Raw genomic sequence first — 57,671 nt, 5'->3', positions numbered from 1 at the left:
AAGATTTAACCGATAGCCTCTGATTTCCTTGATGTATTTTTTGCCATTAAATTTTAATGAATATATCACCGTTGTTGTAGTGTAGAGCAGGGGAGTCCTTAATCAAAAGGCCAAGTTCTGTATTAAACTTAGCCTTTAGATTAAATAGATTCTATTTGGGAGAATGAATTATTATTCTGCTATCGGGATAATTTTTGTAGCGTGGGAACCTTTGTCGCCGTGAATGACTTCAAATTGTACTTTTTGACCTGCTTTTAGAGAGCGGTAGCCTTCCATTTCAATAACAGAATAGTGTGCAAAAATATCGGTATCACTGCCTTCTGCAGAAATAAAGCCAAATCCTTTTGCATTATTAAACCATTTAACAACACCAACTTCCATAATTTACACCTCTTATGGTTTTAGTTCTTCTCGAACCACATTTACTTCAATAAGACACACAGCCCTATCACCTTAATTTGCTGGTGATCATCTTTAAATAAATTTACTGTGTATGCAATAAGAAAAGTTTCAAAATCAAACAGAGATCACAAAAATTCATAAAAATAATGTGCAAAAACCTTCAGTTTTTCTTCTTTGGCGGCGAATTATTTGTGATTTTGTGTATTTTTATTCTGTTCCCGTAATTGTTTTGCCACTAAGGCAATAGCTTCTCCGCTGCCAATGCCTTGCGCCATGAGTTCTTGAATTTTTTCAACGGCACGTTGTTGCTGTTCATGAGTGAGATTTAGCAAATCGTTGTCTAGCATTTTTGTCTTTCCTTTCATTTAAAAGTGCGGTGATTTTTCGCAATGTTTTTACCACTGAAAAGTCTGCATGAGATTTTGCCATTGCGCATCCAGTCCAGCTTGAATTGTCATCGGACGTTGAGTCAATGGATGAACAAAGGTTAATTTTTCTGCGTGTAACAGTAAACGGGCGCAGCCGGTGTGTTCCATTAATGCACGATTTTGATGCAAATCGCCATATTGTGTATCCCCTAAAATGGGGTGAAAAATATGTTTCATGTGACGACGCAACTGATGCTTACGTCCGGTTTGCGGAATTAAACGCACAAGAGAATAACGGGAAGTGGCATAACGCCCTACACCGTAAGGCATTTCCACGGTCTGCAATCCTTCGTAAAAAGTGATCGCACTTTGTGGTGCTTTATCCGGTTGGGAGAATTTATTGGCAATTTTATCTAACTGAACCTTGAGCGGATAATCAATTTCGCCATGCCCTGTCACATATCCTCTCACTACCGCGAGATACTGCTTTTCTATTTGTTTTTGCTCAAACTGTTGGCATAACATATGCGCTATTTCACTGTTTAAGGAAAACAGCAGAACGCCGGATGTTGGACGATCTAAGCGATGAATCGGATAAACGCGCTGCCCGATTTGATCGCGCAAAGTTTGCATCACAAATTGGGTCTCATGGCGATCAAGCCAGCTGCGATGTACCAGCATGCCTGCCGGTTTATTGACGGCGACCAATACATCATCTTGATATAAAATCTCTAACATGGTTGTTGCAGCAGCTTTTCAATTTCTATGATCGGGATTAATAATTCCGCCAAATAATCTTCTTCTTTCAATGCCTCTTCTAAATAAGGGCTAATCGCAATTTGGCTTGGCAAGGGCGCCTGACTTTCCAATAGGGCGTACATACGTGGAATAAAAATCCATTGCAGCCATTCTGTTGGCTGCATTGTATCCAGTGCAAAAGGTTGTTCGCTTAAAAAAGCCTCTGCGTTTGGCGGCATACTTTGCCATAATGCCAAACGTGTCATCGTATGCTGTAAATGTTGTAAATGTAATCGAGTTTGTTGATGCATAAAACACCTCATAAAATAAGCGCGTCATTGTAGAAGATTTCATGCTTTTGCGCCAGTTACACAAATTTCGTGTAGAATTTCACTTTTTATATTAACGTGATCCATTATGTATTTAATTGAAGCCTTCTTTTCTCTCCAGCCGAGTGATTTTTCATTGGAAAAACAAGCCCATTGCGTTAATCAAGTAATTGAACAATGGCGTTATAACGGACAGATTATTGGACGTGAAATTCCACAATTTCTTGCCGAGCAGGAAAATCAACAAGGCTTGGCAGTGCGTGTGGCTTGTCCTGAGCAAACTTCATTATTAGTGGAATTTAACAATCAGCCGGTCACACAAGCCCTTGTAGAAGCAGAAAAGTGCGGTGTATTTTTCGAGAGTTTTCAAATCGTTGCGGAAGATCTTAATTCCGACATGACCGCAACAGAAACGCCTTCTTGGCAATTACTCTATACGACCTATTTGCAGTCTTGTTCCCCTTTACATAGCGGTGATACGTTGCAACCGATTCCGTTATATAAACAGCTAAAAAACATACCGCACTTGGCAATGGATATGATCAAGTGGCAAGAAAATTGGCAGGCGTGTGATCAGTTGCAAATGAATGGTTCGGTGTTAGAACAAGAGGCCTTGGCGCAAATTAGCAATACGCAAACTCCATTGTTCAAACATGGCTATTACCTCGCTCAAGAAATTACTCGCCAAAGTGGCATTCCTACATACTATTATTTGTATCGAATCGGCGGAGAAAGCCGAGAAGCTGAGTTAGACTCCCATTGCCCCTTATGCAAACGGCCGTGGACGCTGGAGCAACCACTGTTTGACTTCTTATATTTTAAATGCGATTACTGCCGTCTTGTTTCCAATCTTTCATGGCACTGGCAATAACTCTCATCGTAACAGGAGGCTGAAATCATGGCTGAGCATGCAATGAAAGATGAGAAAAAGTAGCCTTGGGAGTATCGATAAAGTTAAAATTTAAGCAATTAAATACATTAAGGAATTTTTTGCTTGCAACAACGAGATAAATCCTTATAATCGGCATCCGTTCTCAACAAGAAAATTTATCAGTGTTGCCTGGGTGGCGAAATTGGTAGACGCAGCGGATTCAAAATCCGCCGTTGAATAAACGTGTCGGTTCGAGTCCGACCCTAGGCACCAATGATAAGTTTCTGAAGAATTACAAGCCGCTTTTCAAAGCGGCTTTTTTGTTATTTAAATAATGAAAAATCAATAACTTACAATCCTATTAAAATTCTCCCCTTTTAAAGATATTGTATATATTTACATTTATTTGTTGTCAATTTATGATTTGTTTAGATCATAAATGAAGTGAATTTGCACCATAAATTGCCTATTTATTTTAATAAATCTTTTAATCCAGCTTTCATGGCGGACATTTGGCTTTCGTATAATGCTTTTTTCTCACGCTCATCAATCATATACATGATGGTTTCCGAGAGTGTCATTTTCATTTTTCGAGAATATTTGGATAAACGTAGCCAAACGGCATATTCCAAATCAATGGATTTTTTCTTGGTAGATTGTTTTTCAGCATTAAAAAAACGCTTTCTTCTGGCGCGGATGGCTTGATCGAGTTTTGTCATCAATTCTGGCGCTAAATGGGTTTTTATCCATTCTTCAATTTTTTGCGGATAGTTTTGGCAGCCGATGAGTTGTTTTACGATGTCTTCTTGTAAACTTTTTTCCGTGTAACGGGTGATATTTTCCCCTTCACGAGCCTTTTTGGTTAAATAGACCCATTTCCAATGCGCTTCTTGATTTTCTAACTTTTGATATTTCATTTTTCTACATGATTTTAGTGACGTGGTAACTGCGTAACTATACGCTTTTTGTGACGGATTTTCCAGCAAATTTTCCTCGATACGCATAAATATGCGATAATGTTTGCCAAACAACCTTTAACTTAGAGAGTCGTCGTGTCTTCATCTTATAATACTTTACCTTGGCAGGGACTTCGTCCGACATTGAGCGTGACGGAAATCCCTTCACATTCTCAAGATTTTTTCGCATTACAACCCCGCGCAGAAAAAGCGATTCGTTATTTCATTAAAAATTCCCACCGCACTTTATTGGTGCTTAAAGCGGATGATCAGGCAGAATATGCGCCGTTATTGGAACAATTGATTCAATCAGAAAAGCCCGAGCCGGAGTTATATGGCGTGCAATATGTGATTGAACAAGGGGATTCTTTTTCTTTTCCTCGTATTTCAGCTGAACCGGTGCAGTCTTATAACGACAATTTTGCTGCGCAAAAAAGTGTTGCAACGGCTTTGTATTTCGATCAGTTTCAGTTATTTGGCTCCGTGAAAATTCACGCGACCTCGCATGATATTCAGCTGAATCCAGGTTTGGTTCATCAGGTGAATGGCGGTGTTTTAATTGTCACTGCCAGCGCATTATTGGCGCAATTTGATTTATGGCAACGGCTCAAACATATTCTCACCACCGGCGTATTTAACTGGTATTCCGCGCATCCATTTAAAACCTTGCCTTGCGATATTCCGAGTTATCCGTTGAAGTTAAAAGTCATTGTCTTAGGCAATCGTACAGAATTGGCGACATTGGAAGAGTTGGAAGAAGAGCTTTATCACTTGGCGGATTATGCGGAAATCGAGAGTTATTGCCGTGTTGCCAATGCGGAACAACAGCAACAATGGATGGGTTATGTTCAAGCTGTTGCGCAACAACATCAATTACCCATGTTGGATTTGAGCGGCTTTAATAAACTGTATCAATTATTGGTACGTGATAGTGAAAACCGCGACTTGATTAATATCTCGCCGTTGATGTTAAAAAATATCTTGACGGAGACGGCACTTTTAACCAAGTCCACCTCCTTAAGTGCGGTGGATTTTGAGCGTTATTTTTTACATAAAACCGAGCAATTTGGCTTTTTGCGTGAACAAACTTACGATAGCATTTTGCAGGAACAAATTTATGTGGCGACTGAAGGCGAAATGGTGGGGCAGATTAATGGTTTGTCCGTCATTGAATATCCGGGGACGCCATTAGTTTTTGGCGAACCTTCCCGTATTAGTTGTATTGTGCAATATGGTGATGGTGAAGTCGTAGACGTGGAGCGCAAAACCGAATTGGCGGGGAATATTCACAGCAAAGGCATTTTAATTGCAGAAGCCTGTTTGGCGAATATTTTAGAATTGCCTTCTCAGTTGCCGTTTTCTGCTTCCTTGGTTTTTGAACAATCTTACGGCGAAATTGATGGTGATAGCGCTTCTTTAGCCGGCTTTTGTGTGTTGGTCAGTGCCTTGTCCGATTTGCCGTTACCACAATCTATTGCTATCACGGGAGCGATCGATCAGTTTGGCTTGGTGCATTCTGTTGGGGGCGTAAATGAAAAAATTGAAGGCTTTTTTACCATTTGTCAGCGTCGTGGACTGACCGGTAAACAGGGTGTGATTATTCCGAGTGCCGTAGTGAATCAACTGAGTTTATCTGAAGCCGTGATTAGTGCGGTGAAAAATCAGGCATTTTTTATTTATCCTGTAGACGCCGTGGATCAGGCCTGTGAAATTTTGTTACAACGTGACTTAGTCGAGCAGGAGGATAAAAACTATACGGCAGAGACGTTACCATTAGCACGCTTAATTAACCAACGCATTAATCAATATGCCGATCGGCAGTCACATCGAGAGGGTTTTTGGGATTTGTTGTTTTCCCGCAAAAGCCATTAATTCAAAATTGCCATTAAAAATTAACTGATCGGACAAGTTAGGCGTACAAGTGTTAGCTATTCTAAATGCAGTGAGGCTTTGTTAGAATCCGTGCAACGTTTGTATTTTAACAACACATTGACTTTTTATAGGATTTTAATAATGAACACTTGTACACCAAACATTAAAGACAGTTATTCTTACGAAGATTTATTAGCCTCCGGACGTGGAGAACTGTTTGGTAAAGAAGGGCCGCAACTTCCTGCGCCAACCATGCTAATGATGGATCGTATTGTGAAAATGACAGAAGATGGTGGTACATTTGGTAAAGGTTACATCGAAGCTGAACTCGATATTCACCCTGATTTGCCATTTTTTGCTTGCCATTTTATTGGCGATCCGGTCATGCCAGGCTGCTTGGGCTTAGATGCCATGTGGCAATTAGTCGGCTTCTTCCTTGGCTGGGTTGGTGGCAAAGGCAAAGGTCGTGCGTTAGGTGTCGGCGAAGTGAAATTCACCGGTCAGATTCTGCCAACCGCCAAAAAAGTGGTTTATCGCATTAATATGAAACGTGTCATCAACCGCAAATTAGTGATGGGCATGGCAGACGGCGAAGTAGAGGTGGACGGTCGTGTTATCTACACCGCAACAGATTTGAAAGTCGGTTTATTCCAAGATACTTCCAGTTTTTAACAGCGAAACGATATAAAATGAGAAAGCGAGAGCGAAGGATCTCGCTTTTGTTTTAACGGTTTTGTTTTAATAAGATGTCATTGATGTCACGTGATTTTTTGACGGAGATCACTAATTTCAATTAAAAGCGTTGTAATTCTTTCTGCCTCTTCTAGAATACTCATAAAGCGTTAGTTTTAGGCTGTATTTTAGTTGTAGGTGCGTATGCAAGTTTTCAATTCTCCAGCACAAATTGCCGAAGCAATCGGTGTTTCTTCTTCTCATTTAGCGCATTTACTGATAGACGCGCGTTTGATTTATGCCCCTCCGGAAACACGGCATGATTTCACCGCACTTTTGCAACCGCCACATCATCGGATAAACGCAGTATTTTATGAGGCTTTCACGCGTCTCTCTCTTGTTTTATTCATATTATCATTCGTTCATCATCGCTTAAACCTTTCAGCTTCTCGTCAAAGAGAAACCTTTCCGATTCACCAACACGCGCTTTTACCATCCAAGTTGCCCTGTTTATTGGCGTTGAGCGATATGCAAATCGCGTTCCTTTTCTCTTCATTTATTAAGCCCGCAGAGCTTAGCGAGGATTTATTATGACTCAACTAGTAGCGCAATCCGTGATTAATCAATTCTTTGATGGAACACATTCTGATCCTTTTTCCGTATTGGGTATGCACGAAACCGATAACGGCATTGAAATTCGTGCTTTATTGCCGGATGCTTGCCGTGTTAGCGTCATTGATAAAGAAAATCAAGACACCGTCTGTGAATTGGATTGTTTAGATGATCGAGGTTTTTTTGCCGGTGTTGTGCCGAAAACCCGTGATTTCTTTGCCTATCAATTACAAGTGTATTGGGGCAAGGAATCGCAAATCCTTGAAGACCCCTACCGTTATCATTTGATGATGAATGATTTGGATGAATGGCTTTTGGCTGAAGGCTCATTCTTGCGTCCGTATGAAGTGTTAGGTGCGCATTTTATCGAATGTGATGGCGTTTCCGGCGTGAACTTCCGTTTGTGGGCACCGAATGCGAAACGGGTTTCTGTGGTGGGGGATTTCAACTATTGGGACGGTCGCCGCCATCCGATGCGCTTACATCCGGCAAGCGGTGTATGGGAATTATTCCTACCGAAAGTCACATTAGGGCAGTTGTATAAATTCGAATTAATTGATTGCCACGGCAATTTACGCTTAAAAGCCGACCCTTACGCATTCAGTTCACAGTTACGTCCTGATACAGCGTCACAAATTAGTGCGTTACCGGACATCGCACCAATGACAGAAGCCCGCCGCAAAGCCAACCAATGGGATCAACCAATTTCCATTTATGAAGTGCATTTGGGTTCTTGGCGCCGCAATTTAGAAAATAATTTTTGGTTGGATTACGACCAAATCGGTGACGAGTTAATTCCGTATGTAAAAGAAATGGGCTTTACGCACATTGAGTTTTTACCGCTTTCCGAATTCCCATTTGATGGGTCTTGGGGCTATCAACCGCTAGGTCTGTATTCTCCAACCAGCCGTTTTGGTACACCGGAAGGGTTTAAACGTTTAGTTAAACGCGCCCATGAAGCCGGCATCAACGTGATTTTGGACTGGGTACCGGGTCATTTCCCAAGCGATACCCATGGTTTAGTGGCTTTTGACGGCACGGCATTATATGAACACGCCGATCCGCGCGAAGGATTCCATCAAGACTGGAACACGCTCATTTACAACTATGGTCGCAACGAAGTGAAAAACTTCTTATCCAGTAACGCCTTGTATTGGATTGAACGCTTCGGAATTGACGGTATTCGTGTTGATGCGGTGGCCTCCATGATTTATCGTGATTACAGCCGTGCCGAAGGAGAATGGATTCCAAACCAATACGGCGGACGGGAAAATTTAGAAGCCATTGAATTCTTAAAACACACCAACTGGAAAATTCATAGTGAAATGCAAGGGGCGGTGTCCATTGCAGAAGAATCAACCTCTTTTGCCGGAGTAACACACCCGACAGAAAACGGTGGTTTAGGCTTTAATTTCAAATGGAATATGGGCTGGATGAATGACACCCTTTCTTACATGGAAAAAGATCCGGTCTATCGACAGTATCACCACAACCAAATGACTTTCGGCATGGTGTATCAATACAGCGAAAACTTTGTATTACCACTTTCTCATGACGAAGTGGTGCATGGCAAATGTTCCTTAATCGGTAAAATGCCGGGCGATGCGTGGCAAAAATTCGCGAACTTACGTGCTTATTACGGTTATATGTGGGGCTATCCGGGTAAAAAATTATTGTTCATGGGAAATGAATTTGCCCAAGGCCGTGAATGGAATTACCGCGAAAGTCTCGATTGGTTCTTATTGGATGAATCCATCGGCGGAAGATGGCACATCGGTATGCAACAGTTGGTGAAAGACCTCAATAAAATTTATCGCGAAAATGCACCGCTCTTTGAACTGGATTCGGATCCGCAAGGCTTCGATTGGTTGGTTGTGGATGATGCGCAAAACTCCGTATTTGCCTTTGAACGACGTAGCAGCAAAGGCGAGCGTATCATTGTGATCAGTAACTTTACGCCGGTGCCACGTCATGATTATCGCATTGGCGTGAATGTTGCCGGTCAATATCACGAAATTTTAAATACGGATTCATCCTTTTACGAAGGTTCAAATCTTGGCAACTGCGGTGCAGTGGAAAGTGAGGCAATCTCAAGCCATGGACGAGATCAGTCTATTTCTGTTTCTATTCCGCCATTGGCAACCCTCTATTTGAAATATCAAGGATAAGGCATGATTGCAGTAAAAAATCAGGGCAAGGCTTATCCGTTCGGTTATAGCCAATATGAGGAAAACGGCGAGCAAATCACTCACTTTACGCTGTATTCTTCTGTGGCGGATGCCGTGGAGTTGTGTCTGTTCGAGAACGGCAAAAAAGAACAGCGTTTTGCCATGAATTGTAGCGAAAATATTTGGCATATTGCGCTTAGTGGCGTAGCTCAGGGGACGCAGTACGGTTTTAGAATCACCGCTGAAAATGACCGCACTTTAGCCAATCCAAACAAGCTCATGCTTGATCCTTATGCGAAAGCCGTGGTGGGTAAACCGGATTTAAGTTCGGCAGAAGTGCGGTCGATTTTTCAGTTAAATGATCCACGAGATAACGCTGAATTTGCGCCGAAAGGTCAAATCATTGAGACGGCATTTGACTGGCAACACGATAAAGCCCCGAAAACGCCTTGGGCTGAGACGATAATTTATGAACTCAGCGTAAAAGGCTTTAGCCAATTACGTGCAGATCTACCTGAAAAGTTACGCGGAACTTATGCCGGTTTGGCGCAACCGCAAAGTGTGGCGTATTTAAAAGAATTAGGTGTTACGGCAGTGGAGTTGTTGCCGATTAATTACCACGTAAACGAACCGCACTTACAAGAAAAAGGATTACAAAATTATTGGGGCTATAACCCGTTGGCCATGTTTGCCGTAGAGCCAAAGTATTGCTCCGAAGAAAATCGTGAAAACCCGTTATATGAATTCAAAAGCATGGTGAAAGCATTACATGAAGCGGGGATTGAAGTAATTCTAGATGTGGTGTTTAACCACACCGCAGAATCAGAAAAACCGTTCCCAACCTTTAGCCTACGTGGCATTGATGATCGGACGTATTATTGGCAAAACGAACAAGGCGAATATATTAACTGGACAGGCTGCGGCAATATGCTGAATTTATCCAATGACATCACCCGAAAATGGGTAGTGGATTGCCTTCGTTATTGGGTGGAAGAATGCCATGTAGATGGATTCCGTTTTGATTTAGGCACGGTATTAGGACGTGAATCGCCAGATTTCAACCCGCACGCCAAACTGTTTGACGATATCGCGCAAACACCGAGTTTACAGCAAGTGAAATTCATCAGCGAACCTTGGGATATTGGCCATTACGGTTATCAATTAGGGCGTTTCCCCCATTATTTTGCCGAATGGAACGATCGTTTCCGTGATGATATGTGTCGTTTTTGGTTATGGAAAAGTGGGGAAGTGGGCGCATTTGCCGAACGTTTTGCCGGCTCAAGTGATCTGTTCAAGCGAGAAACTCGCTTGCCACACACCACCCTGAATTTTATTACCGCTCACGATGGTTTTACGTTGCGCGATTTGGTCAGTTATAACCATAAGCATAACGAGGCGAACGGCGAAGATAATCGCGATGGTCGCAATGAAAATTACAGTTACAACCACGGCATTGAGGGAAGTCAATTAGATCTAAATGACGAGCACCAAAGTGCGGTAAAAAATCAGCGCGTTTTAGCGCAAAGCGGATTATTGGCAAGTTTGCTGCTGGGCAATGGTACCCCGATGTTGCTTGCCGGTGACGAATTCGGCAACACGCAATTCGGTAACAATAACGCTTATTGTCAGGATAATGAAATCACGTGGCTAAAATGGCAGGATTTCAATCAAGAATTATTTGACTTGACCAAACAACTGATTGCAACACGAAAACAAATTCAAAGTTTGCAACGGGATGTTTGGTGGTCAGATGAAAATGTCACTTGGCTCAACATTGAAGGGAAATCAATGCAAGTCGAAGATTGGCATCATCGGGAAAGCAAGGCGCTGCAAGTGGTATTAGATCAGCGATGGCTTTTCTTAATCAATGCGAAAGCAGAACCGCAGTCTTTTACATTGCCAAACGAGATAAATGGTCAATGGAAAGCTAAGGCAGGAACAACAAACTTAACGATTCAACAACAGCAAGTTGAAGTGGGTGGTATGGCGTTTTGTGTGTTGGAAAATATGGATAATTAAAAAAATAACGGAGTTTATTATGAAAAACGGTCTTTCCCAACTTCCTAACAAATATGATTTAGTCAAAAATACGCTTGTGCTGATTTTAGCCGGTGGTCGTGGCTCACGCCTGCACGAATTAACGGATAAACGTGCAAAACCGGCACTGTATTTTGGGGGAAATCGCCGAATCATCGATTTCGCGTTGTCCAACTGTATTAACTCCGGTTTAAACCGCATTGGGGTTGTCACGCAGTATGCTGCACACTCTTTATTACGCCATTTACAAAAAGGATGGTCTTTCTTGCCACAAGAACGGGGTGAATTCATCGATATGCTCCCAGCGCGCCAACAAATTGATGATTCCACATGGTATCGTGGCACAGCCGATGCGGTATATCAAAACATGGCGATTATTCGAGATCACTACAAACCGAAATATATTCTCATTCTTGCCGGCGACCACATTTATAAACAAGACTACAGCCAAATGTTGTTAGACCACGTGACCAGTGGTGCAAAATGTACCGTGGGTTGTATCGAAGTGCCACGCTCCGAGGCGCATGAATTTGGCGTGATGGCGGTCAACGAAAATCTGAAAGTGAAAGCGTTCGTAGAAAAACCAAAAGATCCGCCTGCCATGGTGGGCAAACCGGAAACTTCATTGGCTTCCATGGGGATTTATGTGTTTAATGCGGATTATCTCTATGAAATGCTAAATAAAGAAGTGAACACGCCTTGCACCTCTCATGACTTTGGTAAAGACGTATTGCCGAAATGTTTGGAAGAAGGCACCTTATACGCCCATCCGTTTAGTCGTTCTTGCATGGGTCGCAATACCGAAGGTGATATTTATTGGCGCGATGTGGGCACCTTGGACAGCTTCTGGCAATCGAATATCGACTTGGTGTCTGAACATCCGCAATTAGATATTTATGACCAAACTTGGCCGATTCGTGGTAACCCGGTGCAAGCCTATCCGTCTAAATTCTTTTATAAAAATGCCAATGTTAAGCCGGTGGATAACTCTCTTATTGGCGGCGGTTGTGTCATTACTGATGCATCAATCAGCTATTCTGTGTTATTTGATCGGATTAAAATTAACGAAGGTTCTGTGATTGATCATTCTGTGATCTTGCCTGAAGTGACAATTGGCAAAAATTGCATATTGAAACATTGTATTGTGGATCGTCATTGTGTCATTCCGGACGGTATGCAAATTGGTGTGGACCGTGAATTAGATAGTAAACGTTTCCGTATCAGTTCAACCGGCAAAGTGATTTTAGTCACACCGTCTATGTTGAAAAAATTAGAAGGACAAGATGTGTTCTCGGAAGAACATTTAGACTAACGTGAAAGTGCGGTCTGTTTTCAACACGTTTTGATTTTTACTCGCTCCTTCGGAGCCGTTGGCAAAGCCAACGTTCAAAATCCTTTGGATTTTGTGACCGCACTTTAAGAAGGCAAATGCAGGCGCAAGCGTCTTCGCTTGTGCCTGTAACAGAATTGTTTATAACGGCACGCGTTAGAAAACGCGCGTCATCTTCGGTGCCATTTTGGTGCCATATTAGGTAAATAAAATGAAAGTATTGCACGTTTGCTCGGAGTTATATCCCTTACTGAAAACCGGCGGATTAGCCGATGTGATGGGGGCATTGCCCTTTGCTCAAAAAGAAATCGGCATTGATGCGCGTATTTTGTTGCCGGCGTATCCGGCGATTGCGGCGGGCATTCCAAATACGTCAGTTGTTGCGGAATGGGATAATTTTGCCGGCCACATTGTTTTGCGTTACGGTGAATATCATGGCGTTGGCGTTTATCTTATTGACGCACCGCACTTGTATGGACGGGAAGGCAATCCGTATCATGATGGCTATTACAATGATTATGGCGATAACTATAAACGTTTTGCATTATTAGGCTGGGTGGGGGCGGAGTTGTCCACCGGATTAGATTACTGGTGGCGCGCTGACGTGGTTCATGCCCATGACTGGCATGCCGGTTTAACCGCAGCCTATTTATTTAATAAAGGTCGTCCGGCTAAATCGGTTTTCACCATTCATAATTTGGCGTATCAAGGGCAATTTGATTATCGTCATTTAGTTGAAATCGGATTGCCACACAGCATGTTCCATGTGAATGGCTTGGAATTGTTTGGTCAAATTTCCTATTTAAAAGCCGGGCTTTATTATTCCGATGTAGTGACTGCCGTAAGCCCGACTTATGCAAAAGAAATTACCACACCGGAATTTGCGTATGGCTTACAAGGATTGCTTTCTACTTTGGATCATGAAGGGCGTTTGGTGGGCATACTAAATGGGGTGGACGAAAAAATTTGGCATCCGATGAACGATCAGTATATTCAACATCATTACAAGTTGAAGTACATGGGCGGTAAGGCAAAAAATAAAGCGGATTTACAGGCTTATTTTCACCTTCCTGCGCAATCTGAGGCATTATTGTTTGTCATGGTGACCCGTTTAACAGAACAAAAAGGCGTGGATTTATTGCTAGAAAGCGCAGATGAAATTGTTAAACAGGGCGGACAGTTGGCGATTCTTGGTTCAGGCGCACCGCACTTAGAAGCCGGGATTCGTCAATTAGCGGAAACCTATCCGCAAAATATTGCCGTTAAAATTGGCTACGATGAAGCGTTGTCACATCTCATGGTTGCCGGTGGCGATGTCATTTTAGTCCCAAGCCGTTTTGAACCTTGCGGTTTAACCCAGCTTTACGGTTTAAAATACGGTACGTTACCTCTTGTTCGCGCCACCGGTGGTTTAGCGGATACCGTCGTCAATAGTACCGCAGAACATATTCAAGCTCGAACAGCAACCGGTTTTGTTTTCTCTCACGCAACGGCCGAGGAACTCCGTAATGCCTTGCAGGCAGCGTTTGCGTTATGGAAAAAACAACGTTTATGGACAACGGTTCGTGTAACTGCAATGGAACAAGATTTCAGTTGGCAAATCTCTGCAACCCACTACCAACATTTATATCAACGAATTTTATCTCACTCATGAAACACCTATTTTCTGCGTAAAGAAAAATGATCTTTGCGCAGAAGAGTGTTGTTTTTTTATCTTGAATGATTAAAATTCATCCGCTTTTCATTTACTGAGGATGTTTTCTTATGATAATGGATAATTTTGATTCTCCATTCCTGTACAATCGACCTGAAGTCAATGTTGATTCATTGAAAAAAACGATTGTTTATAAACTGATTTTTTTAATTGGTCGCTCTCCTAAAGAGGCGAGCCAACGAGATTGGCTCAATGCCACGTTATACGCGGTGCGGGATTTCGTCACTGAAGGTTGGATCACTACCGCGCGTGAAGCCAGAGCTGAAGACGCACGCCGTGTGTATTATTTATCAATGGAATTTCTGATTGGTCGTACGTTATCCAATGCCATGATTGCAGAAGGATTGTATGACATCGCCAAAGAAGCCCTTTCCGAATTAAACGTTGATTTAGAAGAGATTATTGAAAAAGAAGTGGATCCGGGCTTAGGTAACGGTGGGTTAGGTCGTTTAGCCGCCTGTTTTATGGATTCTATTGCCACCTTAGGCTTACCGGGCATGGGCTACGGTATTCGTTATGAATACGGAATGTTCCGTCAAAAAATTGAAGATGGCCAACAAGTTGAACGCCCGGATGCCTGGTTAGAAAAAGGTGCGCCTTGGGAATTTATTCGTCCGTCTAAACGTTTTACCGTTTCTTTCGGCGGTAATATTCATTTTGAAGGCAAAAAATGTATCTGGAATAAAGGCGAAGAAGTGACCGCACTTGCTTATGACCAAGTGATTCCGGGCTATCAAAATGACTCTGCCGCCACATTACGTTTGTGGGCTGCTCATGCTGGCGAACTGTTTAACTTAGAAGATTTTAACCGCGGTCAACACATTGCGGCGGTGGAAAGCCGCGCCTCTATTAAAAATCTTTCTCGTGTGCTTTATCCGGATGATTCCACTTGGAACGGTCGTGAATTACGTTTGCGTCAAGAATATTTCTTGGTTTCTGCGTCATTGCAAGACATTATCCGCCGTCATAAACGCACACATAGCAGCTTGGAAAATTTAGCAGATAAAGTGGCAATTCATTTAAATGATACCCATCCGGCATTAGCGATTCCGGAATTGATGCGCATTTTAATTGATGAAGAAGGCTTTTCATGGCAGAAAGCCTGGGATATGACCCGTCGTATTTTCTCTTATACATGTCACACCTTGATGTCTGAAGCCTTGGAAACATGGCCGGTGGAAATGATGGCAAAAATCTTACCGCGTCATTTACAGATGATTTTTGAAATTAACGATCATTTCTTGGAATACGTTAAAACCTATATTACCACTGACCTGGATTTCATTCGCCGCGTTTCTTTAATCGAAGAAGGGTATCAGCGCAAAGTGCGCATGGGGTGGTTATCCGTGGTGGGATCACATAAAGTCAATGGCGTGGCGGCAATTCATTCTGATTTAATGGTGACATCGACTTTTGCGGATTTCGCACGTATTTATCCGGAACGTTTCACCAACGTTACAAATGGGATCACCCCACGTCGTTGGCTTGCCGTGGCGAACCCACAATTAGCGTCGTTGTTTGATAAATATATCGGTTCTGATTGGCGTTGTGATTTAAGCCAAATCGAAAAATTAAAACAATACGCCCATGAAGCGGATTTCAAACACGCCATTGCCGATATTAAATTTGCCAATAAAGTGAAATTGGCAAATTACGTGAAGAAAACCTTAGACATTGATCTTGATCCACATGCGTTATTTGACGTTCAAGTAAAACGTATTCACGAATATAAACGTCAAATTCTGAACGTGTTGCACATTATTGCTCGTTACAACGCCATGTTAGAGCATCCGGAAAAAGATTGGCAACCTCGCGTGTTTATTTTAGCCGGTAAAGCCGCTTCGGCGTATTACGCAGCGAAACAAACCATCCATTTAATTAATGATGTGGCGAATATTATTAATCACGATACCCGTTTGGGTGGTCGCTTAAAAGTGGTCTTCATCCCGAACTACAGCGTCAGTTTAGCTCAATTGATCATTCCGGCTGCAGATATTTCTGAACAAATTTCTTTAGCCGGTACAGAAGCCTCCGGTACCAGTAACATGAAATTTGCGTTAAATGGGGCTTTAACCTTGGGGACATTGGATGGGGCGAATGTCGAGATTTTGGAAAATGTCGGCAAAGACCACATCTTTATTTTCGGCAATACCGTTGAGCAAGTTGAGAAGTTACGTCGCGATGGTTACCATCCATTTGATTTTTACCAAAATGATGGGGAACTGAGAAACGTTGTGGATCAAATCATTAATGGGCACTTTTCACCGAATGATCCCAATCGTTATCAACAACTGTTACAGGGCTTACAATATCACGATTTCTACCAAGCCTTTGCTGATTTCCGCAGCTATGTGGATGCACAAAAATTGGTGGATGAAAAATATAAAAACCGTGATGCCTGGATTGACAGCACGATTCAAAATATCGTCAACATGGGTTATTTCTCTTCTGACCGTACCATTAAGGAATACGCGGAAAACATTTGGCACATTGAGCCATTAAATCTCGAGAAATAATTTCCTGATAAAAAGAAACCCCATTCGAATTTGAATGGGGTTTTGTTTTACATTGTTAAAATACGTCAAAAACGCACCGCACTTATTTGGCTGCAAGTGGCTGATGTGCTGTAAATCTTGCTTTTTGGGGCATGCGTTCTTGAATCCTTTGACGATTTATTTCAAGTGCTGCATCGGTCGGCTGATAATCAAGCCAAAGTTCAGGTGATGAGGGCAATGTTTCAGGCCAAATATATTGAACGTTAAAACCACGCGCTTTACATTCCTTATGTAATTCATCATATCGCCTTTTTAAAAACGCCATTTTATTAAAGAAAAATCTCACATGACCTTCACCTAATTTATATTCCTCCGGTTGTCCTTTTAAGTGAAATTTCCCTTTGGCGACAGCATTCGGAATGCGTGTCAGTTCGCGGTGTTCCGCCAGTAAATGCTGATCGCATAGCTCTGTAGGTGGAATCAGATTAATTCGAGTCATAATGATCGTTCCAAGTATAAAAGTTAAAAATCATTGTATTAAGACGATAAATTCTCAATCGACGTGCCTTTCAGCAATTTACGCATCCAACTACGATTTGTGGATAGGTGGTGAATTAAGTCTTCGCTGAGCGGAAGTGGTTCGTTGTAGATTAACGAAGCCAAAGTTTCGCCCAATATCGGAGCGGAGGTTAAACCGCGTGAGCCGAGGGCGCCGATGAGATATAAATTTGGAAATACGGCAGCCGGTGGAATGGGTTGTTTGCGACGGCGTAAGTTAAACAGATTTTTATAATCCATGCATTGCTGTTCAAAATTCGGCACATTGCCGAGCATTGGAATACGATCCCGCACGGCGCAACGTACGCCGATTCGCGCTAAATTGGCAGAGGTGTCCACCGCTTTTACCCAAGGCATACCGTCTAGGTTCTTTTGGATTTTTTCCTGATTTTCCCGCTGTTCCTGTTCACTAAAGGTGCGGTCTGCACAGTCCCGTACATGGCTGGCACCAATGCAATGGCTGGTTTTCGCCTGATCAGCCGGGGTGAGATAGCCGTCATAACAGAGCACGGATTTCAGTTTTAGCAGATGTTCTGACGTGGGAATTTGGCTGACTTGCCCACGCACGGCATAAAGTGGTAGCGACTGCGTTTGTGGAAATTCATGCAGTTGATGCCCGTTGGCGAGGACGACGATTTGATGATGGAACGCATCATTTTCAGCATTTTTTACCAGCCAGCCATTTTCTTGTGCGGAAAGTGCGGTCACTTTTTGCGATGTTTTTATGATGAGCCCGCGCAGCTGTAAATAAGCAAACAGATTCTGCACAAATTGTTGTGGCGCAAGCCATCCACCCTGTGGAATAAATCCGCCACCACAAGGCAACGGGAGACCGACTTTCTCGATTAGTTCTGCTTGGCTTAGGCGTTGATAAAGGCTTTTCGGCAGATGAAGTTGCGAAACTTTCTGTAATTTGACCGCACTTTTTTCGTTATATCCGCACAGTGCCACACCACAAAATTCATGTTCAAATTCAATAAAGTTTTCGGCGTTGCGTAATTGCTGTAAGCCGTAAGCAAACGCGTGTATGTAAAAGCGAATGTTGCGTTCGTCATCATCGCTCAGTTGCGGATAAAATGCCCCTTGCTTATTGCCGGAGGCGTTCATCGCCGGCTGTGGATCTTCGCAATAAAGGGTGACGTTCGCGCCACGTTGCATTAAGGTGAATGCGGTAAATAAGGAGGCTATGCCGCCACCCACAATGGCAACATCCGCCACGCCTTCAAACTGAGCGGGTTGTGGCAAATACCATGGGGTGAAAAGTGCGGTGGGTTTTTCAAGTGTTTTTTCGCCTGCCAAACACTCCCGTTTTTTGCCGTAACCTTTGCGCTTTTGCACGCTGAAACCGGCATTTTCCAAGCCTTTGCGAACGGCACTAGCGGCAGTGAAAGTGGCGAATGTGCCTTGCGGTTTGGTGTAACGGTACATTTGCGTATAAAGCGCGTCATTCCACATATCAGGATTTTTATTCGGGGCAAATCCATCTAAAAACCAAGCATCGATTTTGTCACGCATATAGTCGCCGAGCTGTGGCAAATTGTCGTGAATATCACCAAACCACAGATCAAGGGTGGTTTCCTCAAAATGAAAACGATAGCAACCTTCAATCGGGTCTAGCCAATGCGCCTGTAATTGTGCCGTGAGGGCGCTAAATTGCGGGTAATGTTGATGGGCAAGCGTTAATGCTTCCCGTGTTAATGGATACTTTTCGAAGGAAATAAAAAACAGGCGTTGTAATGTTGCTTGTGGAAATTGTTGGCGGAACTCACGAAACAGCGTGGTGATCGCTAAAAAATTGAGCCCCGTACCGAAGCCGGTTTCAGCAATAATAAAATACGAGTGTTCATGTTTTAGCCAACGTTGCCACAGTTGATTGCCTTGTTGGAAAACATAGCGACTTTCTTCTAAGCCGTCTTGATTAGAGAAATAAACATCGTCAAATTGGTCGGAAATGGGCGTATTTTCTTGATTAAAATGAATCTCGGCATGAGTCACTAAGCGCATTGGGCGTGATTTCCTTTCGTTGCTTTTGAGGTGTCTAATATAATACGCTTAATTGCCCTAACTGGTCGAACGTTATAATTAATGCTTGCAATATTTTGATTTCATAGTAAATTGCGTTCAGCTAACAAATGTAAGTCGAAAATCAATTTCCCAACTCATAAGGAATAACGAATGAAAAGAGCAGTAATCACCGGATTTGGTATTATCTCCAGTATTGGTAACAACAAAGAAGAAGTCTTGGCTTCATTAAAAGCCGGCAAATCCGGTATTGAAATCGTCCCTGAATTTATTGACATGAAAATGCGCAGCCATGTTGCCGGAACGATTAAATTAAATCCGAGCGAGTTAATCGATCGTAAAGTGTATCGTTTCATGGGTGATGCGGCAGCCTATGCTTACCTTTCCATGAAAGAGGCTATTGAAGATGCAGGGTTAACTGAAGAGCAAGTGTCTAACGAACGTACCGGTTTGGTCATCGGCGCGGGCACAGGCTCTGCCCATAACCAGTTAGTGGCTTGTGATGCTGTGCGTGGTCCGCGCGGTGTGAAAGCCATCGGTCCTTATGCCGTAACCAAAACCATGGCGTCCAGCGTATCTGCGTGTTTGGCAACACCGTACAAAATTAAAGGCGTAAGCTACAGTATCAGTTCTGCTTGTGCCACTTCAGCACACTGTATTGGTAACGCATTAGAATTAATCCAATTAGGCAAACAAGACATCGTTTTCGCTGGTGGCGCAGAAGAGTTGTCTTGGGAATGTGCGACCGAATTTGATGCGATGGGCGCCGTGTCCACCAAGTACAATGAAACCCCAACCAAAGCCTCCCGTGCGTATGATGCAAACCGTGATGGTTTCGTGATTGCCGGTGGCGGCGCAGTGGTTGTCGTAGAGGAATTAGAGCACGCATTGGCGCGCGGCGCGAAAATTTATGCAGAAATCGTGGGTTATGGCGCAACCTCTGACGGTTATGACATGGTGGCGCCAAGCGGTGAAGGTGCAGAACGTTGCATGAAACAAGCCATGGCAAACATTGACACACCAATCGACTACATCAACGTGCACGGTACATCGACTCCGGTAGGTGATGTGAAAGAATTGGGTGCGATTAAAAACGTATTCGGCGATAAAATCCCGGCGATTTCTTCCACCAAATCTATGACAGGTCACTCTTTAGGGGCTGCCGGTGCGCACGAAGCGATTTATACCTTGTTAATGTTAGATAACGATTTCATCGCACCAAGCATTAACATTGAAACCTTGGATGAACAAGCCGTGGGTTGCAACATTGTGACTGAAACAAAAGAAAATGCCGGTTTACAAACCGTGATGTCTAACAGTTTTGGTTTTGGTGGCACGAATGCCACACTCGTGTTTAAACGTTATAACGGTTAAATTTGACTGAGAATAACTCCCCTGAATGTAAAATTTAGGGGAGTCTGTTTTTATGGCATCATCGTTCATAGCGAACGCCTAGTAATTTTTCTTCAATGTGTTGTGGTCGTATTGCGTTATTTGGAGGCAATGATGTCCTTATTTTCAAAATTCAAAAGTGCGGTGAATCAATTTCATCGAAAATCCATCAATCTCCAACTAAGAAAACGTTTGCAAAATCACGGAATGTCCGTGTTATCCAGTAACTGCGTGGGCGCATTTATTTTGCATGATTTAAATGAGCCTTTTCATTCGCCGTTTGTGAATTTATTTATGAAACCCTGTGATTTCATACGATATTTACAAAATATGTCGTATTACCATCAACAAACGTTAGAATTTAAACCGACAGATAAAGCCTATCCGGTGGGATGGTTGGGGGATATTCCCATTCATTTTATGCATTACCGCAATGCACAAGAGGCAAAAGCGAAATGGGAAACGCGTTTAAAACGCCTTAATCTGGATAATCTTTTCATTATCATGACCGATAAGGATAGCCCTCAAGGCGTGAGCTATGAAGAGCTTGAAGCCTTTGATCGGTTGCCATTTAAAAACAAAGTGGTATTTACACATAAACCTTATCCGCAGTTGGCATCTGCCGTGTATATTCCGGGTTTTGAGCAAGAGGATCAGGTCGGGGATTTATTCGCGTTTTCGGGTTGGAACGGTGAAAAATACTACGATCACTTTGACTATGTCGCATGGTTTAACCAAGGTTAATTCCATTAAAAAATCTGCGCCTTAATCCATCACATAAGACGCAGATTTTTCATCTTCCGCAGTATAACGTGCGATTATTTTCTTTTCTCAATTGGCAAATTATTTCTTTCTTGCCAACATGGTCACAAATTTCATTTTATAGCGATTGCCGTTTTCATCGGTTTTATGCAGTTCGCCCATGTTTTCGTTGTATTCCAAGAATTCCCAATCTTTGTAGTATTCTTTCAATTCATTTTCACCAAAAGTAAATGAGAATGGCAGTGGGCAAGGCACTTTCGGCGTGGACATGCCAGCCACGATTAAATTGTAACCACCCGGATTGGTGTGGTTTTGCATGTTTTCAAGAATTGCCGGTACGCGAGCACGATCGAGGAACATAAAGACCACCGTCGACACAATAAAATCATAGTTTTCTTGAATATTTGCTTCGTTGATATTGTAAAGTGCGGTCTGAATTTTTAGATTTTCTTTCTCTTTGACTTCGTTTAGAAATTGGAGACTGTTTTCATTGTGATCCCAAGCGGTGACATCATAGCCGAGTAAACTCAAATAGAGAGAGTTACGGCCTTGTCCACAACCTAAATCCAACACTTTACAAGGTTTGATGATTTTAGCGGCATCGACCACATCACCGTGGGTGGCTGTCATATTGTATTTCTTGCTGAAGTAGTCTTCCTTGGTGCAATAAAATTCAAGGAAACATTCCAAATCATCGGAAAGGGCTTCAACACGGTGCCATTGTTGCGGTTCAACAAAAGGAGTTTCATCTTGTGGCGTGAAAATGTGTTCTCTCACAATATCGCCATTTTCTGTGAGGACATAAAATTTAAGTTTGCCTTTTAATACGGTGAGTTTTCCCCAAGTGCCGACTTTGGTGTTGTGTTTTTCTTGAAACATTTTTGGCAAGCTGTCTTTAGTCCAAACCGGCATTTTTTTATAGCAAATAAGTTCGTTTTGCATTTTTTTCTCCAAATTTTAGGGTGTTAATAGTTGAGTTTAATGGTAGGTTAATTAGGCGAAATACGCAATATTTAATTCTTTTTCAAATGAAGAGATGATAAAAATCAAGCATTTTAGAAAGTGCGGTTGTTTTTTAAGGATTTTATGGGACATTACAATTTTTGATATATTGATTTATATAATGTTAGTTTGAAACTATGCAAATATGGGGTATTTTCAAGTGAAGAGAGAAAAATTACTATCATTTTTTCAAAAAATCTAATAACATTTACATTATTTGTTAAAAATTTGTAATGTCAGTTTTTGGCAAATTAGGCTTTTTTTAGTGATCAATTTCGTTGTTTAATTTCTATTAAAAATTAGGGTTAAACGTACTTCTAACTTAACAAAATAAGGAAAAAACTATGTCAGAATTGTTAAAAAATGACGTAGATCCGATCGAAACTAACGATTGGTTGGCATCAATTGATTCGTTAATTCGTGAGGAAGGCATTGAGCGCGCTCAGTTCATTATCGATCAAGTTATGCAACAAGCTCGCGCCGGTGGCGTTTCTTTACCAAGCGGGATTACAACCGATTATGTGAATACCATTCCTGTGTCAGAACAACCGGCTTATCCGGGCAATTTAGAGATTGAACGTCGCATTCGTTCTTATGTTCGTTGGAATGCGGTGATGATGGTGTTACGTGGTCAGAAAAAAGATCTGGATTTAGGCGGTCACTTATCGACTTATCAATCTGCTGCGACGATGTATGAAGTTGGTTTTAACCATTTCTTCAAAGCCGCAACAGAGAAAAATGGCGGTGACTTAGTCTTCTTCCAAGGCCACGCAGCACCGGGGATGTATGCTCGTGCTTTCTTAGAAGGACGTTTAACGGAAGAACAATTAGACAACTTCCGTCAAGAAGTACATGGCAAAGGCTTGTCTTCTTACCCTCATCCGAAATTAATGCCTGATTTCTGGCAATTCTCAACCGTTTCTATGGGTTTAGGTCCGGTGAATGCTATTTATCAAGCCCGTTTCTTAAAATATTTACAAAATCGTGGTTTGAAAGACACTGCTGATCAAAAAGTATATGCCTTCTTAGGCGATGGTGAGATGGATGAAATTGAATCTAAAGGTGCATTAACTTTCGCCGCGCGCGAACATTTAGATAACTTAATTTTCGTCATTTCCTGTAACTTACAACGCTTAGACGGCCCGGTAAACGGTAACGGTAAAATCGTTCAAGAATTAGAAGGTTTATTCGTGGGCGCCGGTTGGGAAGTAATCAAAGTCATGTGGGGTAGCCGTTGGGATAAATTATTTGCCAAAGACACCACAGGTAAACTCACCCAATTAATGATGGAAGTGGTTGATGGTGACTACTTAACTTTCAAATCTAAAGACGGTGCTTACGTACGTGAACACTTCTTCGGTCGTTACCCAGAAACCGCAGCATTAGTTGCGGACATGACTGATGATGAAATTTGGGCGTTACAACGTGGCGGTCACGATCCACTTAAAGTCTTTGCAGCATTCAAGAAAGCACAAAATGCCGGTAAACCGGTCGTGATTTTAGTTCACTCTGTCAAAGGCTATAAAATTGCTGAAGCAGAAAGTAAAAATACCGCACACCAATCCAAAAAAATGTCTGCTGAGAGTATCAAAGCTTATCGCGACTACTTCCACATTCCAGTGAAAGATGAAGATTTGGAAAAACTGCCATATGTGACTTTCCCTGAAGGTTCTGAAGAATATAAATACTTGCACGAACGTCGCAAAGCTTTACAAGGTTATTTGCCGGCACGTCACCCGAAATTTACTGTGGACTTCAAAGCACCTGAGCTTTCTGAATTCTCTGCGTTGTTAGAAGCGCAACCACGTCCGATTTCAACCACAATGGCATTTGTTCGTTTCTTAAATACGTTGTTAAAAGACAAAGAAGTGGGCAAACATATCGTTCCAATCGTAGCAGATGAAGCGCGTACGTTCGGTATGGAAGGATTATTCCGTCAAATCGGTATTTACAACCCGCATGGTCAAAATTATGTCCCATCCGACCGTGATTTAGTGGCTTACTATCGCGAAGCGAAAGACGGTCAAGTCTTACAAGAAGGGATCAATGAATTAGGGGCAACCTCTTCTTGGTTAGCGGCAGCAACGTCTTATTCTGTGAGCAATATGCCGATGATCCCATTCTTCATTTACTACTCTATGTTCGGTTTCCAACGTGTGGGTGACTTGATGTGGGCAGCCGGTGACCAATTGGCTCGTGGTTTCATGATCGGGGGTACGTCAGGCCGTACAACATTGAATGGTGAAGGTTTACAACACGAAGATGGTCACAGCCACATTCAATCTTTAACGATTCCTAACTGTGTCTCTTATGACCCGGCATTTGCTTATGAAGTGGCGGTTATCATGCAAGACGGTATCAACCGTATGTATGGTGAAAAACAAGAAGATGTGTTCTATTACATCACCACGTTAAACGAAATTTACGATCAACCGGCGATGCCAAAAGGTGCGGAAGAAGGTATTCGTAAAGGTCTTTATAAATTTGAACGCGTACAAGGAAAAGGTAAAGGCGAAGTGCAATTACTTGGTTCCGGTGCGATCTTGCGTCATGTACGTGAAGCAGCTCAAATTTTGGCTAACGACTACGGCATTAGCTCTGATGTTTATAGTGCGCCATCCTTCACTGAAGCGGCTCGCGAAGGGGCTGATGCGGTTCGTTGGAATATGTTACATCCAACTGAAACACCACGCGTACCATACGTTGCTCAAGTGATGAACGACAAGCCTGCTGTTGCAGCAACCGACTACATGAAGCTTTTTGCTGAACAGATTCGCGCTTATGTACCGGCTAAACATTATCATGTGTTGGGTACGGATGGTTTCGGTCGTTCCGATAGCCGTGCGAATTTGCGTGACCACTTTGAGGTAGATGCACACCACGTTGTGGTTGCCGCATTACACGTGTTGGCACAAGAAGGCACGGTTGACAAGAAAGTGGTTGCCGAAGCAATCGCAAAATACGGTATCGATCCTGAAAGATTGAATCCGTTATACGCATAAAAAATAACGAAAAAAACGACCGCACTTGATGAAAGTGCGGTTGGTTTTCCAAACGTTTAAAAGGTAAAAAGAAATGGCTAAACAAATTCAAATTCCGGATATCGGTAGTGATGAAGTGACCGTTACCGAAGTGATGGTAAAAGTTGGAGATACGATTACTGCAGATCAATCCATCATCAATGTTGAAGGTGATAAAGCATCGATGGAAGTGCCGGCACCTGAAGCGGGCGTGGTTAAAGAAGTGTTAGTTAAAGTGGGAGATAAAGTGACCACCGGCACGCCTATGTTGGTATTAGAGAGTGCTGACGCAGCACCTGCACAAGCCGCTCAACCGGCCGCAGCTCCTGCCACTGCACCAGCGACTGTACAAGTGGTTGATGTGAATGTACCGGATATCGGTTCTGATGAAGTCAACGTTACCGATATCATGGTCAACGTAGGCGATCGTGTTGAAGTGGATCAATCCATTATTAACGTTGAAGGTGATAAAGCGTCTATGGAAGTGCCAGCACCGGTTGCAGGTATCGTGAAAGAAATCATTATTAAAGCGGGCGATAAAGTGTCCACCGGCACATTGATTATGCGTTTTGAAGTTGCCGGCAGTGCATCTGCTTCAGCACCAGCGGCCTCTGCGCCAGCTGCTGCACCTGCCGCACCGGTTGCCGGTGGTGTGAAGGATGTGAACGTTCCGGATATTGGTGGTGACGAAGTGAATGTCACTGAAATTATGGTAAAAGTGGGCGATAGCATCACAGAAGAGCAGTCATTAATTACCGTTGAAGGTGACAAAGCCTCCATGGAAGTGCCTGCACCATTTGCCGGTGTCGTTAAAGAAATTTTAGTGAAAGCAGGCGACAAAGTCTCAACCGGATCCTTGATCATGCGCTTTGAAGTCGCTGGTGCTGCTCCGGCTGTTGCTGCTGCACCACAAGCGGCCGCACCAGCGCCTCAAGCTGTGGCGGCTACCGCACCGGCTGCGCAATCAGGCAATGTCTCCGGGTTAAGCCAAGATCAAGTAGTTGCAAGCGCAGGCTATGCGCACGCTACACCGGTGATTCGTCGTCTTGTACGTGAATTCGGTGTAAACCTTGATAAAGTAAAAGGTACCGGTCGTAAAGGTCGTATCGTTAAAGAAGATATTCAAGCTTATGTGAAAACTGCCGTGAAAGCATTTGAAACCGGTACGGTTTCTGCAGCCGCCGCAGGTAATGGCGTAGCGAATGGTGCAGGTTTAGGCTTGTTGCCATGGCCGAAAGTGGATTTCAGCAAATTTGGTGAAGTGGAAGAAGTTGAGTTAAGCCGTATTAACAAAATTTCCGGGGCAAACTTACACCGTAACTGGGTTATGATTCCACACGTAACGCACTTTGATCGCACCGACATCACCGACTTAGAAGCTTTCCGTAAAGAGCAGAACAAGATTGTTGAAAAACAAAAATTAGACGTGAAAATCACACCAGTGGTGTTCATTATGAAAGCGGTTGCCAAAGCGTTAGAAGCGTTCCCGCGTTTCAACAGTTCTATTTCTGAAGATGGCCAAAAATTAACGCTGAAAAAATACATCAACATTGGCGTGGCAGTAGATACACCAAACGGTTTAGTCGTGCCTGTCTTTAAAAATGTGAACAAAAAAGGCATTATCGAGCTTTCTCGCGAATTAATGGAAGTCTCTAAAAAAGCCCGTGACGGTAAACTTTCCGGTTCCGATATGCAAGGCGGTTGTTTCACCATTTCAAGCTTAGGCGGTATTGGTACAACACACTTTACGCCTATCGTGAATGCGCCTGAAGTGGCAATTTTGGGTGTTTCTAAATCTGAAATGCAACCGATTTGGAACGGTAAAGAGTTCGAACCTCGCTTAATGCTTCCGTTATCATTGTCTTTCGACCACCGTGTCATCGATGGTGCAGATGGTGCGCGTTTCTTAAGCTATATTAATGGCGTATTAGCGGATTTACGTCGCTTAGTCATGTAATCTGTAGGGTGGGTTTCAGCCCACCGATTAATGAGATCTCTTGGTGGGCTGAAAGCCCGCCCTACAAAGATCGCAAAGTGCGGTCGAAAATTTGAACGTTTTTACGAGGTAAAAATGAGTAAAGAAATTAAAACCCAAGTCGTGGTGCTTGGTGCCGGCCCTGCTGGTTATTCAGCGGCATTCCGTTGTGCGGATTTAGGCTTAGAAACCGTATTAGTTGAGCGTTATTCAACCCTTGGTGGGGTATGTTTAAACGTGGGTTGTATTCCTTCTAAAGCATTATTGCACGTTGCAAAAGTGATTGAAGAAGCAAAACACGCAACAAAAAATGGTATTTACTTCGGTGAACCACGTATTGATTTAGATGAAGTACGTGCCGGGAAAGAAGCGGTTGTAGCAAAATTAACCGGTGGTTTAGCCGGGATGGCTAAAGCGCGTAAAGTCACTGTGGTTGAAGGCTTAGCGGCATTTACGGATCCGCATACGTTAGTGGCGCGCGATCGTGATGGTCACCCAACAACAATCAAATTTGATAACGCGATTATTGCAGCCGGTTCTCGCCCAATTCAATTACCTTTCATTCCACATGAAGATCCACGTATTTGGGATTCAACAGATGCGCTTAAATTAAAAGAAGTGCCGAAAAAACTTCTTATTATGGGCGGTGGTATTATCGGTTTGGAAATGGGAACAGTTTATCACGCATTAGGATCGGAAATTGAAGTGGTAGAAATGTTCGACCAAGTTATCCCTGCTGCGGATAAAGATGTTGTGGCAATTTATACCAAACAAATCGAGAAAAAATTCAAGTTAATGCTTGAAACCAAAGTTACCGCGGTTGAAGCAAAAGATGATGGCATCTATGTTTCAATGGAAGGTAAAGCCTGTAACGATACTAAACGTTATGATGCAGTGTTAGTGGCGATTGGCCGTACACCAAACGGCAAACTAATCGATGCCGGTAAAGCAGGCGTTGAAGTGGATGAGCGTGGTTTTATTCATGTGGATAAACAAATGCGTACCAATGTGCCTCATATTTTCGCAATTGGTGATATTGTGGGTCAACCGATGTTGGCGCATAAAGGTGTTCATGAAGGTCACGTTGCAGCGGAAGTCATTGCCGGACAAAAACACTACTTCGATCCGAAAGTGATTCCATCTATCGCTTATACTGAACCAGAAGTGGCTTGGGTGGGTAAAACTGAGAAAGAATGTAAACAAGAAGGCTTAAACTACGAAGTGGCTAAATTCCCTTGGGCGGCATCCGGTCGTGCGATTGCCTCTGAATGTTCAGAAGGGATGACCAAATTAATCTTTGATAAAGACACTCATCGCATACTTGGTGGTGCCATTGTGGGTGTGAACGGTGGTGAATTATTAGGTGAAATTGGTCTTGCGATTGAAATGGGTTGTGATGCAGAAGATATTGCACTAACGATTCATGCCCACCCAACACTTCATGAATCTGTTGGTCTTGCGGCTGAAGTGTTTGAAGGTTCAATTACTGACCTTCCAAATGCCAAAGCGAAGAAAAAATAATAAAGTGGATTAAAATCATTAAATCATCATAAAAAAGAAGAGTTTCCTGCTTAGAAAATATCGCTAAAAAGGAAACTCTTATTTTATGCTTATTATGCTGACATGCTTATTGGCAGAGAATAAAAAAGCATTTCCACTTGCGTTAGCGGAAATGCTCATTAAGTCGTGATAATGCCACTAGTGATGATGTTCGTGCGGGGTATATTGCGCGCGTTTTTCACCCACTGGCAAGACCAATGTCGCATAAGTGGCTGAATGTTGGCACACTTTAGGATCGCTAAAGGCCGTTTTATGTACCACTTTGACTTTCCATAATCCTTCAATTAATGGCAAGAAATTCACTTTGCCGTCTTTATCCGTTTTGCTGGAAAAGCCCTGAATTTCACGGTGATCTTCAGCAGATTCAATATCTTTAACAACTACGGTGTCTGCTGTTGCAATTACGGTTTCACCAGCCAATGGTTTACCTTTATAGAAAATCTGTAATGGGAAAACTTCACCTTCTTTGAGTTCAGCAGGATTTTTGAGTGGCACAATTTCTAATTCTTGACCTAATTTTTCTTTAAATACCGTTGAATCAGCTTTATCACCGACGGTCACTAAGCTTTTACCAAACATTTGCGTTTGTTCACAATACGTGGCATCCGTCATTTGTTGCATATTTTCTTGCTTCCAGCCCTTTGCATTTTGTGACCAAAATGTTGGTTTATAGGTCGCGCTTACCCAATACGAACCTTCTGCCAATGGCTTTTCTGTGGTGTATTGGTAATTTTCCCCTTGTTGTTTAAGCTCGTTGGTCATGCCATTTTTATCGGTTAATTCAAGTGGTGCAAAAAAATGCAAGCGATCTGCTGCAATTTTCTCAGCATATGGAAAATGATGACCGTAGGCTAATTCCGCATTAAGTCCCTCTTTTGTGTCAATATGTGCCGGCGCGACAACCCAAACCTCATGTGCTTGTGCTAAACCGGCTAATCCTAATAATGTGATCAGTAATGATTTTCTCATTCTTTGTTTCCTTTTTGATGGGTGATTAATTAAAAATCAAAATAAAAAGTAATTTCGCAGTGTGAAAAAAGTAATGTAAAAAAAAGGAGTAGTCAATAAAAATATGCACTACTCCCAAAATTTATCTTAATTGTCCTTTTTTGATGGCTTTATGGCTAATAAATTACAGTTTAATTTACTAATTACGTGTTCTGCCGTGTTACCTAAGAAAGCCGCAGATAGACCTGTTCGTCCAATCGTTCCAAGAATAACCAATTCCGCTTCTAGTTTTTCTGCTACTTGAGGAATAACGTCTTCCGGGAAACCTTCTAGAACATGCGTATGATCATCGCTTATCCCATATTTCTGGCGTAATGCTTTCATATTTAACAAATACTGTCCACGTAATCCGCTATTGCAGTTGCCAGTGCTAAATTCCGGTAAGTCAATCGCCATATTAATCGGGGTTGGTGGATAGGCGGTAACCAGATGAATATTGCCTCGGTCTAAGGAATCGGCTAAGTCCATACTGAGTGAAACCAATTCATCATTAAATGAGCTATGCGCCTCGTTTTCATCATCAGAAACGTTTACCGCGACTAAAATACGACGTTGATGTTTCCAGTCACCGTCTTTCACCACCAAAATTGGCGTAGGACATTTACGCAAAATTTGCCAATCTACCGGGGTAACAATTAAAGATTTCAAACTTTCTTCTGCTTTCGTGTATTTCACCACTAAATCATAATTATGGGTTTCCACTTCGCGAGTAATGGCTTCTGCTTCATTGCTGTGCCAAACCACAGTAGAGGAGAATTGGATGCCGTCAGAGGCGTATTTTTCAATATACGGTTGAATCGCTAACTTGCGCTGTTCAATGACATTATGGCGCATTTCTGTCCGTTCTTCAGAAGAAAGGAGCGCCGACATTTCGTAAGATAAGTCATAAATGGCAAGGAATAGGGTAATATTGACGGGATTTGGGCTTTTTTGCTCTTGTGCTAAGCGAACGGCTCTCGCAAGGGCGTATTGTTTGTCATTTTCCGGGTTTAAGACCACCAGTATATTATTGAATTTCATACACAACCTCCATTATTGCGATGACAAATAGGGTAGAACATATTTGCTGAAATAACAAGGTACGGTCTTTAAAAAGGTGATCTAGTGCAACATTTTTGCTGCACTAGTAACAAGGTTGGCTTAGATAACCATTTTGATTTTTGTTTTATTGGTACCGGATAATTCGATTAATTCAGCCATATTATTAATCGTAATGTATTTACCTTGAACCGATAGAATACCTAATTTCTGGAAACGGCCTAACAACCGACTGATGGTTTCGACCGTTAAACCAAGATAGTTACCAATATCACCACGCGTCATGGTTAAACGGAATTCGCGGGCAGAAAAACCGCGAGCGGAATAACGCTGGGAGAGGTTATAAATAAAGGCGGCCAAGCGTTCCTCTGCGTTCATTTTCGACAATAATAAAATCATTTCTTGATCGCTTTTGATTTCATTACTCATCAAACGCATAATTTGTTGGCGTAATTTCGGCATTTTGCCGGATAAGTCATCTAAAATATCAAAGGGAATTTCACACACCATCGCTGTTTCTAACGCTTGAGCAAAACTCGGATGCTGCATATTCATAATGGCATCAAAGCCAACCAAATCACCGGGTAAGTGAAATGAGGTAATCTGCTCTTCACCGGTTTCGCTAATGGTATAAGATTTAATCGTGCCGGAACGAATGGCATAGATTGACGTCAGTTCATCACCGGCTTTGAAAAGGACTTGGGATTTCTGAATAGGTTTCTTGCGCTCAATAATATTGTCTAACTGGTTCAACTCGTGCTCATTGAGTGTAAAAGGAATACATAACTGACTAATACTGCAGTTTTGACAATGGATAGCACATCCTCCTGATTGAACTCGACGTCCTAATTTTGTCTCTGTCGTTAGAATTTTCATCTGTTCCCCAAATTCAAAGAAAACGTATTAAAAATGGTGTAAAATTGATCTGCCTCAATAATACCACTAAATGGTCAATTTAAGAAGTATAAAACACCGAGCGAGGATTTATGGCTGCCGAAAAACTCACGAAAAAACGCTTAATTCAGATTCTTATCATGTTGATAATATTGCTAATTGCATTCTTTTATCGCACTTTTTCCTATCAACCTGAAATACCGCCTCAAGAAACATCGCAAAAAGTCACCGCACTTTAGTTGTCTGAACTTTAGTTATGTCTGATATGTTGAATGGCAAACCCAGAAAAATTATCCATATTGATATGGATTGTTTTTATGCCTCTGTTGAAATACGCGAAAATCCCGCATTAGCCGATAAGCCGGTTGCGGTGGGAGGGCGTGCCGAACAACGAGGGGTGTTGAGCACTTGTAATTATACTGCCCGTCAATTTGGGTTACATAGTGCGATGCCTACTGCGCAAGCCTTAAAACTGTGCCCGAATTTGGTGTTGTTGCCGGTGAATATGCCGCTGTACCGTGCCGTTTCTCAACAAATTCATCAAATCTTTCAACGTTATACGTCTATTATTGAGCCACTTTCACTGGATGAAGCGTATTTAGATGTCACCGACTGTGATAAATGCGCCGGTTCCGCCACATGGATTGCGCAGGAAATTCGCCAGGCGATTTTCAATGAGCTGCACCTCACGGCGTCCGCTGGCGTTGCGCCATTAAAATTCCTCGCCAAAATCGCGTCTGATCAAAATAAACCGAACGGACAATTTGTGATTGAGCCAAAAGAGGTGAACGATTTTGTCGCCAATTTGCCCTTAAAGAAAATTCCCGGTGTGGGCAAAGTCACCGCGGAAAAATTATTGCAAATGGGGTTAGTGCGCTGTGTCGATGTACAGAAAACGGATCGTCACCTGTTATTAAATTTATTCGGCAAAATGGGGCAACGCATTTGGCAGTATAGCCACGGTATTGATGAGCGGGAAATTCAACCGCACCGTGAGCGCAAATCTGTGGGCGTGGAAACCACCTTATTAAGTAATATTCATCAGTTGGAAGAAGGCGTTGACGTGTTGGCAACCCTCTATCCACAGTTAGTGAAGCGCGTGCAACGTGCTTGCCCGGAGATGCCTTTGGCGCAATTAAGAAAAATTGGTGTGAAACTCAAATTTGAAGATTTTCAAGTGACGACATTGGAGAAAAGTGCGGTGGAATTTTCACATGAAAATTTTCAACAATTGTTGGGGCAAATTTGGACACGTCGGCAGGGGAGAAGCATTCGCTTAATCGGCTTGCACGTCACCTTGCCGGAAGAAAAAGTCTCAGAACAAATGAGCCTTTGGTAAGGGTACACTACAGAATAATTTTGCTTTCCGCCTTAAAGAAATTCATCACAAACTGGCTTTTGTAGCCTTTCACATGTGCGCCACCGATTAGCACTTCGTGAATAAAACGGTGATAGCTTGTCATATCTTCCGTATGTACCAACAGCAAATAATCATAATCGCCGGAAATTTCATAACAGGCGATCACATCCTTCTCCCCGCGCATTTTGCGTTCAAATTCATCTTGATAATGAGATTGCTGATTATCTAACTCCACCAACACAAATACGCTAATGGATTTCCCCACGGCAGAAGGAGAGACTATCGCCACTTGTTTAGTGATGACGTGATGTTGTTTCAGTAATTGAATACGGCGTTGGCAGGTGGCAATCGTGCTGTTAACCCGATCAGCCAGTTCTTTTAGCGGAAGGGTGGCATCCGTTTGCAATTCATTAAGAATCGACCGATCAAGTTTATCTAAGTGGTACATAATTTCACCGTTTGAGAATTTTTACCAAAACTAACGTAAATTTTGAGAAATTATCTCATTATTCCCAATTAATTGAAATGGGTTATTTAGCGCGTTAAGTATAATGGCTACCGGATTAACCTAAGGTGGAGAAGAATCATGCAAGCAGTATCCAAAGGCGTGTGGCTGTGTATTTTTTCGCAAAGTTTATTTGGCATTATGTATTTATTCAGCGCATGGATGTTGCCGTTAAATGGTACGGATGTTTTTGTTTTGCGCATGATCGGATCATTATTTGCCATATTGGCGATCTTATTACCCATAATGGGCTTATCCGGTGTGAAAACCTTTATTCGCAACGAATTAGGCTCAAGCTGGAAACGTTGGTTGATCTTTTTGATGGGTAGCGCCTTGGCAGGTAGTCAGTTTTGGTTATTTATGTGGGCGCCGGTGAATGGCGAAGGCGTAAATGTGGCGGTGGGCTACTTTTTATTTCCGTTAGTCATGGCATTTGGCGGTTATTTGTGGTTTAAAGAACGCTTAACCTTATTACAAAAAATGGCGCTATTTTTAGCCACACTCGGTGTCGCCCATGAATTGTGGACGACACAAACGTTTTCTTGGACCAGCCTATGGGTCTGCTTGGGTTATCCACCGTATTATTTAAGCCGTCGCGCCATGAAAACACCGGCGTTGCAAGGCTTAACGTTAGATATTATTTTTATTTCGATTCCCTGCTTTATTTACTTGGCATTTCAACCGAATGTAACAGATTTACTGGTCAGCGATTCGCGCTATTGGTTGTTCGTGCCATTATTGGGATTAATTAGCGCCGTTTCCGTGACTGCCAATCTAAAATCCGGTCTATTGTTGCCGGTGAATTTATTTTCCATGATGAGCTATCTTGAACCAAGCCTGCTTTTTTTATTCGCCATTTGGTTCTTACACACACCGGTGAATGAATCCGCCTATTTAACCTATTTTTTCATTTGGAGCGGATTGCTGTTGTTAATGTTAAACAGCCTCTGCCATTGGCGTTTTCCCACCCGTAAGACGTTACATACAAAAACCGTCTAAAGCAATCAATCATCTCTTCTGTAGCGTGCAACTTGTTGCACGAAATTGTGAATGCCTGAAGGGGTTAAACAACGTTCCGTACGTGGTTCGGTCGTGCAACAAGTTGCACGCTACATACGAAATCGTGAATGCCCGAAAGGAGTAAACAACGTTTCATACGTGGTTTGGTCGTGCAACAAGTTGCACGCTACGTACGAAATCGTGAATTACGTATCGAGGTTAATCATTCGTGTAACAAGTTGTACGAGACGAGAGGTAAATATACGCATAGCGTATGGTTTTTATAGCCAGGCTTTGGCTGGCGATAATCAAAAACTTTTCAATTGAAGAAATGTTAACTTATTACATTTTTACATTGGAAAAAGTGTTTCAAGTATAGATTTTTCGTTAGAAAAAATGTTTAAGGCTAGCTATAATCTATTCAATTCATCACTTTGAGAGACATTATGCAGCGAAAAATTATTCAATCCTTAGAAAAATGGAAGCACAAAACCAACCGCAAACCATTGATTATCCAAGGGGCAAGGCAGGTTGGTAAAACTTGGGCGATGAAACACTTTGGCGAGACATCCTTTGAGAGGGTGGCGTATATCAACTTTGATAATAACCCTCGCATGAAAACGTTATTTTCTGGCGACTATGATATTGATCGCTTGATACTTGGTTTGAAAATTGAAAGCGGTATTGATATTCAAGCGGAAAATACCCTGATTATTTTTGATGAAGTGCAAGAAGCCCCGCAAGCACTGTCATCACTGAAATACTTTTATGAAAATGCACCGCAGTTTTATATTATCTCAGCTGGTTCATTACTGGGAGTATCGTTACATCATCAAGCGTCATTTCCTGTAGGCAAGGTGGATTTTCTACCGCTTTATCCCATGGATTTTCACGAATTTCTAACCGCACTTGGCAAACAAGAGTTGGTGAAATTGCTTGAACTGAAAGACTGGTCGCTGATTACAGCAATGAAAACGACCTATATTGATTTGCTTCGCTTATATTATTTTGTTGGCGGTATGCCGGAAGCGGTGAAGGTATTTGTTGACACGCAAAATGTCGATGAAGTGCGTCAAGTACAACGTAATTTATTGATGGCGTATGAACAAGATTTTTCCAAACACATTTCAGATGGCAACACGGTGCAAAAAGTGCGGTCAATTTGGGCATCTATTCCTGAACAGCTTGCCAAAGAAAATAAAAAATTCATTTATTCCCAACTCCAAAAAGGGGCGCGGAGCAAAGATTATGAAATTGCGTTGCAATGGCTAAAAGACAGCGGTTTGGTGCATCCCGTACCTCGCGTGAAAAAACCACATTTGCCTCTTTCCGCCTATCAAGATAATGCCTTTAAATTGTATGGCTTAGATGTGGGGTTGCTTTCCGCACAAAGTCATTTGGATGCGAGTGTACTGTTAGAGGGCAGCCGTATCTTCAGCGAATTTAAAGGCGCATTGACTGAACAATACGTCCTGCAACAGCTGATTGCCACACAAGACAATCCGGTGTTTTATTGGGCAACAGAAAAAGGCATGGCAGAGATTGATTTTATTGTGCAACGCAAGCAAGCTGTGATTCCAATTGAAGTCAAAGCGGAAGAAAATTTGAAAGCGAAAAGTTTAAAAGTGTATGTAGAACAATTTCAGCCCGAACAGGCAATTCGATTTTCCATGGCGGATTATCGGGAACAGGATTGGATGGTGAATATGCCGTTGTATAATATTGAATCTATCTTAGCCGAAAATTAAGGAAGCTATGATGATTGATAATACATTTATTGCAGTCGGCATATCATCTTCTTATCCTAGTAAGGATTTTTCCTAATAAAATGGTTAATGACATATGTTTTGAGCTTCTTGATTAAACAAATATACTTACAAAAAATCCCCTAAATTCTCCAGTGAGAAATTTAGGGGATTGTTATTTTAAATAAGGCGTGCTTATTTCATGCCTTTCTTAACCAAATCCTCATAACCGCCATGATTGGTAACGTTGGTGTAACCTGCTTTTTTCAGTGCGTTTAACGCCACTTCTGCGCGGCGGCCGCTGCGGCAGTAGAGGTTGATAGGTGCGTCTTTATCCGGGCTAACAGCTTGGATGCGGTCAAGGATTTGCTCATGCGGAATGTTAATCGCATCTTGTAAATGACCTGCGTTAAATTCTTCGGCAGAGCGAACGTCAATCCAAACGCCTTTTGTGTTTGCTTGTTGTGCCATCGCTTTTTCTGTTTCTGGCATAGAAGCTGCAGAGGCAGCTAGGGGTGCTGTCATTGCAGCAGCGAAAACGACTGCAGTCATTAATTTTTTCATGATTTAATCTCCTTTTATATGGATGGTTATGTGTTTTGAATCACCCATTATGTTACTCACAAACACGGCAGTAATAAATGGCAAATTAGGCCAAAAATGAGATGTTTTATGAATCGTTTTGATAGGAAACTTTAGGTGATTTACCTAAAACTAAAGCGATCAGATGTTGAGTGTTGAAAAACATCTAAAAATCTGACCGCACTTTGAACTATTTCACACTCAATCTCACCGCCACGGTTTCGCCAGCCTGAAGATAGCGATGGATTCGTGCGGTTTCTACGCACACCATGGTTTGATAGCCGTTTTCTGACATGCTGCTTGTGGCTTTGTGCCATGGGTTCCATAACACCACATCGCTGGCATTTTGATGAGTCACGAATAGGGTGCGTTGGTTGGCTTGGTCGTGAATTTCCGTTGGTTGCTGTGGGGCGGCATAAATGCAATCTACGTTTTCATTGATAGTGCGTGGTGAAGGCACGGTTTCCTGTGATTTAGTGAGAGAGTTAAAACAGGCTGTTGGCAGGTTGACGATCGTCGTGTTGGCGATGTTGCCAATGTTGAAATAACTGTGTAGCGCCAGTTGCACGTTTTCCATGCCAACGTCGCCGTAATGGGTGAAGCGCACGTCGCAATGTTCGGTGAATAGCATTTCGATTTTAGCCAAGATGATGTTGTGTTTGGAAAATAACGAAAAAACTAACCGCACTTTGTCGCTATTAATCTCGTAGTCGCTTAATTGCCATAGGCTAGTGCGAGCAAAACCGTGCGCAGGGGTGCCTGCGTTACCAAACCATGGGTAGCAAATAGGGATACCACCACGAATTGCCGTGCCGGCTTTAAACGGCTCGATATCACTTAACCACAATACGTCTTGTTTGCTGTTTGTCGGTTGCCAACTGAATAAATGTGCCCCTTGCAAGGCGATTTTGGCGGTGCCGACGGCGTGGCGTAAATGTAAAACGGGAATGTCGTTGTAAGCATATAAGCTCAATTCTGGTGTGATTTGTTGTTGTAATTGAATGTTCATCATCTTGTCCTTGTGATTCAGAAAAAAGGGGAAATCTGCTATACTGTGCCGACTTTTTAACAGGTGAAAAATAATGGCGTATTCAAAACAAATTAGCAAGGCGTTTTCCCCAGACGGTGCATTGAGCGCCCATATCAGGGGCTTTCATCCCCGCGCAGAACAGGTCGATATGGCGACGGCGGTGGGTAATGCCATTGAACAGCAAGGGGCGTTAGTGGTGGAAGCCGGCACAGGCACGGGCAAAACCTTTGCGTATTTGGCGCCGGCGTTATTGGCGAAAAAGAAAACTATTATTTCCACCGGTTCCAAAAATTTACAGGAGCAGCTGTTTAATCGTGACCTGCCAGCCATTCAAAAAGCCCTCGGGTACAGCGGCAAAATTGCGTTGCTCAAAGGGCGTGCCAATTATTTATGTTTAGAACGTTTGGAACAGGTGATTGCGCAAGGTGTACTGGGTGATCGCAATGTGCTGCATGATTTATCCAAAGTGCGCAAATGGCGCAATGCCACGAAGACCGGTGATTTGTCCAAATGTATTGAAATTGCCGAAGATAGCCCGATTTTGCCTCAACTCACCAGTACGGCGGAAAGTTGTTTGGGGAGTGATTGCCCCAATTATGCGGATTGTTTTGTGGCATTGGCGCGTAAAAAAGCGTTGAATGCGGATTTGGTGGTGGTTAATCATCATTTATTTTTTGCCGACATGGCAGTGAAAGAAAACGGCTTCGGTGAATTGATTCCAAATGCTGAAGTGATTGTGTTTGACGAAGCGCACCAACTGCCTGATATCGCCAGCCAATATTTCGGTCAATCGGTCACGTCCCGTCAACTTTTTGATTTGTGCAAAGACATTCAAATTACCTATCGCACCGAAGTGAAAGACATGAAACAGCTTGGTGTGGCGGCAGATCAGCTGTTAAAAATCGTGCAGGATTTCCGTTTAATGTTGGGAGAGGGGAATTTGCGCGGTAACTGGCGGCAAATGCTGCAACAAAGTGCGGTCAAAAAAGCCTTTGATTTTTTATTGGAAAAACTGAATTTCACCGCCGAAGTGGTGAAATTAGGCTTGGGGCGTTCACAAACGCTGGACAGCATTTTTGAGCGCATTGCCCAGTTACAAAATTTACTTAAACGCCTGACGGAAACAGAAATTACCGGCTATTGCTATTGGTTTGAATGTATCGGTCGCCAGTTTGGGCTGCATATTACGCCGCTTACTGTAGCGGATAAATTCGGTGAGCAAATGGCAAAACAAAAATGCGCCTGGATTTTCACCTCTGCCACCTTGGAAGTGGGCGGTACTTTTGCCCATTTTTGCCAGCGTTTAGGCATTCAACAGGCTGCGCAGAAAATTCTGCCAAGCCCCTTTAATTATGCAGAGCAATCCTTGCTATGCGTGCCACGTTATCTACCGGCAACCAATCACAGCGGCACGTTCACTCAATTAGGCAAGATGTTACTGCCGATTATCGAAGCCAACCAAGGCCGTTGTTTTGTGCTTTGTACGTCGTACGCCATGATGCGTAGCCTGGCGGATTATTTTCGTGAAAACAGTGAACTGACGATTTTATTGCAGGGCGAAACGGCAAAAACGACGCTGTTGGAACAATTTATTTCGCAATCGCACAGCGTGCTGGTGGCCACCTCCAGTTTTTGGGAGGGCGTGGATGTGCGGGGCGATGCGTTGTCGCTGGTGATTATCGATAAATTGCCGTTTACTGCGCCTGATGAGCCTTTGCTGAAAGCCCGCATTGAAGATTGCCGTTTGCAAGGGGGCGATCCGTTTAATGATATTCAAATTCCCGAAGCGGTGATTACCTTGAAGCAGGGCGTAGGACGGTTAATTCGTGATGTGACCGATCGCGGTGCTGTGATTATTTGCGATAACCGCTTGGTGATGCGACCTTATGGGGAAACCTTTTTACGCAGTTTGCCGAATTTTAAACGTACGCGGGATTTGCACAAAGTGGTACAATTCTTAACAACGTTAAAGACAGACGATAACAACGAATCAATATAAATATGAAAAATGTCACATTATTAGCTTTAGATACCGCAACAGAGGCTTGTTCTGTTGCTTTGTTACGCGGCGGTGAAAAAAAACATTTAGCGCAATTTGCACAGCGTGAACACACCAAACATATTTTGCCGATGGTGGATGAAATTTTGGCACAAGCAGGCATTACGCTACATCAAGTGGATGCCCTGGTTTTCGGTCGAGGTCCGGGCAGTTTTACCGGTGTGCGCATTGGCGCAGGGATTGCGCAAGGCTTAGCCTTCGGGGCTGAATTGCCGGTGATTCCGGTGTCCAATTTAGCCGCAATGGCACAAGCTGCCTATGCGCAATATCAGGCAGAAAATGTGCTGACAGCCATTGATGCCCGTATGAATGAAGTGTATTTTGCCCAATGGCAGGCACAAAAAGTGCGGTCAGATTTCGGCGAGTTTTTAGATTGGCAACCGGTTATTGCCGAGCAGGTGTGTAGCCCGTCAAAAGTCATTGAGCAGGTAGCTCAACAACATCATGAAAACGCCGTTTTAGTGGGAACCGGCTGGGCAGCTTATCCTGAATTAAACGAAGCGAATCTTGGTAAAACGACGGATATCACTTTGCCTTCTGCCTTATATATGCTGGATTTGGCGTTGCCAAAATGGTTTGCCGGCGAGACCATCAGCCCGTTGGAGATTGAGCCGATTTACTTACGCAATGAAGTGACGTGGAAGAAATTGCCGGGGCGAGAATAGATTTTAATCACCTTTTTAGAGGAGCATTAAAATGAGCAAAAAAATAGGGTTAATATTGACCGCACTTTCTCTTGTTTTAACCGGTTGTGTGTCGGCGCCACAAGGGTTAGAGCCAAAACAATTTGATGCGTTAAATTTAAATAACATCCAACCGCAAGATTATGATTGCCGTTGTGTGAAAGTGCGTTTGGGCGGCAAAGTGATTTCTGCTACTGCATTAAAAAATCAGACAAAAGTGGAAGTATTGAATCAAACGGTTGCCTATTTCTCCGCAAAACCGATGATTGATAGCCACAGCAACGGGCGTTTTATTGCCTACTTAAACGGCTTTGTGGATCCGGAAAACTTAAAAGATCAATACATTACCATTGCTGGCGTGCTAAGTGGCAAAGAGCAGGGCAAAATTGATCAAGCAGATTACAGCTATCCGGTTGTGCAAGCGCATCAATATCGTCTTTGGAAGTTAGTTCAAGAATATTATTACGATCCGGATGATATGGATGATTACGGGCCGTTTTATCCATACGGTTGGGGCGCACCGAGATTCATGTGGGCTGAACCACGTCTTCGCTATAATTTGTATTAAGTTTAGGTGGAATGTTAGAATTCCGCCTCATTTTATAAAAATAAATAAAAAAGATAAGGAATCATCATGACTAAACCTTGGTTTCAAAATTATCCGGAAGGTTCTGAGCATGAGTTGGACACCTCAGAATATGATTCGATTTTAGATATGTTTGATAAAGCGATTCGTGAACATCCCGACCGTGCCGCTTACATTAATATGGGACAAGTGTTAACGTTTCGTAAATTGGAAGAACGCAGTCGTGCTTTTGCGGCCTATTTGCAAAATGAATTGAAGTTGGAGCGTGGTGAGCGTGTGGCATTAATGATGCCGAATTTGTTGCAATATCCAATCGCCTTGTTTGGTATTTTACGCGCCGGCCTTGTGGTGGTAAATGTGAACCCGCTTTACACACCACGTGAGTTGGAACACCAACTTCAAGACAGTGGTGCTAAAGCCATTGTGGTGGTGTCTAACTTTGCTTCTACGTTAGAAAAAATCGTTTTTAACACCTCCGTGAAACACGTTATTTTGACCCGTATGGGCGATCAGTTGTCTTTCGGTAAACGCACATTAGTGAACTTCGTGGTGAAATACGTGAAGAAACTCGTGCCAAAATATAAGTTGCCAAATGCGGTCACGTTCCGTGAAGTGTTGAGTGTCGGTAAATATCGTCAATATGTGCGTCCGCAAATAGAACGCAATGATTTGGCCTTTTTGCAATACACCGGTGGTACGACGGGCGTAGCAAAAGGCGCGATGTTGTCGCACGGCAATATTATCGTGAATGTGTTCCAAGCCAAGTGGATTGCCTATCCTTTTGTGGGTGATCGTAGTCGTGAGCGATTAGCCATTTTGGCCTTGCCTCTGTATCATGTTTTTGCTCTCACCGTGAACTGCTTGTTGTTTATTGAATTAGGGGTGACTGCCGTATTAATTACGAACCCGCGTGATATTCCGGGTTTTGTAAAAGAACTGAAAAAATATCCGTTTGTGGCGATTACCGGCGTGAATACCTTGTTTAACGCCTTGTTAAACAATGACGAGTTGAAGAACGTGAATTTCTCTGCCTTAAAACTTTCTGTGGGCGGCGGCATGGCGATTCACCAATCTGTTGCAACCCGTTGGCATGAATTGACCGGTTGTAACATTATTGAAGGTTACGGCATGACGGAATGCTCTCCGTTAATTGCGGCCTGCCCGGTGAATGTGGTGAAGCATAACGGCAGTATTGGTGTACCTGTCCCAAACACCGATATTCGCATTGTGAAAGAGGACGGTTCTGAAGCAGCTCTCGGTGAAGCTGGGGAGTTGTGGGTGAAAGGCGAACAGGTGATGCAAGGGTATTGGCAACGCCCGGAAGCCACCGCAGAAGTGATCAAAGATGGTTGGATGGCAACCGGTGATATTGTGATCATGGATGAAAGTTACAGTTTGCGCATTGTGGATCGCAAAAAAGACATGATTTTGGTGTCCGGTTTTAACGTGTATCCGAATGAAATCGAAGATGTGGCGATGTTAAACAATAAAGTGGCTGAAGTCGCGGCAATCGGTGTACCAAATGACGTGTCAGGGGAAACCATCAAACTCTTCGTTGTGAAGAAAGAGGAAAGTTTAACCCGCGATGAATTACGACAACACTGCCGCAAATATTTAACCGGCTATAAAATTCCAAAAGATATTGAGTTCCGTGAGGAATTGCCTAAAACCAACGTGGGTAAAATTTTACGTCGTGTTTTACGTGATGAAGAAATGGCAAAACATGTGACAACTGCCTAAGTTATTTTATTAATCAATGCGAGAGAGAATGTCGCTTTACAGCACATTCTCTCCTTTATTTCTATGACATATCAAATAAAAGAATGTAACAGTTCGTAGCGTGCATCTTGATGCACGACCAAATTACGCACGGAACGTTATTTAACTCTTTCGGACATTCATGATTTCGTGCAACAAGTTGCATGCTACGATTCTAAAAAAGTGCGGTGAATTTTTACGGCGTTTAAAAATGTGTTGAAAATCCACCGCACTTTTTATTGATTGCGATTATTGCAATTTCTTACCTTCAAACTCACCATTGAGACTTTCTAAGAAAGACGTAATGTCATCAATGTCTTGCTGTTGCGGTTTCACATTGCTTTGGTATTGCAACATAATGCGAACAGCTTCTTTCAAGTCTTTTGCAGAAGCATCATGCATATAAGGCGCAGTTAATGCGATATTACGTAATGACGGCACTTTAAAGCGATGCATATCATACGGATCCTTGGTTTGTGCGAAACGACCTTGATCGGCTTCAGTGATTGGTGTGCCACGATCTTTGAAGTAATCACCGTAAATACCCATGTATTCATAAGATTGGCCGCCCATATTCACACCGGTATGGCAGGTATCGCATTTATATTTTTTAAATAATTCGTAGCCTTTTAATTGCTGTTCATTTAATGCGGTTTTATCGCCTTTTAAGTAGCGGTCAAAATCGCTATTTGGGGTGATCAAGGTTTTTTCATATTCACCGATAGCGTGGGTTAATGTCGCTTGGCTTACTTCAGGATACACTTTCAAGAATTCTTTTTGGAATTCTTCATCCTGTTTAAATTTCGCTACGATGTCATCCCATGAATGGCTGCCCATTTCGACCGGATTAATGGGTGGTCCTCCCGCTTGTGCGGCAAGATCGATTGCGCGACCATCCCAGAATTGAACAAAGTTAAATGCGGCATTAAATACGGTTGGGCGCATTGATACCCCCTTTTTTACCGTCAATACCGGTGGAGACATCTAAGCGGTCAACCCCACCTTTGTCAAGCTGGTGACAGCTGTGGCATTGAACGGTGCTATCTGCAGAGAGGCGGTCATCCATAAAGAGTTTGCGACCAAGTTCTACTTTGGCAGGATCGGTCATAATAGCATCGGGAATTGGTTGGATCAGATTGTGGGGATTGGCGCCTTGCGTATTTGCCGGCAAAAAGGCCTTGCGTTGCTCACGAATCCAATTTAATAACGTGGTTTTCTCACTGTCATCAGGGCGACTTCCCCAGTGAATATGGCGGAATTTAGCTACCGGCATTTCGTTATTTTCAATCACACGTTCAAGTTTTGCTAAATCCACTTCAGATAATTTACTCGGATCTTTTAAGCCATCCAGTAATTTATTTAATAAAAAGACGCGTTTACCTGATTCAATATCATGGCTTAAGACAGAATCTGCGAAGGGAAGGTTAGCGTAGAAAGGCAAATCAGCATTCGAGGTATGACAATACTGGCAACCATTATCAAACAAAATTTTGGCAATCTTCTGTTGTTCGGTAGAGTAATTACCCTCAGCAAGTAATTTTTCTGACTGTCCTTTATCATATTGATGGATATATCCAACAACGCCTAAATAACCGGCAATCGCAATGACGGCGGCTTTAAGTGCAAATTTTTTCATCCTTTGTGCTCCAATGTTAGAAAAGTAAAAATAGCAGCGCGATTTTGACGAAAAATGAAATCTAAATATATGATTTAAATCAATAAAAATGATTTGAAAAAACGATGGGTGAAATTGATTGCATTAATCAAAAAGAGGTATTTTATGAAATGACTTGTCATTGAAGCATGGTAAACCCAAACACCAAAAGGAAAATTCCGTTTTTTTGTATATTTTTTTTGCATTCAGTCAACAAATACGATAAAAAGCTTGTGTTAATACAAAAAGCTAGATATTATCGCACGCAATTTGCGACCGTAGCTCAGTTGGTTAGAGCACCACCTTGACATGGTGGGGGTCACTGGTTCGAGTCCAGCCGGTCGCACCATCTTTTCTTTTCATAAAGCATCATAAAGTTCCATTCATCACATAAAATCAAACATTTATAGCCTTTTTGTTTGTTTTATTGTTTCATAGAGTTTCATTTAATTTTATGATTTTAGTATCACATTTGGTATCATAACTTCAATATTTCTGCGGTTGTAATACCAAAAACACGTTCGTGTTACGGATCTAAGATATAGCGATTCTAGAATCGTAGAGTGCAACTTGTTGCACGAAATCGTGAATATCCAAAAGAATTAAATAACGTTCCGTGCGTGGTTTGGTCGTGCATCAAGATGCACGCTACGCACGAGATCTTGAATTACGCATAGCCTATGATTTTTATAGTCTGGCTTTGACTGGCTATAAATAAAAAACAACCGCACTTTTTCAAGTACGGTTGTTTTATCTTTAATTAAGAATAAATTATTCTACGCCAATCATCACGGAAGTGGCTTTGATAATTGCGTAAGCGTCTTTGCCTACCGCTAAATTCCTTGGGTATTTAAGATGGCCACTTTGCTGTTTGGGATCACATCATGCAAAAGCATCGGGTGGTCGGGATTATGGGTGGTCATAATGATGGAAAATTGCTGATGTGATAACTCTTTAATCAGGCTCAAGGTTTTAAATACATTGCCGTAATCCAGGGCAGAAGTGGGTTCATCAAACAAAATCAGTTGCGGCTGTTGCACTAAAATTTTGGCTAAATTCACTAATTGTTTTTCACCGCTGCTCATTTGCATATAAATTTTGTCGGCAAAATGGCTGATACCCAGTTGGGCTAAGGCTTGTTCTGTGAGGTGATAATCTTCCTCACGCGGTTTGCCGAACAAACCTAGGTGAGCTGCACGTCCCAGCACCACATAATCCAATACCTTGTATTGATAAGTTTGCGGTGAATGTTGCGATACATAGGCGACTTGACGGGCAATTTGTTTACTTGTCAGATGCTTAATTTCTACATTATTGAGGAAAATTTCGCCCTGTTGTGGAGTGAGTAAACCGGCAATACAGTTCAGCAGCGTTGATTTTCCACGCCCGTTAGCACCGAGGATGGTAACCAATTCACCTGCATTCAACGTTAAGTCCACACCATTTAATAACGGAATATGAGGCTGATGTTGAAAATAAAGTTGGTTGATTTTTAACATATCGGCTCCTTATTCCGCGACTTTTTGCTTCACTAACACCCAAGCAAAGAACGGCGCACCGATAAAGCCTGTTAGAATGCCAAGCGGAACTTCTTGGGTATATAAGTTGCGGGCCAAGGTGTCGATAACCAATAAGAAAATGGCGCCGATCAGCGCGGAAAGCGGAAGGGTGCGAAGGTTATTGTCGCCGATAAACATGCGCGCCAAATGCGGAATAATTAAGCCAATCCAACCGATCGTGCCACTTAAACAGACCGCAGAAGCAGTGAGCAAGGTGGCAAACACCACCATAACGTTGCGTTCCAAACGAATATTGGCACCAATTAATTTTGCCTCCCGATCACCCAATGACAGCACATTAATGCGCCAGCGCATCATTAATAACGCGCCGGTAGTCAGCAAAATCATCGGTGAAAGCAGGCTCAGATTTTTGTAATCCACTTTGGTCAAACTCCCCATTTGCCAATATACAATATCAGCAAGTTGGGTTTCCGGGTCGGCGAGATATTTGATTAAACCAAGACAAGCCATCATAAAGTCGGAAATGATAATCCCGGAAAGCACAAGAATGATCGTGGAATCGCGCTGTACCAGCTTCGGCAGGCTCATAGTCATCAACACGGCAATTAAACCGCCTACAAACGCGAATCCTTGAATGGCAAACAAACCGAAACTGAGTAAAATCGCAATGGCTGCGCCAATACAAGCCCCACTGGATACACCTAACAGATCAGGCGGCACCAACGGATTGCGGAAAATCCCCTGAAAGGTTGAGCCTGGCACCGCAAGCGCAGAGCCCACTAAAATAGCAGCAAGAATGCGTGGCAAGCGCAGATTGAAAATGATGTTGTTTTGTACGTCACTGGTGTTATTGCCCATTAGGATTTGCACTACGATTTTCAATCGGAATGGCAAAACGTCCCCAAGACAAGGAAAACAAGGTAAGGCTAAAAAGCAATAAAATAAGCAGGATAAAAATCAATGTGTTTTTATTCATGAGAAAAGCGCGGTTAGTTTTTAATGTGGTTCATTATATATGAAATTATATACATCTTTATAATTTATTTTATATAGCGAAATTAAGGGAGTAGCCAAAACGAGTAGGAAACTGACCGCAATTTAAAGAATTATAGGTGTAGATGAGTAGTATCAATATTAACAAAGTTTCGGTTGAGTTTGGCGATTGGGCGACGCCACGTTATGATGGGGAGTATCCGCGTATTTCAACGGGATTTGCTAAACTGAAACTCGATACATTATTTGCTGAAATATCGCTCCCAGCCAATAATCGATGAATTAGGTATGTTGATAGAAGACTGGCATTTTCAGGTAATGAAGCGGGTCACGCCTGAGTTATTTGATATTTTCATTCTGATTTACGTAAAGTGTTGGGATAAAGCGGAAATATGGTAGTATCTCAATTTATCAAGACTAGAATATTTTAATCGCCTTAAAACGACGAAAATGTCGGTCGTTTCTGTTGATGTTGGCAAGCGGTGGGGTGGCGTGTGTTTGGGAGACGTAATATTTTGCTTTTATTCATAATAAAAAGCCGATTAAAATCGGCTTTAATACATAATTTGATTATTTTGCAGGGTAACTACGACAATGTTCGCAAACGCGTTCAAAACGTCCTTTTTTACGGCGAATATATGCGTTTACATGAACGGATCTTGGATATGAACAAAAAATCATATTTAATTCTCCATTAAAACTGACGAGAACGATATTGATTAATTGCTATAAAATACTTAGAATACACAGTGTTTCACTAGAAACGAGCATTTTATGCAATTGGAAGAGGGGCGTTCTCACTTCCATTCCAAGGCAATCTAAAATGTTGGTAGCATTTCAAATCGCCTAAATAATTCAAAAGTTAAGTTCTAACTGAGCGGGTTCATCCCTTAAGTTAAATAACTTCATCATAACAAGGGCAAAGTAATCAGCTTGTGTTTCTGCATCATCGAGTGATTCTATTGCCCTTTTTTCATCTGCCTTTAGGTAAATTGGTTCGTGTCTTAGTACAACGTGTCCCAATTCGTGGAAAAAGGTTTTCCAATCTTCTGGGTTATTTTTTACCGCACCATTGAATAATTTCTGTGGAATAAAAATCTTTCCTTGAATGGGAATGCTTAATCCCTTTGTTAGGAAGTGTTTTTTATTCCACTCGCGATTGGGCAAGATATGAACGGCAATATCTTCCATTGCGAGGTGATCGATAAAACGCTCAATGTTCAATTGACCTTGCTCAATTTGCGATAATTTAGAAAATTGCACGACGGCTTCGGTGGCAATTTCTTGATGGGTTCTACGTTGTACCATATGTCCACGTAATTTATATTGTTGATCTTCAACTTCTGCCATTGACTATATCCCTATTTAGCATTCAGAATTTTGTTAATTAAATCTAATTGCTCTTGCGATAAATCACTACGAGCAAAAGTTGCCATCATTTGTTTTTGACTTGGTTTTAAACCGTCTAGCTTGATTGAACCGTTTGCAATGTTGGCGTGATCTTCTAGATGTAAAAGATCGGCAGTATTAGCGCCTTTACTCACAAGATATTCTCGGATTTGGGGAACAATTTCCATTGGGATCTTTTTTACTCCAGTTTCAATCGCGCTTAAAAAAGAAATGGTTTTCCCCAAAGCTTTCGCCATTGTTGAAAGGGTTTCCCCTGTATCTATCCGCGCTTTGCGGATAATTTTTCCAAAGTTATTCATAGTCTTCCCCTTAGTAAGTTGTAGCATTATAGAGCGTTTAAAAATTAAATTCAACCAAAAAAGTGAAAAATTAAAACTCTAAAAGGTGATGAAAGGAGGTGTAATAACCATAAAATAATTGATTGTAATTTAATTATAGGTATAATAACTATATGATCAAACAGCATGGGAGCAAATCAATGTGGATAGTCGAAAAATAATTAAGATGATTGAAGCGGATGGTTGGATTTTTCACCATGCTACAGGAAGCCACTATCACTTTACTCATCCGATAAAGAAAGGGATTGTGACCGTTCCACATCCTAAAAAGGATTTAAAGAAAGGGACGGAAAATTCAATATTAAAACAAGCAAGGCTAAAATAGCCCTGTTATTAAAACAATAGAGGAAAGATTATGTTATATCCAATCGCAATTGAGCCAGGTGACGAAACTCACGCATTTGGTGTGATCGTGCCGGATATTCCTGGCTGTTTTTCTGCCGGTGATACGCTTGAAGAAGCTTACGCCAATGCAAAAGAAGCCATTGCCGGGCATTTAGAATTATTGGTTGAAATGGGCGAGGAAGTGCCTTTACCAACATCAATGGAAAATCATCGTAACAACCCTGATTTTACTAACTACGGTATGTTTTTTGGTGTGGTTGATGTGGATATTACGCATTTATTGGGTAAATCTGAAAAAATCAACATCACAATGCCGGCTTATTTAATTAAGCGTATTGATGATTTTGTTTCAACGCACCGTGAATATAAAAACCGTAGCAGTTTTTTAGCCAAAATCGCAGCAGATAAGATCTTATCTGCGTAATTTATTCCAACCCTTGGTAAGCGCCTATTTCAAGGGTTGGATTCATCCAAGGCTCGTAACCTTAACAAAAAACGGCATCTATTTCGATGCCGTTTTCTTTTTAAAGTGCGGTCAAAAATTACAACACTTTGACAATGCTTTCGCAGAGGTAACGAATGTTGTCTTCGGTAATGCCGGCAACGTTGATACGGCCTGAGCGCACGGCATAAATGGCAAATTCTTCTTTTAAGCGGTCAACTTGTTCTGCGGTTAAACCACTAAAAGAGAACATCCCGTTTTGGTTGATGATGAAACTAAAGTCTTGTTGTGCACCGTATTCTTTAAGCAACTCAACAAAACGGTGGCGCATTTTTTTGATGCGGTCGCGCATTTCGGAGAGTTCGTTTTCCCAGTCTTGGCGCAATTTTGCATCATTTAATACCAATGCAACGGTATTTGCCCCGTGAGAAGACGGGTTGGAGTAGAGGGTACGGATAATGACTTTCACTTGAGTTAATGCTGTTGCAGCAATATCAGAATTTTCCGCCACGACAGTGAATGCACCAACACGCTCGTTATATAAACCGAAGTTTTTAGAGAAAGAGCTTGCCACTAAAAGTTCTTTGTGGTTTTTGGCAAAGGCGCGTAAACCGTAAGCATCTTCTTCTAAGCCATGAGCAAAGCCTTGGTAAGCGAAGTCGAATAATAGCAACCAGCCTTTTTGTGCAGACATTTCAGCCAGTTTGTCCCATTGCTCTGGTGTCGGGTCGATACCGGTCGGGTTGTGGCAGCAACCGTGAAGTAAAACCACATCGCCTTCACCGGCTTGGCTTAAATCGGCAATTAAGTTGTCCCAATCTAAGGCTTTGCGTTCGGCATCGTAGTAACGATACTCGCGAATGTTAATGCCTACCGCTTTGAAAATTGCATTGTGGTTTGGCCAGGTTGGTGTGCTGATCCACACATTTTGGCTGTTAGTTTGGCGTTTAACGAACTCTGCAGCAATGCGGAGCGCACCTGTTCCGCCCAAACTTTGTACGGTTCTCGCACGATTGTTTTTTACAATGTCAGAATTCGCACCGAACAATAATTCTTTGGTACGTACGTTAAAATCAGCAACGCCATCAATCGGCAAGTAGTTTTTGGTATTTTCTTGTTCTAATAAACGTCTTTCTGCTTCTTTTACCGCTTTAACAATTGGGGTATTACCTTTGGCGTCTTTATAGACACCGATACCTAAATTAATCTTGTTACTGCGGGTTTCGGATTTAAATGCTTCGCCTAAACCTAAAATTGGATCCGCCGGTGCGGCAGTAATCTTTTCAAACATAGTGTTATCCTCGGATGGTGGGTGAAAAATTATTTTAGTTATACTGCTCGGTATTCTTTTTGACAAGCAATATGTTTCAAATATGTTAACTATATCAACTTATTTTTTGCCCATTGCAAACCAGATTGATACTCTTCCGGCAACTCTGTGGCGAGTTTGTCTAATTGGGCGATAATGACCTTTTTATCCGGATGCGAAAGGTTAATGTGTCCCACTTTACGCCCCGGTCGGACTTCTTTGCCATACCAGTGTAATTGTGCAAAGGGCGTATTTAGCCATTGTGGGTTATGCGCAGTGCCGATTAAATTCAGCATCACGCTTGGCGCAGAGACCTTTAATTCCGGCGTTGGTAAATCTAACAATGCCCGCAAATGCAATTCAAATTGACTCACAGCGCAGCCAAGTTGTGTCCAGTGACCGCTATTGTGTACGCGTGGCGCAAGCTCATTAATTAAAAGCTGATCGCCGACCACAAAACATTCCATTGCCATCACGCCCACATAATTGAGCTCATTCATGATTTTGCCTAACATCATTTCAGCTTGCTGTTGCTGTGCAGCTTGTTGTGGAAAAGTGACATCCATGACACTGTAACGTAAAATACCATTTTGCTGTAAATTGTGGGTGACCGGATAAAAACGAGTCTCGCCGTTACGGAAACGAGCACCCACGAGAGACACTTCATAATCAAACGGAATGAATTTTTCCGCAATGGTTTCCCCGAACAAGTCTTCCGTAATTTGCGCTTTATTTTCATCAGATACAATCCACTGCCCACGGCCGTCATAACCGCCCATACGGCGCTTAACGACAACTTTATCACCAATATGGTGAAATACCTCCGCCCATTGTGATGGTTCTTTTAGTAGACACCAAGGCGAAGTCGGAAGATGTAATTTATCTAATAAGGATTTTTGGCTTAAGCGATCGGCTAATTGTGCAAAGACTTTTTGATTGACGAAATTGGCGTGATTGCCAAGGAGGTTGGTGAGCGGCGTTTGTTCCCAACGTTCGATTTCAGCGGTAATAATATCATCAGGCGATAATTCAAATACGGGTGCATCGAAAGGCAACGGTTGAACCTGAATATCTAAAGGCGCACCGGCATAGCGTAACATTCTGCCGAGTTGTCCATTGCCAAGCACATAAATCGTCGGGTAGAGAGCGGATTTTTGCATAGTATTCTCATTGATTTTTATTGATGGCACAAACGTTCATGTTTGCACTACCTTTAGTTACTTATTAAAAAACACGGAAAAAAATGACCGCACTTTTTAGGTTGAGCATGGATAAAGTGCGGTAGATATTTTCGTTGTTTTTAACGTCGCGGGTCCGGATTGTCTAACACGCTTTGTGTTTGCGCCTGTCTGAACTCATGTAAACGCTTTGCTAATTCAGTATCATTCATGGCTAACATTTGTGCGGCTAATAAGCCCGCGTTTGCCGCACCGGCCGGCCCGATGGCTAAGGTGCCGACGGGAATGCCTTTAGGCATTTGCACGATAGAATAGAGGCTATCTACACCACTTAATATGGAACTTTTCACCGGTACGCCGAGTACGGGCACGATGGTTTTGGCAGCGATCATTCCTGGCAGATGGGCAGCACCACCGGCACCGGCAATAATCACCTGATACCCCTTTTGTTGTGCGGTTTCGGCAAACTGGAAGAGTTTATCGGGGGTGCGATGTGCAGAAACAATCTCTACGTGATAAGGAACCTGTAATTGATCGAGGATTTGCGTGGCTTCTTGCATGGTTGCCCAATCACTTTGAGAACCCATCACAATCGCGACTTTTGGGGATGTTAAAGACATTTTTGCCTCATTCTTGGAGATAAAAAACGGCGCTAGAATAGCATAATGCGCAAACGTTTGCGATAACTTTGGCAAAGAAAATCCATTTGCAACTTAATGCTAAAAATCATATCCTTAACGGCACTTTTTAGCCCTTAGAATTAGGTTGTTTTATGCTCGCTAAAGCCAAATATAGAAAAGATTATCAAACCCCCGATTTCACGGTAACCGATATCTATCTCGATTTTCAATTAGAACCGGAAAAGACCGTGGTGGTTGCCACAAGCCAATATCAACGTCTTAATCCAAACAGCAGCACCTTGCGCCTAGACGGACAGGATTTTCAATTTTCTTCCATTAAATTAAATGGAACACCTTTTACACAATATCAACAAGATCCGGAAAGTTTAACGCTAAATCTTGAGCAAATCGATGCAAATCAGTTTGAACTGGAAATCACGACGATTTTAAATCCGGCAGCCAATACATCACTACAAGGTTTGTATCAATCCGGTGACGCTTTTTGTACACAATGTGAAGCGGAGGGCTTTCGTCAAATTACCTACATGCTAGATCGACCGGATGTCTTAGCACGTTACACCACGAAAATTACCGCCGATAAAGCGAAATATCCTTTTTTACTTTCTAATGGCAATCGCATTAACAGCGGCGATTTAGACGATGGACGTCATTGGGTGGAATGGAAAGATCCCTTCCCGAAACCAAGTTATTTATTTGCGTTAGTGGCAGGCGATTTTGATGTGCTGAAAGATCAATTCATCACCAAAAGTGGTCGTGAAGTCGCTTTAGAATTGTATGTGAATCGTGGCAATTTAGATCGCGCTGATTGGGCAATGCAAAGTTTAAAACGTGCTATGAAATGGGATGAAGAACGTTTTGATTTAGAATATGACCTCGACATTTACATGATTGTCGCGGTGGACTTCTTCAACATGGGCGCCATGGAAAATAAAGGGCTCAATATTTTTAATGATAAATATGTGTTGGCAAATCCACAAACGGCAACCGATGACGACTATTTAGCCATTGAAAGTGTCATTGCGCATGAATATTTCCACAACTGGACAGGGAATCGAGTCACTTGCCGTGATTGGTTTCAACTAAGTTTAAAAGAAGGGTTAACGGTTTTCCGTGACCAAGAATTTTCCTCTGACACAGGCTCCCGCCCGGTAAATCGCATTAATAACGTGAAGTTTTTGCGTACCGTACAATTTGCTGAAGACGCAGGACCGATGGCACACCCGATTCGCCCGGAAAAAGTGATTGAAATGAATAACTTCTATACGGTTACTGTGTACGAAAAAGGCGCGGAAGTGATTCGTATGTTGCATACCTTATTAGGCGAAGAAGGCTTTCAAAAGGGCATGAAGTTATATATTGCGGAAAACGATGGCAAAGCGGCAACCTGTGAAGATTTTGTGTCTGCCATGGAGCGCGCCAATAATTTGGATTTAGCCCAGTTCCGCCGCTGGTACAGCCAATCCGGCACGCCAGAGTTGACCATCAGTGATCGTTACGATGAAAAAAATCACGTTTATCAATTACAGGTTTCTCAATTAACACCACCAACGGCAGATCAAATGGAAAAAGTGAATTTACACATTCCATTGAAAATTGCGTTATATGATGAAAAAGGTGCGGTACAAACCCTTTATGATGCCAATGGTGTTGTGGATAGTGTGTTAAACATTACTCAAAAAGACCAAACCTTTGAATTTCATAATCTTTACACTAAGCCGATTCCAGCCTTGTTATGCGATTTTTCTGCACCGGTGAAATTGGATTATGATTATTCCTCTTCACAACTGATTACCTTGCTAAAATGTGCTGAAAATGGCTTTATTCGTTGGGATGCGGCGCAGATGTTACTGGCTTCTGAGTTACGACGTAACGTCTCTCACTATCAACAAGGCCAACCGCTAGAATTATCGGCGGAAACGGCAGCCGTGTTTTATCAAGTTTTAGATAATTATCAAAAGGATATTGAGTTAACCAGTTTGATTCTCACGTTGCCGAAAGCGACAGAATTTGCGGAATTATTTAAAACCATTGATCCGGATGCCATCAGCGCTGCCAGGGAGTTTATGGCTGTCGCAATTGCAGACAGCTTACAAGAGGTATTGTTAAGAACTTACAACGCCATTCGTTTGGATGAATACAAAATCAATCGGGAAGACATTGCTTTACGCAAACTACGTAATGTCTGTTTAAGCTATTTAGCCTATACCAATATTGGCAATAATCTGGTGAACAAACATTACACCTATTCCAATAACATGACCGACACACTCGCCGCCTTAACTTCTGCGACACAAGCGAGATTGGCTTGTCGAGATGGTTTATTAGCGGATTTTGAGCAAAAATGGCATCATGACGGCTTAGTTATGGATAAATGGTTTGCTTTACAAGCGACTCGTCCGGAAGACAATGTATTGCAAAACGTCATTCAACTGATGGAGCATCCAAGTTTTAACTTTAACAACCCGAATCGCTTGCGTGCGTTAGTGGGAACATTTGCTAATCAAAACTTGAAGGCTTTCCATGCGATTGATGGTTCCGGCTATCGTTTCTTAACGGAAATTTTAATTAAACTGAACAAAAGCAACCCACAGGTGGCTTCTCGGTTAATTGAGCCGTTAATTCGTTTTGCACGTTATGATGCGCAGCGCCAAACCTTAATGAAACGTGCGCTAGAACGCATTAGTGAGACAGCGGATTTATCTCGCGATTTATTTGAGAAAATCGAAAAAGCGTTACAGTAAACATGAAAAGTGCGGTTAAATTTAACCGCACTTTTTCTATTCCTTTCACAGTTAACTCTCCGGAGAGATAAACGAATATGTATTCTTTCATTCGTAAAGGTCTTTTTGCCCTTGATCCTGAAGATGCCCATGATTTGGTGATAAAAGCCCTTGGCTTAGTGGCATACCCGCCATTTCATTTTCTCTTAAAACAACTTCTAAATTGCCCTCAAGACACACCGAAAACCGTCATGGGCATTGAATTTAAAAATCCTATCGGTTTGGCAGCGGGCGCAGATAAAAACGCGGAAGCGATCGATGGTTTTGGTGCCATGGGGTTTGGTTTCATTGAAGTGGGCACAGTGACGCCATTGGCGCAAGAGGGAAATGCCAAACCTCGCCAGTTTCGTTTGGTAGAAGCCGAAGGCATTATTAATCGAAACGGTTTCAATAATTATGGTATCGATCAGCTGATTGAAAATGTCAAAAAATCCCACTATGACGGCGTGCTAGGGATTAATATCGGTAAAAATAAACTGACGCCTTTAGAACAAGGGAAAGATGATTATCTGATTTGTTTGAATAAAGCCTATAACTACGCCGGTTATATTACCGTGAATATTTCTTCGCCTAATACGCCGGATTTGCGCCAGTTACAATATGGTGATTATTTTGATGATTTGCTAAGAAGCATTAAATCTCGTCAAAAAGAACTGGCTTCACAGCATGGCAAATATGTGCCGATTGCAGTGAAAATTGCACCGGATTTAACGGAAAGTGAGCTAATTCAAATTGCCGATACCTTGCTGCGTCATAAAATGGACGGTGTCATTGCGACCAATACGACGATTTCTCGCGACAACGTCACATATTTAAAAAATGCTGAGCAGCAGGGCGGATTAAGCGGAAAACCCTTACAACAGAAAAGCACAGAAATTATTAAACGATTATACCAAGAACTCAAAGGGCAGATCCCCATTATTGGCAGCGGCGGCATTGATGGTGTGCAAAATGCTCAAGAAAAAATCCAAGCAGGCGCCGAGCTTTTGCAAGTGTATTCAGGCTTGATTTATCATGGACCGAGATTAGTTAAAGAATTGGTTCAAGCAATTAAATAAGAGAGTAACGAGATGAAAACCTTATTTTTAACTTCTTATTTTTCAGGTGTGGGAAATCTGTTTAGAAATTTTATACAAGAACAAATATTAGCCAAACAGGTATTATTTATCCCAACTGCCGGCAATGTAGAGCATTATGTAGGCTATATTGATGAAGCGAAATATGTGTTTCAGACATTAGGATTCTCCGTAGATATTTTAGATATTGCCAATACATCTGAAGTGATTATCAAGGAAAAAATAAAACAAACACCATATCTGTATATTTCAGGTGGCAATACGTTTTATCTGTTACAAGAATTAAAGAAAAAAAATTTACTTGAGTTGATTAACTTACGAATTTCAGAAGGAATGGTGTATATCGGAGAATCTGCAGGAGCAATAATTACTGCTGGTAATATTAAATACAACCAAATTATGGATGATAAAATGGTTGCTTCCGAATTGACTGATTATTCTTCACTCAATCTCGTTAATTTTGCCATTGTGCCACATTATGGTGAGTTTCCTTTTGAAGAAAGTGCAATGGAAACCATTCGGGCTTATCAATCCACATACAATTTATTTCCAATCAATAATCATCAAGCGGTTATTGTTAAAGAAAATAATTATGAAATTAGAACAGAATCGTAGGTTAACACATGACAAAATACGATTTACATTGCCATAGTACAGCTTCCGATGGGATATTATCGCCGACAGAGGTGGTTTTGCGTGCTCATGAAAAAGGCGTGAATGTGCTGGCATTGACTGATCATGATACAGTAGCCGGCGTACCTGAAGCCCGTAAACAGGCTGAGGCGTTAGGCATTCAGCTCATTAATGGGGTAGAGTTATCGACCCTTTGGGAAGGTCATTCTATTCATATTGTAGGATTAGGGTTTGATCTTTCACATGAAAA

47 protein-coding genes, 2 tRNA genes and 3 pseudogenes (1 of these 52 running past the window's edge) are annotated in these 57,671 nt (G+C 42.2%); 30 read left to right on the top strand and 22 right to left on the bottom strand.

Going from position 1 to position 57,671, the window contains the following annotated elements; translation table 11 throughout:
• Nucleotides 1-171 precede the first annotated feature (171 nt).
• From cspD to J5X96_RS06595, 4 genes are all read right to left on the bottom strand, one after another.
• Nucleotides 172-381 carry a cold shock domain-containing protein CspD gene (gene cspD, locus J5X96_RS06610; RefSeq protein WP_021616176.1) on the bottom strand — a complete coding sequence of 70 codons (210 nt, stop codon included), beginning with the start codon at nucleotides 379-381 and terminating at the stop codon, nucleotides 172-174.
• 206 nt (nucleotides 382-587) lie between these two features.
• Nucleotides 588-749 (bottom strand): YoaH family protein, encoded by a 162-nt coding sequence (locus J5X96_RS06605; RefSeq protein WP_033002552.1) that lies wholly within the window; start codon nucleotides 747-749, stop codon nucleotides 588-590.
• A 48-nt stretch (nucleotides 750-797) separates the two neighbouring features.
• Nucleotides 798-1,508, bottom strand: coding sequence for a tRNA pseudouridine(65) synthase TruC (gene truC / locus J5X96_RS06600; protein WP_209362469.1), 711 nt, complete (start codon nucleotides 1,506-1,508; stop codon nucleotides 798-800).
• The gene (locus J5X96_RS06595) at nucleotides 1,502-1,819 is read right to left on the bottom strand and encodes a YqcC family protein (RefSeq protein ID WP_209362467.1); all 318 of its coding nucleotides are present in this window, start codon (nucleotides 1,817-1,819) and stop codon (nucleotides 1,502-1,504) included. Before J5X96_RS06595 ends, truC begins: the two co-directional genes overlap by 7 nt.
• Before the next feature lie 106 nt (nucleotides 1,820-1,925).
• Between J5X96_RS06595 and J5X96_RS06590 the strand changes: the two genes are divergently transcribed.
• Both J5X96_RS06590 and J5X96_RS06585 read left to right on the top strand, forming a co-directional pair.
• Entirely contained in the window at nucleotides 1,926-2,708 is a 783-nt protein-coding gene (locus J5X96_RS06590; protein ID WP_209362465.1) for a Zn-ribbon-containing protein, read from the top strand.
• A 187-nt stretch (nucleotides 2,709-2,895) separates the two neighbouring features.
• Nucleotides 2,896-2,981 (top strand) — tRNA-Leu (locus J5X96_RS06585).
• A 197-nt stretch (nucleotides 2,982-3,178) separates the two neighbouring features.
• Here J5X96_RS06585 and matP read toward each other — a convergent pair.
• The gene (gene matP, locus J5X96_RS06580; RefSeq protein ID WP_209362463.1) at nucleotides 3,179-3,625 is read right to left on the bottom strand and encodes a macrodomain Ter protein MatP; all 447 of its coding nucleotides are present in this window, start codon (nucleotides 3,623-3,625) and stop codon (nucleotides 3,179-3,181) included.
• Nucleotides 3,626-3,760: 135 nt separating this feature from the next.
• Here matP and J5X96_RS06575 point away from each other — a divergent pair, with 135 nt between their 5' ends.
• From J5X96_RS06575 to J5X96_RS06540, 8 genes are all read left to right on the top strand, one after another.
• The gene (locus J5X96_RS06575) at nucleotides 3,761-5,536 is read left to right on the top strand and encodes a Lon protease family protein (RefSeq protein WP_209362461.1); all 1,776 of its coding nucleotides are present in this window, start codon (nucleotides 3,761-3,763) and stop codon (nucleotides 5,534-5,536) included.
• Between the two features lie 141 nt (nucleotides 5,537-5,677).
• On the top strand, nucleotides 5,678-6,208 hold the full coding sequence (gene fabA, locus J5X96_RS06570) for a bifunctional 3-hydroxydecanoyl-ACP dehydratase/trans-2-decenoyl-ACP isomerase (protein ID WP_005700570.1): 531 nt from the start codon (nucleotides 5,678-5,680) through the stop codon (nucleotides 6,206-6,208).
• A gap of 204 nt (nucleotides 6,209-6,412) precedes the next feature.
• A complete protein-coding gene (locus J5X96_RS06565) occupies nucleotides 6,413-6,802 on the top strand; it encodes a hypothetical protein (protein WP_209362459.1) in 390 nt (129 codons plus the stop codon).
• Nucleotides 6,799-8,988 (top strand): 1,4-alpha-glucan branching protein GlgB, encoded by a 2,190-nt coding sequence (gene glgB / locus J5X96_RS06560; RefSeq protein WP_209362458.1) that lies wholly within the window; start codon nucleotides 6,799-6,801, stop codon nucleotides 8,986-8,988. The genes J5X96_RS06565 and glgB overlap by 4 nt, the downstream gene beginning before the upstream one ends.
• Before the next feature lie 3 nt (nucleotides 8,989-8,991).
• Nucleotides 8,992-11,007 carry a glycogen debranching protein GlgX gene (gene glgX, locus J5X96_RS06555; RefSeq protein ID WP_209362456.1) on the top strand — a complete coding sequence of 672 codons (2,016 nt, stop codon included), beginning with the start codon at nucleotides 8,992-8,994 and terminating at the stop codon, nucleotides 11,005-11,007.
• A gap of 19 nt (nucleotides 11,008-11,026) precedes the next feature.
• Entirely contained in the window at nucleotides 11,027-12,337 is a 1,311-nt protein-coding gene (gene glgC, locus J5X96_RS06550; RefSeq protein WP_033002556.1) for a glucose-1-phosphate adenylyltransferase, read from the top strand.
• A 229-nt stretch (nucleotides 12,338-12,566) separates the two neighbouring features.
• Nucleotides 12,567-14,009, top strand: a complete 1,443-nt coding sequence (gene glgA, locus J5X96_RS06545; RefSeq protein ID WP_209362454.1) for a glycogen synthase GlgA — start codon at nucleotides 12,567-12,569, stop codon at nucleotides 14,007-14,009.
• A gap of 110 nt (nucleotides 14,010-14,119) precedes the next feature.
• On the top strand, nucleotides 14,120-16,585 hold the full coding sequence (locus tag J5X96_RS06540; protein WP_209362452.1) for a glycogen/starch/alpha-glucan phosphorylase: 2,466 nt from the start codon (nucleotides 14,120-14,122) through the stop codon (nucleotides 16,583-16,585).
• Between the two features lie 82 nt (nucleotides 16,586-16,667).
• Here the strand turns inward: J5X96_RS06540 and J5X96_RS06535 are convergent, their stop codons facing one another.
• Together J5X96_RS06535 and mnmC are read right to left on the bottom strand one after the other, a co-directional pair.
• Entirely contained in the window at nucleotides 16,668-17,063 is a 396-nt protein-coding gene (locus J5X96_RS06535) for a pyrimidine dimer DNA glycosylase/endonuclease V (RefSeq protein ID WP_209362451.1), read from the bottom strand.
• A gap of 38 nt (nucleotides 17,064-17,101) precedes the next feature.
• Nucleotides 17,102-19,126: a bifunctional tRNA (5-methylaminomethyl-2-thiouridine)(34)-methyltransferase MnmD/FAD-dependent 5-carboxymethylaminomethyl-2-thiouridine(34) oxidoreductase MnmC gene (mnmC, locus tag J5X96_RS06530; protein WP_209362450.1), complete on the bottom strand. Its 2,025-nt coding sequence runs from the start codon at nucleotides 19,124-19,126 to the stop codon at nucleotides 17,102-17,104.
• A 171-nt stretch (nucleotides 19,127-19,297) separates the two neighbouring features.
• Here mnmC and fabB point away from each other — a divergent pair, with 171 nt between their 5' ends.
• Together fabB and J5X96_RS06520 are read left to right on the top strand one after the other, a co-directional pair.
• Nucleotides 19,298-20,518, top strand: coding sequence for a beta-ketoacyl-ACP synthase I (gene fabB, locus J5X96_RS06525; protein WP_209362448.1), 1,221 nt, complete (start codon nucleotides 19,298-19,300; stop codon nucleotides 20,516-20,518).
• Between the two features lie 132 nt (nucleotides 20,519-20,650).
• Nucleotides 20,651-21,280: a DUF1919 domain-containing protein gene (locus tag J5X96_RS06520; protein ID WP_209362446.1), complete on the top strand. Its 630-nt coding sequence runs from the start codon at nucleotides 20,651-20,653 to the stop codon at nucleotides 21,278-21,280.
• Between the two features lie 99 nt (nucleotides 21,281-21,379).
• On the opposite strand, the gene tehB is transcribed toward J5X96_RS06520, so the two are convergent.
• The gene (gene tehB / locus J5X96_RS06515) at nucleotides 21,380-22,240 is read right to left on the bottom strand and encodes an SAM-dependent methyltransferase TehB (RefSeq protein ID WP_209362444.1); all 861 of its coding nucleotides are present in this window, start codon (nucleotides 22,238-22,240) and stop codon (nucleotides 21,380-21,382) included.
• A 404-nt stretch (nucleotides 22,241-22,644) separates the two neighbouring features.
• Between tehB and aceE the strand changes: the two genes are divergently transcribed.
• From aceE to lpdA, 3 genes are all read left to right on the top strand, one after another.
• On the top strand, nucleotides 22,645-25,302 hold the full coding sequence (gene aceE, locus J5X96_RS06510) for a pyruvate dehydrogenase (acetyl-transferring), homodimeric type (RefSeq protein ID WP_209362443.1): 2,658 nt from the start codon (nucleotides 22,645-22,647) through the stop codon (nucleotides 25,300-25,302).
• 73 nt (nucleotides 25,303-25,375) lie between these two features.
• Nucleotides 25,376-27,277, top strand: coding sequence for a pyruvate dehydrogenase complex dihydrolipoyllysine-residue acetyltransferase (gene aceF, locus J5X96_RS06505; protein ID WP_209362441.1), 1,902 nt, complete (start codon nucleotides 25,376-25,378; stop codon nucleotides 27,275-27,277).
• Nucleotides 27,278-27,391: 114 nt separating this feature from the next.
• Entirely contained in the window at nucleotides 27,392-28,816 is a 1,425-nt protein-coding gene (gene lpdA, locus J5X96_RS06500; protein ID WP_033002559.1) for a dihydrolipoyl dehydrogenase, read from the top strand.
• Between the two features lie 177 nt (nucleotides 28,817-28,993).
• Here lpdA and J5X96_RS06495 read toward each other — a convergent pair whose 3' ends face one another.
• The 3 genes from J5X96_RS06495 to J5X96_RS06485 form a co-directional block, all read right to left on the bottom strand.
• Nucleotides 28,994-29,824, bottom strand: coding sequence for a DUF4198 domain-containing protein (locus J5X96_RS06495; protein ID WP_209362440.1), 831 nt, complete (start codon nucleotides 29,822-29,824; stop codon nucleotides 28,994-28,996).
• 126 nt (nucleotides 29,825-29,950) lie between these two features.
• Nucleotides 29,951-30,883, bottom strand: a complete 933-nt coding sequence (gene uspE, locus J5X96_RS06490) for a universal stress protein UspE (RefSeq protein ID WP_209362437.1) — start codon at nucleotides 30,881-30,883, stop codon at nucleotides 29,951-29,953.
• 120 nt (nucleotides 30,884-31,003) lie between these two features.
• The gene (locus J5X96_RS06485; RefSeq protein WP_021616200.1) at nucleotides 31,004-31,777 is read right to left on the bottom strand and encodes an FNR family transcription factor; all 774 of its coding nucleotides are present in this window, start codon (nucleotides 31,775-31,777) and stop codon (nucleotides 31,004-31,006) included.
• 274 nt (nucleotides 31,778-32,051) lie between these two features.
• On the opposite strand from J5X96_RS06485, the gene dinB reads away from it, so the two are divergent.
• On the top strand, nucleotides 32,052-33,134 hold the full coding sequence (gene dinB, locus J5X96_RS06480) for a DNA polymerase IV (protein ID WP_209362435.1): 1,083 nt from the start codon (nucleotides 32,052-32,054) through the stop codon (nucleotides 33,132-33,134).
• A gap of 7 nt (nucleotides 33,135-33,141) precedes the next feature.
• Here dinB and J5X96_RS06475 read toward each other — a convergent pair whose 3' ends face one another.
• Nucleotides 33,142-33,603, bottom strand: a complete 462-nt coding sequence (locus J5X96_RS06475) for an Lrp/AsnC family transcriptional regulator (RefSeq protein ID WP_209362426.1) — start codon at nucleotides 33,601-33,603, stop codon at nucleotides 33,142-33,144.
• A gap of 138 nt (nucleotides 33,604-33,741) precedes the next feature.
• Between J5X96_RS06475 and J5X96_RS06470 the strand changes: the two genes are divergently transcribed.
• Both J5X96_RS06470 and J5X96_RS06465 read left to right on the top strand, forming a co-directional pair.
• Nucleotides 33,742-34,659: an EamA family transporter gene (locus J5X96_RS06470; protein ID WP_209362425.1), complete on the top strand. Its 918-nt coding sequence runs from the start codon at nucleotides 33,742-33,744 to the stop codon at nucleotides 34,657-34,659.
• 446 nt (nucleotides 34,660-35,105) lie between these two features.
• Entirely contained in the window at nucleotides 35,106-36,407 is a 1,302-nt protein-coding gene (locus J5X96_RS06465) for an ATP-binding protein (RefSeq protein WP_209362423.1), read from the top strand.
• A gap of 192 nt (nucleotides 36,408-36,599) precedes the next feature.
• Here the strand turns inward: J5X96_RS06465 and J5X96_RS06460 are convergent, their stop codons facing one another.
• Both J5X96_RS06460 and J5X96_RS06455 read right to left on the bottom strand, forming a co-directional pair.
• On the bottom strand, nucleotides 36,600-36,968 hold the full coding sequence (locus J5X96_RS06460; protein WP_209362421.1) for a rhodanese-like domain-containing protein: 369 nt from the start codon (nucleotides 36,966-36,968) through the stop codon (nucleotides 36,600-36,602).
• A 208-nt stretch (nucleotides 36,969-37,176) separates the two neighbouring features.
• Nucleotides 37,177-37,998 carry a D-hexose-6-phosphate mutarotase gene (locus tag J5X96_RS06455; protein ID WP_209362419.1) on the bottom strand — a complete coding sequence of 274 codons (822 nt, stop codon included), beginning with the start codon at nucleotides 37,996-37,998 and terminating at the stop codon, nucleotides 37,177-37,179.
• 70 nt (nucleotides 37,999-38,068) lie between these two features.
• On the opposite strand from J5X96_RS06455, the gene J5X96_RS06450 reads away from it, so the two are divergent.
• The 4 genes from J5X96_RS06450 (at nucleotide 38,069) to fadD (ending at nucleotide 43,084) form a co-directional block, all read left to right on the top strand.
• A complete protein-coding gene (locus J5X96_RS06450) occupies nucleotides 38,069-40,015 on the top strand; it encodes an ATP-dependent DNA helicase (protein WP_209362418.1) in 1,947 nt (648 codons plus the stop codon).
• A 2-nt stretch (nucleotides 40,016-40,017) separates the two neighbouring features.
• On the top strand, nucleotides 40,018-40,740 hold the full coding sequence (gene tsaB / locus J5X96_RS06445) for a tRNA (adenosine(37)-N6)-threonylcarbamoyltransferase complex dimerization subunit type 1 TsaB (protein ID WP_209362416.1): 723 nt from the start codon (nucleotides 40,018-40,020) through the stop codon (nucleotides 40,738-40,740).
• Between the two features lie 31 nt (nucleotides 40,741-40,771).
• Nucleotides 40,772-41,326 carry a Slp family lipoprotein gene (locus J5X96_RS06440; protein WP_209362414.1) on the top strand — a complete coding sequence of 185 codons (555 nt, stop codon included), beginning with the start codon at nucleotides 40,772-40,774 and terminating at the stop codon, nucleotides 41,324-41,326.
• A gap of 66 nt (nucleotides 41,327-41,392) precedes the next feature.
• On the top strand, nucleotides 41,393-43,084 hold the full coding sequence (gene fadD, locus J5X96_RS06435; protein WP_209362412.1) for a long-chain-fatty-acid--CoA ligase FadD: 1,692 nt from the start codon (nucleotides 41,393-41,395) through the stop codon (nucleotides 43,082-43,084).
• Between the two features lie 267 nt (nucleotides 43,085-43,351).
• On the opposite strand, the pseudogene J5X96_RS06430 reads toward fadD, so the two are convergent.
• Nucleotides 43,352-44,738: pseudogene (locus J5X96_RS06430) on the bottom strand (cytochrome c peroxidase).
• A gap of 290 nt (nucleotides 44,739-45,028) precedes the next feature.
• On the opposite strand from J5X96_RS06430, the gene J5X96_RS06425 reads away from it, so the two are divergent.
• Nucleotides 45,029-45,105, top strand: a tRNA-Val gene (locus J5X96_RS06425).
• A gap of 490 nt (nucleotides 45,106-45,595) precedes the next feature.
• Here the strand turns inward: J5X96_RS06425 and J5X96_RS06420 are convergent.
• Both J5X96_RS06420 and J5X96_RS06415 read right to left on the bottom strand, forming a co-directional pair.
• Nucleotides 45,596-46,255, bottom strand: a pseudogene (locus J5X96_RS06420) (ABC transporter ATP-binding protein); the annotation flags it as partial.
• A gap of 9 nt (nucleotides 46,256-46,264) precedes the next feature.
• Nucleotides 46,265-47,252: pseudogene (locus J5X96_RS06415) on the bottom strand (FecCD family ABC transporter permease).
• 142 nt (nucleotides 47,253-47,394) lie between these two features.
• On the opposite strand from J5X96_RS06415, the gene J5X96_RS09765 reads away from it, so the two are divergent.
• Nucleotides 47,395-47,550 (top strand): hypothetical protein, encoded by a 156-nt coding sequence (locus J5X96_RS09765; protein ID WP_245193452.1) that lies wholly within the window; start codon nucleotides 47,395-47,397, stop codon nucleotides 47,548-47,550.
• A 574-nt stretch (nucleotides 47,551-48,124) separates the two neighbouring features.
• On the opposite strand, the gene J5X96_RS06405 is transcribed toward J5X96_RS09765, so the two are convergent.
• Both J5X96_RS06405 and J5X96_RS06400 read right to left on the bottom strand, forming a co-directional pair.
• A complete protein-coding gene (locus J5X96_RS06405; RefSeq protein ID WP_209362411.1) occupies nucleotides 48,125-48,619 on the bottom strand; it encodes a hypothetical protein in 495 nt (164 codons plus the stop codon).
• A gap of 11 nt (nucleotides 48,620-48,630) precedes the next feature.
• Entirely contained in the window at nucleotides 48,631-48,978 is a 348-nt protein-coding gene (locus J5X96_RS06400) for a helix-turn-helix transcriptional regulator (protein ID WP_209362409.1), read from the bottom strand.
• 181 nt (nucleotides 48,979-49,159) lie between these two features.
• On the opposite strand from J5X96_RS06400, the gene J5X96_RS06395 reads away from it, so the two are divergent.
• Together J5X96_RS06395 and J5X96_RS06390 are read left to right on the top strand one after the other, a co-directional pair.
• Nucleotides 49,160-49,342, top strand: a complete 183-nt coding sequence (locus J5X96_RS06395; RefSeq protein WP_111277555.1) for a type II toxin-antitoxin system HicA family toxin — start codon at nucleotides 49,160-49,162, stop codon at nucleotides 49,340-49,342.
• 30 nt (nucleotides 49,343-49,372) lie between these two features.
• On the top strand, nucleotides 49,373-49,786 hold the full coding sequence (locus J5X96_RS06390; RefSeq protein ID WP_111277557.1) for a type II toxin-antitoxin system HicB family antitoxin: 414 nt from the start codon (nucleotides 49,373-49,375) through the stop codon (nucleotides 49,784-49,786).
• A gap of 118 nt (nucleotides 49,787-49,904) precedes the next feature.
• On the opposite strand, the gene J5X96_RS06385 is transcribed toward J5X96_RS06390, so the two are convergent.
• The 3 genes from J5X96_RS06385 to purE all read right to left on the bottom strand — a co-directional run bounded on the left by J5X96_RS06385 (nucleotide 49,905) and on the right by purE (nucleotide 52,911).
• The gene (locus tag J5X96_RS06385; protein ID WP_209362407.1) at nucleotides 49,905-51,095 is read right to left on the bottom strand and encodes an amino acid aminotransferase; all 1,191 of its coding nucleotides are present in this window, start codon (nucleotides 51,093-51,095) and stop codon (nucleotides 49,905-49,907) included.
• 89 nt (nucleotides 51,096-51,184) lie between these two features.
• The gene (gene purK / locus J5X96_RS06380; RefSeq protein WP_209362405.1) at nucleotides 51,185-52,273 is read right to left on the bottom strand and encodes a 5-(carboxyamino)imidazole ribonucleotide synthase; all 1,089 of its coding nucleotides are present in this window, start codon (nucleotides 52,271-52,273) and stop codon (nucleotides 51,185-51,187) included.
• 140 nt (nucleotides 52,274-52,413) lie between these two features.
• Complete coding sequence (purE, locus tag J5X96_RS06375) at nucleotides 52,414-52,911, bottom strand: 5-(carboxyamino)imidazole ribonucleotide mutase (RefSeq protein WP_209362403.1); 498 nt, start codon at nucleotides 52,909-52,911, stop codon at nucleotides 52,414-52,416.
• 152 nt (nucleotides 52,912-53,063) lie between these two features.
• Here purE and pepN point away from each other — a divergent pair, with 152 nt between their 5' ends.
• The 4 genes from pepN to J5X96_RS06355 form a co-directional block, all read left to right on the top strand.
• Nucleotides 53,064-55,673 (top strand): aminopeptidase N, encoded by a 2,610-nt coding sequence (gene pepN / locus J5X96_RS06370; protein WP_209362401.1) that lies wholly within the window; start codon nucleotides 53,064-53,066, stop codon nucleotides 55,671-55,673.
• Between the two features lie 77 nt (nucleotides 55,674-55,750).
• Nucleotides 55,751-56,770: a quinone-dependent dihydroorotate dehydrogenase gene (gene pyrD, locus J5X96_RS06365; protein WP_209362399.1), complete on the top strand. Its 1,020-nt coding sequence runs from the start codon at nucleotides 55,751-55,753 to the stop codon at nucleotides 56,768-56,770.
• A gap of 12 nt (nucleotides 56,771-56,782) precedes the next feature.
• Nucleotides 56,783-57,403 (top strand): Type 1 glutamine amidotransferase-like domain-containing protein, encoded by a 621-nt coding sequence (locus J5X96_RS06360; protein ID WP_209362398.1) that lies wholly within the window; start codon nucleotides 56,783-56,785, stop codon nucleotides 57,401-57,403.
• An 8-nt stretch (nucleotides 57,404-57,411) separates the two neighbouring features.
• Nucleotides 57,412-57,671, top strand: partial view of a PHP domain-containing protein gene (locus tag J5X96_RS06355; RefSeq protein ID WP_209362396.1) — the 5' portion only. Its footprint extends 568 nt past the window's final position; 260 of the gene's 828 nt are visible here — the first part of the coding sequence; its start codon is at nucleotides 57,412-57,414; its stop codon lies beyond the right edge, outside the window.

The sequence above is a fragment of the Aggregatibacter sp. 2125159857 genome (assembly GCF_017798005.1).
Classification (GTDB): domain Bacteria; phylum Pseudomonadota; class Gammaproteobacteria; order Enterobacterales; family Pasteurellaceae; genus Aggregatibacter.
Note: the sequence above shows the minus strand (reverse complement) of the source record. Positions and strands in the feature narration are given on the sequence as shown.

Excerpts from the sequence above, each read along its gene's own strand:
- J5X96_RS09765 (WP_245193452.1), top strand. The coding sequence starts at position 47,395 with ATGAGTAGTATCAATATTAACAAAGTTTCGGTTGAGTTTGGCGATTGG.
- J5X96_RS06455 (WP_209362419.1), bottom strand. The coding sequence starts at position 37,998 with ATGATGAACATTCAATTACAACAACAAATCACACCAGAATTGAGCTTA.
- glgX (WP_209362456.1), top strand. The coding sequence starts at position 8,992 with ATGATTGCAGTAAAAAATCAGGGCAAGGCTTATCCGTTCGGTTATAGC.
- J5X96_RS06465 (WP_209362423.1), top strand. The coding sequence starts at position 35,106 with ATGCAGCGAAAAATTATTCAATCCTTAGAAAAATGGAAGCACAAAACC.
- J5X96_RS06495 (WP_209362440.1), bottom strand. The coding sequence starts at position 29,824 with ATGAGAAAATCATTACTGATCACATTATTAGGATTAGCCGGTTTAGCA.
- aceE (WP_209362443.1), top strand. The coding sequence starts at position 22,645 with ATGTCAGAATTGTTAAAAAATGACGTAGATCCGATCGAAACTAACGAT.
- J5X96_RS06400 (WP_209362409.1), bottom strand. The coding sequence starts at position 48,978 with ATGAATAACTTTGGAAAAATTATCCGCAAAGCGCGGATAGATACAGGG.
- glgA (WP_209362454.1), top strand. The coding sequence starts at position 12,567 with ATGAAAGTATTGCACGTTTGCTCGGAGTTATATCCCTTACTGAAAACC.
- dinB (WP_209362435.1), top strand. The coding sequence starts at position 32,052 with ATGTCTGATATGTTGAATGGCAAACCCAGAAAAATTATCCATATTGAT.
- J5X96_RS06385 (WP_209362407.1), bottom strand. The coding sequence starts at position 51,095 with ATGTTTGAAAAGATTACTGCCGCACCGGCGGATCCAATTTTAGGTTTA.
- purK (WP_209362405.1), bottom strand. The coding sequence starts at position 52,273 with ATGCAAAAATCCGCTCTCTACCCGACGATTTATGTGCTTGGCAATGGA.
- J5X96_RS06485 (WP_021616200.1), bottom strand. The coding sequence starts at position 31,777 with ATGAAAATTCTAACGACAGAGACAAAATTAGGACGTCGAGTTCAATCA.
- fabB (WP_209362448.1), top strand. The coding sequence starts at position 19,298 with ATGAAAAGAGCAGTAATCACCGGATTTGGTATTATCTCCAGTATTGGT.
- glgC (WP_033002556.1), top strand. The coding sequence starts at position 11,027 with ATGAAAAACGGTCTTTCCCAACTTCCTAACAAATATGATTTAGTCAAA.
- tsaB (WP_209362416.1), top strand. The coding sequence starts at position 40,018 with ATGAAAAATGTCACATTATTAGCTTTAGATACCGCAACAGAGGCTTGT.
- J5X96_RS06595 (WP_209362467.1), bottom strand. The coding sequence starts at position 1,819 with ATGCATCAACAAACTCGATTACATTTACAACATTTACAGCATACGATG.
- glgB (WP_209362458.1), top strand. The coding sequence starts at position 6,799 with ATGACTCAACTAGTAGCGCAATCCGTGATTAATCAATTCTTTGATGGA.
- purE (WP_209362403.1), bottom strand. The coding sequence starts at position 52,911 with ATGTCTTTAACATCCCCAAAAGTCGCGATTGTGATGGGTTCTCAAAGT.
- matP (WP_209362463.1), bottom strand. The coding sequence starts at position 3,625 with ATGAAATATCAAAAGTTAGAAAATCAAGAAGCGCATTGGAAATGGGTC.
- mnmC (WP_209362450.1), bottom strand. The coding sequence starts at position 19,126 with ATGCGCTTAGTGACTCATGCCGAGATTCATTTTAATCAAGAAAATACG.
- truC (WP_209362469.1), bottom strand. The coding sequence starts at position 1,508 with ATGTTAGAGATTTTATATCAAGATGATGTATTGGTCGCCGTCAATAAA.
- aceF (WP_209362441.1), top strand. The coding sequence starts at position 25,376 with ATGGCTAAACAAATTCAAATTCCGGATATCGGTAGTGATGAAGTGACC.
- pepN (WP_209362401.1), top strand. The coding sequence starts at position 53,064 with ATGCTCGCTAAAGCCAAATATAGAAAAGATTATCAAACCCCCGATTTC.
- tehB (WP_209362444.1), bottom strand. The coding sequence starts at position 22,240 with ATGCAAAACGAACTTATTTGCTATAAAAAAATGCCGGTTTGGACTAAA.
- J5X96_RS06470 (WP_209362425.1), top strand. The coding sequence starts at position 33,742 with ATGCAAGCAGTATCCAAAGGCGTGTGGCTGTGTATTTTTTCGCAAAGT.
- J5X96_RS06520 (WP_209362446.1), top strand. The coding sequence starts at position 20,651 with ATGTCCTTATTTTCAAAATTCAAAAGTGCGGTGAATCAATTTCATCGA.
- J5X96_RS06450 (WP_209362418.1), top strand. The coding sequence starts at position 38,069 with ATGGCGTATTCAAAACAAATTAGCAAGGCGTTTTCCCCAGACGGTGCA.
- J5X96_RS06440 (WP_209362414.1), top strand. The coding sequence starts at position 40,772 with ATGAGCAAAAAAATAGGGTTAATATTGACCGCACTTTCTCTTGTTTTA.
- J5X96_RS06540 (WP_209362452.1), top strand. The coding sequence starts at position 14,120 with ATGATAATGGATAATTTTGATTCTCCATTCCTGTACAATCGACCTGAA.
- pyrD (WP_209362399.1), top strand. The coding sequence starts at position 55,751 with ATGTATTCTTTCATTCGTAAAGGTCTTTTTGCCCTTGATCCTGAAGAT.
- lpdA (WP_033002559.1), top strand. The coding sequence starts at position 27,392 with ATGAGTAAAGAAATTAAAACCCAAGTCGTGGTGCTTGGTGCCGGCCCT.
- J5X96_RS06535 (WP_209362451.1), bottom strand. The coding sequence starts at position 17,063 with ATGACTCGAATTAATCTGATTCCACCTACAGAGCTATGCGATCAGCAT.
- J5X96_RS06590 (WP_209362465.1), top strand. The coding sequence starts at position 1,926 with ATGTATTTAATTGAAGCCTTCTTTTCTCTCCAGCCGAGTGATTTTTCA.
- J5X96_RS06390 (WP_111277557.1), top strand. The coding sequence starts at position 49,373 with ATGTTATATCCAATCGCAATTGAGCCAGGTGACGAAACTCACGCATTT.
- J5X96_RS06565 (WP_209362459.1), top strand. The coding sequence starts at position 6,413 with ATGCAAGTTTTCAATTCTCCAGCACAAATTGCCGAAGCAATCGGTGTT.
- J5X96_RS06475 (WP_209362426.1), bottom strand. The coding sequence starts at position 33,603 with ATGTACCACTTAGATAAACTTGATCGGTCGATTCTTAATGAATTGCAA.
- J5X96_RS06360 (WP_209362398.1), top strand. The coding sequence starts at position 56,783 with ATGAAAACCTTATTTTTAACTTCTTATTTTTCAGGTGTGGGAAATCTG.
- cspD (WP_021616176.1), bottom strand. The coding sequence starts at position 381 with ATGGAAGTTGGTGTTGTTAAATGGTTTAATAATGCAAAAGGATTTGGC.
- uspE (WP_209362437.1), bottom strand. The coding sequence starts at position 30,883 with ATGAAATTCAATAATATACTGGTGGTCTTAAACCCGGAAAATGACAAA.
- J5X96_RS06405 (WP_209362411.1), bottom strand. The coding sequence starts at position 48,619 with ATGGCAGAAGTTGAAGATCAACAATATAAATTACGTGGACATATGGTA.
- fadD (WP_209362412.1), top strand. The coding sequence starts at position 41,393 with ATGACTAAACCTTGGTTTCAAAATTATCCGGAAGGTTCTGAGCATGAG.
- J5X96_RS06460 (WP_209362421.1), bottom strand. The coding sequence starts at position 36,968 with ATGAAAAAATTAATGACTGCAGTCGTTTTCGCTGCTGCAATGACAGCA.
- fabA (WP_005700570.1), top strand. The coding sequence starts at position 5,678 with ATGAACACTTGTACACCAAACATTAAAGACAGTTATTCTTACGAAGAT.
- J5X96_RS06605 (WP_033002552.1), bottom strand. The coding sequence starts at position 749 with ATGCTAGACAACGATTTGCTAAATCTCACTCATGAACAGCAACAACGT.